At 36.2% G+C, this 51,643-nt stretch carries 41 protein-coding genes, 1 rRNA gene and 1 pseudogene (2 of these 43 running past the window's edge); 17 read left to right on the top strand and 26 right to left on the bottom strand.

Going from position 1 to position 51,643, the window contains the following annotated elements; all coding sequences use genetic code 11:
- The 4 genes from IGK81_RS01595 to IGK81_RS01580 form a co-directional block, all read right to left on the bottom strand.
- Nucleotides 1–776 (bottom strand): 16S ribosomal RNA (locus tag IGK81_RS01595); it reaches 784 nt to the left of the window's first position.
- Nucleotides 777–2,125: 1,349 nt separating this feature from the next.
- Nucleotides 2,126–2,476 (bottom strand): Spx/MgsR family RNA polymerase-binding regulatory protein, encoded by a 351-nt coding sequence (locus IGK81_RS01590; protein ID WP_010720213.1) that lies wholly within the window; start codon nucleotides 2,474–2,476, stop codon nucleotides 2,126–2,128.
- Nucleotides 2,477–2,497: 21 nt separating this feature from the next.
- Nucleotides 2,498–2,902, bottom strand: coding sequence for a Spx/MgsR family RNA polymerase-binding regulatory protein (locus IGK81_RS01585; RefSeq protein WP_010720214.1), 405 nt, complete (start codon nucleotides 2,900–2,902; stop codon nucleotides 2,498–2,500).
- A 228-nt stretch (nucleotides 2,903–3,130) separates the two neighbouring features.
- Complete coding sequence (locus IGK81_RS01580) at nucleotides 3,131–5,335, bottom strand: ATP-dependent helicase (RefSeq protein WP_034699220.1); 2,205 nt, start codon at nucleotides 5,333–5,335, stop codon at nucleotides 3,131–3,133.
- Between the two features lie 177 nt (nucleotides 5,336–5,512).
- Here IGK81_RS01580 and IGK81_RS01575 point away from each other — a divergent pair, with 177 nt between their 5' ends.
- Nucleotides 5,513–6,202, top strand: a complete 690-nt coding sequence (locus IGK81_RS01575) for a YoaK family protein (RefSeq protein WP_034699223.1) — start codon at nucleotides 5,513–5,515, stop codon at nucleotides 6,200–6,202.
- 126 nt (nucleotides 6,203–6,328) lie between these two features.
- On the opposite strand, the gene IGK81_RS01570 is transcribed toward IGK81_RS01575, so the two are convergent.
- Nucleotides 6,329–6,559, bottom strand: coding sequence for a hypothetical protein (locus IGK81_RS01570; protein ID WP_010720217.1), 231 nt, complete (start codon nucleotides 6,557–6,559; stop codon nucleotides 6,329–6,331).
- Nucleotides 6,560–6,819: 260 nt separating this feature from the next.
- On the opposite strand from IGK81_RS01570, the gene IGK81_RS01565 reads away from it, so the two are divergent.
- From IGK81_RS01565 to IGK81_RS01555, 3 genes are all read left to right on the top strand, one after another.
- The gene (locus tag IGK81_RS01565) at nucleotides 6,820–7,422 is read left to right on the top strand and encodes an accessory gene regulator B family protein (protein WP_010736952.1); all 603 of its coding nucleotides are present in this window, start codon (nucleotides 6,820–6,822) and stop codon (nucleotides 7,420–7,422) included.
- Between the two features lie 140 nt (nucleotides 7,423–7,562).
- The gene (locus IGK81_RS01560; RefSeq protein ID WP_010736951.1) at nucleotides 7,563–8,840 is read left to right on the top strand and encodes a sensor histidine kinase; all 1,278 of its coding nucleotides are present in this window, start codon (nucleotides 7,563–7,565) and stop codon (nucleotides 8,838–8,840) included.
- Between the two features lie 12 nt (nucleotides 8,841–8,852).
- Nucleotides 8,853–9,581: a LytR/AlgR family response regulator transcription factor gene (locus tag IGK81_RS01555; protein WP_010720220.1), complete on the top strand. Its 729-nt coding sequence runs from the start codon at nucleotides 8,853–8,855 to the stop codon at nucleotides 9,579–9,581.
- Nucleotides 9,582–9,684: 103 nt separating this feature from the next.
- On the opposite strand, the gene IGK81_RS01550 is transcribed toward IGK81_RS01555, so the two are convergent.
- Complete coding sequence (locus IGK81_RS01550; protein ID WP_034699226.1) at nucleotides 9,685–11,202, bottom strand: zinc ABC transporter substrate-binding protein AdcA; 1,518 nt, start codon at nucleotides 11,200–11,202, stop codon at nucleotides 9,685–9,687.
- 294 nt (nucleotides 11,203–11,496) lie between these two features.
- On the opposite strand from IGK81_RS01550, the gene IGK81_RS01545 reads away from it, so the two are divergent.
- On the top strand, nucleotides 11,497–12,684 hold the full coding sequence (locus tag IGK81_RS01545) for an AI-2E family transporter (protein WP_010720222.1): 1,188 nt from the start codon (nucleotides 11,497–11,499) through the stop codon (nucleotides 12,682–12,684).
- 208 nt (nucleotides 12,685–12,892) lie between these two features.
- Here IGK81_RS01545 and IGK81_RS01540 read toward each other — a convergent pair.
- Nucleotides 12,893–13,108, bottom strand: a pseudogene (locus IGK81_RS01540) (hypothetical protein).
- Nucleotides 13,109–13,282: 174 nt separating this feature from the next.
- Between IGK81_RS01540 and IGK81_RS01535 the strand changes: the two are divergent.
- On the top strand, nucleotides 13,283–13,387 hold the full coding sequence (locus IGK81_RS01535) for a putative holin-like toxin (RefSeq protein ID WP_223603620.1): 105 nt from the start codon (nucleotides 13,283–13,285) through the stop codon (nucleotides 13,385–13,387).
- A gap of 677 nt (nucleotides 13,388–14,064) precedes the next feature.
- Here IGK81_RS01535 and IGK81_RS01530 read toward each other — a convergent pair.
- On the bottom strand, nucleotides 14,065–18,267 hold the full coding sequence (locus IGK81_RS01530; RefSeq protein ID WP_051641767.1) for a BspA family leucine-rich repeat surface protein: 4,203 nt from the start codon (nucleotides 18,265–18,267) through the stop codon (nucleotides 14,065–14,067).
- Between the two features lie 491 nt (nucleotides 18,268–18,758).
- Here IGK81_RS01530 and IGK81_RS01525 point away from each other — a divergent pair, with 491 nt between their 5' ends.
- Nucleotides 18,759–19,325 (top strand): hypothetical protein, encoded by a 567-nt coding sequence (locus tag IGK81_RS01525; protein ID WP_034699229.1) that lies wholly within the window; start codon nucleotides 18,759–18,761, stop codon nucleotides 19,323–19,325.
- Nucleotides 19,326–19,720: 395 nt separating this feature from the next.
- On the opposite strand, the gene treC is transcribed toward IGK81_RS01525, so the two are convergent.
- The 3 genes from treC to IGK81_RS01510 all read right to left on the bottom strand — a co-directional run bounded on the left by treC (nucleotide 19,721) and on the right by IGK81_RS01510 (nucleotide 25,041).
- Nucleotides 19,721–21,349 (bottom strand): alpha,alpha-phosphotrehalase, encoded by a 1,629-nt coding sequence (gene treC / locus IGK81_RS01520; protein WP_034699232.1) that lies wholly within the window; start codon nucleotides 21,347–21,349, stop codon nucleotides 19,721–19,723.
- Nucleotides 21,350–21,618: 269 nt separating this feature from the next.
- Nucleotides 21,619–24,330: an ABC transporter permease gene (locus IGK81_RS01515; protein ID WP_034699235.1), complete on the bottom strand. Its 2,712-nt coding sequence runs from the start codon at nucleotides 24,328–24,330 to the stop codon at nucleotides 21,619–21,621.
- A 9-nt stretch (nucleotides 24,331–24,339) separates the two neighbouring features.
- Nucleotides 24,340–25,041 carry an ABC transporter ATP-binding protein gene (locus tag IGK81_RS01510; RefSeq protein WP_010720230.1) on the bottom strand — a complete coding sequence of 234 codons (702 nt, stop codon included), beginning with the start codon at nucleotides 25,039–25,041 and terminating at the stop codon, nucleotides 24,340–24,342.
- 163 nt (nucleotides 25,042–25,204) lie between these two features.
- On the opposite strand from IGK81_RS01510, the gene IGK81_RS01505 reads away from it, so the two are divergent.
- The 3 genes from IGK81_RS01505 (at nucleotide 25,205) to IGK81_RS01495 (ending at nucleotide 29,346) form a co-directional block, all read left to right on the top strand.
- Entirely contained in the window at nucleotides 25,205–25,810 is a 606-nt protein-coding gene (locus IGK81_RS01505) for a cysteine hydrolase (RefSeq protein WP_034699238.1), read from the top strand.
- Nucleotides 25,811–25,894: 84 nt separating this feature from the next.
- Complete coding sequence (gene rbsR, locus IGK81_RS01500; RefSeq protein ID WP_034699241.1) at nucleotides 25,895–26,920, top strand: ribose utilization transcriptional repressor RbsR; 1,026 nt, start codon at nucleotides 25,895–25,897, stop codon at nucleotides 26,918–26,920.
- Nucleotides 26,921–27,240: 320 nt separating this feature from the next.
- The gene (locus IGK81_RS01495; protein WP_034699243.1) at nucleotides 27,241–29,346 is read left to right on the top strand and encodes a glucosaminidase domain-containing protein; all 2,106 of its coding nucleotides are present in this window, start codon (nucleotides 27,241–27,243) and stop codon (nucleotides 29,344–29,346) included.
- A 370-nt stretch (nucleotides 29,347–29,716) separates the two neighbouring features.
- Here IGK81_RS01495 and IGK81_RS01490 read toward each other — a convergent pair whose 3' ends face one another.
- The 10 genes from IGK81_RS01490 to IGK81_RS01445 form a co-directional block, all read right to left on the bottom strand.
- Nucleotides 29,717–31,525, bottom strand: a complete 1,809-nt coding sequence (locus IGK81_RS01490; RefSeq protein ID WP_034699246.1) for an FtsX-like permease family protein — start codon at nucleotides 31,523–31,525, stop codon at nucleotides 29,717–29,719.
- A 14-nt stretch (nucleotides 31,526–31,539) separates the two neighbouring features.
- The gene (locus tag IGK81_RS01485; RefSeq protein ID WP_034699249.1) at nucleotides 31,540–32,292 is read right to left on the bottom strand and encodes an ABC transporter ATP-binding protein; all 753 of its coding nucleotides are present in this window, start codon (nucleotides 32,290–32,292) and stop codon (nucleotides 31,540–31,542) included.
- A gap of 6 nt (nucleotides 32,293–32,298) precedes the next feature.
- Nucleotides 32,299–32,685, bottom strand: a complete 387-nt coding sequence (locus IGK81_RS01480) for a YxeA family protein (protein ID WP_034699252.1) — start codon at nucleotides 32,683–32,685, stop codon at nucleotides 32,299–32,301.
- A gap of 801 nt (nucleotides 32,686–33,486) precedes the next feature.
- Entirely contained in the window at nucleotides 33,487–34,356 is an 870-nt protein-coding gene (locus tag IGK81_RS01475) for an SPFH domain-containing protein (protein ID WP_034699254.1), read from the bottom strand.
- Nucleotides 34,357–34,382: 26 nt separating this feature from the next.
- A complete protein-coding gene (locus IGK81_RS01470) occupies nucleotides 34,383–34,877 on the bottom strand; it encodes a DUF5348 domain-containing protein (RefSeq protein WP_010720238.1) in 495 nt (164 codons plus the stop codon).
- Between the two features lie 407 nt (nucleotides 34,878–35,284).
- Nucleotides 35,285–36,118 (bottom strand): DUF4097 family beta strand repeat-containing protein, encoded by an 834-nt coding sequence (locus tag IGK81_RS01465; protein ID WP_010736937.1) that lies wholly within the window; start codon nucleotides 36,116–36,118, stop codon nucleotides 35,285–35,287.
- Nucleotides 36,119–36,135: 17 nt separating this feature from the next.
- Nucleotides 36,136–36,750 carry a DUF1700 domain-containing protein gene (locus IGK81_RS01460; protein WP_010720241.1) on the bottom strand — a complete coding sequence of 205 codons (615 nt, stop codon included), beginning with the start codon at nucleotides 36,748–36,750 and terminating at the stop codon, nucleotides 36,136–36,138.
- Nucleotides 36,743–37,060 carry a PadR family transcriptional regulator gene (locus IGK81_RS01455; protein WP_010736935.1) on the bottom strand — a complete coding sequence of 106 codons (318 nt, stop codon included), beginning with the start codon at nucleotides 37,058–37,060 and terminating at the stop codon, nucleotides 36,743–36,745. The genes IGK81_RS01460 and IGK81_RS01455 overlap by 8 nt, the downstream gene beginning before the upstream one ends.
- Before the next feature lie 326 nt (nucleotides 37,061–37,386).
- Nucleotides 37,387–38,412 (bottom strand): HAMP domain-containing sensor histidine kinase, encoded by a 1,026-nt coding sequence (locus IGK81_RS01450; protein ID WP_010736934.1) that lies wholly within the window; start codon nucleotides 38,410–38,412, stop codon nucleotides 37,387–37,389.
- Entirely contained in the window at nucleotides 38,409–39,083 is a 675-nt protein-coding gene (locus IGK81_RS01445) for a response regulator transcription factor (RefSeq protein ID WP_010720244.1), read from the bottom strand. Before IGK81_RS01445 ends, IGK81_RS01450 begins: the two co-directional genes overlap by 4 nt.
- Before the next feature lie 141 nt (nucleotides 39,084–39,224).
- Between IGK81_RS01445 and IGK81_RS01440 the strand changes: the two genes are divergently transcribed.
- From IGK81_RS01440 to IGK81_RS01430, 3 genes are all read left to right on the top strand, one after another.
- Entirely contained in the window at nucleotides 39,225–41,561 is a 2,337-nt protein-coding gene (locus IGK81_RS01440; protein ID WP_010720245.1) for an ABC transporter ATP-binding protein/permease, read from the top strand.
- Nucleotides 41,562–42,092: 531 nt separating this feature from the next.
- On the top strand, nucleotides 42,093–42,608 hold the full coding sequence (locus IGK81_RS01435) for an RNA polymerase sigma factor (RefSeq protein ID WP_034699256.1): 516 nt from the start codon (nucleotides 42,093–42,095) through the stop codon (nucleotides 42,606–42,608).
- 11 nt (nucleotides 42,609–42,619) lie between these two features.
- A complete protein-coding gene (locus tag IGK81_RS01430) occupies nucleotides 42,620–43,681 on the top strand; it encodes a DUF4179 domain-containing protein (protein WP_034699258.1) in 1,062 nt (353 codons plus the stop codon).
- A 66-nt stretch (nucleotides 43,682–43,747) separates the two neighbouring features.
- Here IGK81_RS01430 and IGK81_RS01425 read toward each other — a convergent pair whose 3' ends face one another.
- The 3 genes from IGK81_RS01425 to IGK81_RS01415 all read right to left on the bottom strand — a co-directional run bounded on the left by IGK81_RS01425 (nucleotide 43,748) and on the right by IGK81_RS01415 (nucleotide 46,338).
- Nucleotides 43,748–44,035 (bottom strand): DUF1905 domain-containing protein, encoded by a 288-nt coding sequence (locus IGK81_RS01425; RefSeq protein WP_034699260.1) that lies wholly within the window; start codon nucleotides 44,033–44,035, stop codon nucleotides 43,748–43,750.
- A 120-nt stretch (nucleotides 44,036–44,155) separates the two neighbouring features.
- On the bottom strand, nucleotides 44,156–44,869 hold the full coding sequence (locus IGK81_RS01420; protein WP_034699262.1) for a DUF4811 domain-containing protein: 714 nt from the start codon (nucleotides 44,867–44,869) through the stop codon (nucleotides 44,156–44,158).
- Nucleotides 44,866–46,338, bottom strand: a complete 1,473-nt coding sequence (locus IGK81_RS01415; protein WP_034699264.1) for an MDR family MFS transporter — start codon at nucleotides 46,336–46,338, stop codon at nucleotides 44,866–44,868. Before IGK81_RS01415 ends, IGK81_RS01420 begins: the two co-directional genes overlap by 4 nt.
- A gap of 137 nt (nucleotides 46,339–46,475) precedes the next feature.
- On the opposite strand from IGK81_RS01415, the gene IGK81_RS01410 reads away from it, so the two are divergent.
- Nucleotides 46,476–46,955 carry a MerR family transcriptional regulator gene (locus IGK81_RS01410; RefSeq protein WP_010720251.1) on the top strand — a complete coding sequence of 160 codons (480 nt, stop codon included), beginning with the start codon at nucleotides 46,476–46,478 and terminating at the stop codon, nucleotides 46,953–46,955.
- A gap of 173 nt (nucleotides 46,956–47,128) precedes the next feature.
- On the opposite strand, the gene IGK81_RS01405 is transcribed toward IGK81_RS01410, so the two are convergent.
- Entirely contained in the window at nucleotides 47,129–47,680 is a 552-nt protein-coding gene (locus tag IGK81_RS01405) for a PadR family transcriptional regulator (protein WP_034699266.1), read from the bottom strand.
- A 103-nt stretch (nucleotides 47,681–47,783) separates the two neighbouring features.
- On the opposite strand from IGK81_RS01405, the gene IGK81_RS01400 reads away from it, so the two are divergent.
- From IGK81_RS01400 to IGK81_RS01390, 3 genes are all read left to right on the top strand, one after another.
- Nucleotides 47,784–48,314, top strand: coding sequence for a phenolic acid decarboxylase (locus IGK81_RS01400; protein ID WP_034699269.1), 531 nt, complete (start codon nucleotides 47,784–47,786; stop codon nucleotides 48,312–48,314).
- A 295-nt stretch (nucleotides 48,315–48,609) separates the two neighbouring features.
- Nucleotides 48,610–50,226: a hypothetical protein gene (locus IGK81_RS01395; protein WP_374188438.1), complete on the top strand. Its 1,617-nt coding sequence runs from the start codon at nucleotides 48,610–48,612 to the stop codon at nucleotides 50,224–50,226.
- Nucleotides 50,227–50,445: 219 nt separating this feature from the next.
- Nucleotides 50,446–51,180 (top strand): hypothetical protein, encoded by a 735-nt coding sequence (locus tag IGK81_RS01390; protein WP_034699274.1) that lies wholly within the window; start codon nucleotides 50,446–50,448, stop codon nucleotides 51,178–51,180.
- A gap of 112 nt (nucleotides 51,181–51,292) precedes the next feature.
- On the opposite strand, the gene IGK81_RS01385 is transcribed toward IGK81_RS01390, so the two are convergent.
- Nucleotides 51,293–51,643: the final stretch of an endonuclease/exonuclease/phosphatase family protein gene (locus tag IGK81_RS01385; RefSeq protein WP_034699277.1), read on the bottom strand. 483 nt of this gene lie beyond the right edge of the window; 351 of the gene's 834 nt are visible here — the last part of the coding sequence; the start codon falls outside the window, past its right edge; it ends in the stop codon at nucleotides 51,293–51,295.

Raw genomic sequence — 51,643 nt, 5'->3', positions numbered from 1 at the left:
CAGCGTCAGTTACAGACCAGAGAGCCGCCTTCGCCACTGGTGTTCCTCCATATATCTACGCATTTCACCGCTACACATGGAATTCCACTCTCCTCTTCTGCACTCAAGTCTCCCAGTTTCCAATGACCCTCCCCGGTTGAGCCGGGGGCTTTCACATCAGACTTAAGAAACCGCCTGCGCTCGCTTTACGCCCAATAAATCCGGACAACGCTTGCCACCTACGTATTACCGCGGCTGCTGGCACGTAGTTAGCCGTGGCTTTCTGGTTAGATACCGTCAAGGGATGAACAGTTACTCTCATCCTTGTTCTTCTCTAACAACAGAGTTTTACGATCCGAAAACCTTCTTCACTCACGCGGCGTTGCTCGGTCAGACTTTCGTCCATTGCCGAAGATTCCCTACTGCTGCCTCCCGTAGGAGTTTGGGCCGTGTCTCAGTCCCAATGTGGCCGATCACCCTCTCAGGTCGGCTATGCATCGTCGCCTTGGTGAGCCGTTACCTCACCAACTAGCTAATGCACCGCGGGTCCATCCATCAGCGACACCCGAAAGCGCCTTTCAAATCAAAACCATGCGGTTTCGATTGTTATACGGTATTAGCACCTGTTTCCAAGTGTTATCCCCTTCTGATGGGCAGGTTACCCACGTGTTACTCACCCGTTCGCCACTCCTCTTTTTCCGGTGGAGCAAGCTCCGGTGGAAAAAGAAGCGTTCGACTTGCATGTATTAGGCACGCCGCCAGCGTTCGTCCTGAGCCAGGATCAAACTCTCATAAAAAGTTCGAACAATCTTGCGATTGTTAAGCTCAATTGTTTGCTAGCATATTGCTTGCTTGTTAAAAATGTTTGTTGTCTTGAATCAATCAAGACGCCCTACACATTTGGTTTGTCTTTGCTTTGTTCAGTTTTCAAAGGTCTACTTGATTAATGCTACTTGATTTAAAGTTGAAACTTCTTAACGAGCTAGCGATTAATCATTCGATATTGCCGTAGCAACTTTTATATCATAACAGATCGACGTTTGTTTGTCAACTATTTTTTAAAAGTTTTTTTGACTTCGTTTTTCAGAAGTGTTTCAGCAACTCATTTATCATAACTCATCGTTTGTTATTTGTCAATAACTTTTTTGAAGTTTTTTTCGATGAAATCAAGTTTCATAAGCTGTCGGTTTTTAACGACTCAGTTATCTTATCATGTGATAACTCACACGTCAAGAACTTTTTGAATCTTTTTTATTACTTCATTTTTTTAAAACGAGTAACTAAAAACAACAAAAAAGAATATATCATGTAATTTTACACATGTCAATAAGTATTTAAACCTTTGGTATAGGTTATACTTCAAGTTTCAGCTTTTCTATATTAAATAAGCCATAGTCATTCTACTGATTCTGGCTATCCAGATAATCGAACTGTAAGACTTCTTTCAGCTGTTGTCCATTTATGACATCTTTGGTTACTCCACACGGTTGCCCCATTGATGAACGTTCATCGTTTTCCCGTTGATCAATGAGGTTGTGAAAAGAGTGTCTTGACCTAAGCATTAAGGATGAAAATCTCGAAACAGTTCCTCATGTTTTGAGATTTTTTGACTTATCGCCGAAGGTCAGCTCTTTGAACACCGTGAATCAGAGGTCGTGAAAACATCGGGTAGCTCTGATGACAATAAGAAAGAATTTTTTGAAACAGCTTCTCATGTTTTGAAAAATTCAGGCTTATTTCAAGGAGCTGATGTTTGAACACCGTTTAGCAAGAGGCTGTGAAAGAAGCGTTTAGCTCCGAGCGAATAAGCGAGGATTTTTTAAAATAGCTCCTCATATTTTAGAAAATCCTCGCTTATTGTTGAGGAGTTGCTTCTTGAACGCCGTTTAGCAAGAGGTTGTGAAAAGAGTGTCTTGACCTAAGCGTTAAGGATGAAAATCTCGAAACAGCTCCTCATGTTTTGAGATTTTTTGACTTATCGCCGAAGGTCAGCTCTTTGAACACCGTTTATTCGTTTTTAGAGATAATAAAAGAGACCGAGACAAGTTTCTTTTAGAAAAGATCACTCACAAAAAAAGGAAATGAATAGCCATCCATCTCCTCTAACCGACTATTTCGTTTTTTTGCCACTGAGGTCATCCTGTATTTATTGGCTTGCAATTAATTTCTCCATTAATTCCTCATTAAACCCAACAAATAAAACATTATCAAAAATAATCAGCGGACGTCTGATTAGTTCTCCATGTGTTCTACACAAAACAATCAATTGTTGTTCATTAATAGTAGATAAATCAATTTCCAGATTTTTGAAACCTTGTGACCAAGTGGCGAACAGTCGTTCCGCGTGAACATTCTCAAACCCACACAATTCTTTTGCTTCCTTAACGGTTAGCTCTCTCTGATCTAAATCAATAAACTGATAAGAGAGATGATGTTCTTCTAACCACTGCTTTGCTTTTAGACACGTCACACAATGCGCCGACCCGTATACCTTCACAAGATTCCTCCTTTTTTAAATTTAACTGAAGATACTGTTTTGCATATAAATCATTCTTCTTGCAACTGAACGAATTTCTCTTGGAACAAACGAACGAATTTCATCTTCATTAAAACCGATCAATATTCTTTTTTCATCAATTAAGATCGGACGTCTTAGTAAAGAAGGATATTGTTTAAAAAGGACGATCATTTGCTTTAATGTGAGCTCGTTGAAGTCAATAGCTAATTTTTCGTATATTTTTGAGCGAGTAGAGATAATGTCTTCAACGCCTCCGTTAGTGGCTGCTAAAATTTCACGTATTTCATTTTCTGATATCGGCTCTGCAAAAATATTTTTTTCTTCAAAATCTAAACGATTTTCTTGCAACCATGCTCTTGCCTTTCTACAAGAAGTACAGCTAGGGGAAGTATATACTTTTATCATTCTCTCACTCCTTTTTAATTATAATCCCATTCTAACTGAAAGTTATAAAAGACACCAATTATTAGCTATTAAAATTCAGAAAATTTATTCTTTTTTGCTATTAAACCCTTTTAATCCTGTGTTTATATGAAAAAAATTAATTTATTTTGTATAAAAAAAAGAAGAAAAACACATAAAAAAAACGACATTATTAGTATTTTTTACCTAATAATATCGTTTTTTATGTGATTAAACATGTATTTTTTTAATTTTACAACCTGTTTCTCTAATAAATCTAGAAGTTTTCAATTTTCTCGTCCCCTTCATCAAAGGTATACACAAATAGAGACGATTCCTTGCTCGGGTCATTGCTACATAAAAAAGACGGCGTTCTTCTTCGACTGTTGTCACATGCTCTGCCTTGACCTTATCCAAACTAATGGCTGCTTTATCAGAGGCACCATTGTAAGGAATAGCTCCTTCATTACAACCAACTAAAAAAACATTGCGATAGCTTAAGCCTTTACTTCTATGAATACTTTGAATGCATAAAGCATCAAGTTTCCCTTGTCTGTAAGCGATTAAACGAGTTTTTAGTTGTTTCGCGACTGCTTGGATGTCTTTTTCTAAATGGTTGATTTTTTCTAATGTTGGAAATTGTTTGAGCGTTCCTAACAACCATTCACGCTCACTACCGTCTATTTCTTTAGTTGGTCGACTTAATTTAAGGTAGCTTTGAATTAAACGATCAAAACCTTTTCCGCCATTTTTATCAAAAGTATGAAGGTCCTTTACAAACCGATGAATCTCTTTTTCTTTTGTTTTTAAATGCGGCTTTACAGAAAGGATATATTCCACAATATCTGTTACTTTATTTCGTTGGGAAAAATAGTCCTCACATTCAGCCTTCTTGAAATAGCAATTAATCATTAACTGATAGAGTACTTGTTGATAACCCTGTGTCTTTTTTTGATAAGTAGTTGCATTTTGCCAGTAAAGGATCCTTTGATAGAACTGTTGAAATAGTTTTATCCCAAATATCCCTTCGTATGGGCCATCTGCTTCTAGTACAAAGGGGATATCCGTCTGTAACAAGTCTTGGACTAATTGCTGGGTTTGCGTTAACGACCGATATAAAACGATTGATTCTTTGTATTTTCCTTTATGTTTAATCAATGTTTTGATTTGCTCAATGATCCAGCGACTTTCAGCTTGTATGTCATCAAAAGCTAGCGCCTGCATAATCCCCGCCTCTTTCTTAGCTGGAATCATTGCTTTTTGGATACGATCATTTTTATTAAAAGTAATTAAGCGATTCGCTCCTTGAACAATAGTGGCACGTGAACGATAGTTGGTTAATAAAAAAAGCGTCTTCGTTGCGTACTCTTGATCAAAATTTTTAATATAAGAAGGTTCCGAACCTCGAAACCCATAGATACTTTGATCATCGTCACCAACCACAATAAGTTTCATTGGTGTTTCCTTCGTGATCAGGCGAACAATTTCCCACTGTAAAGGATTCGTGTCTTGAAATTCATCAATAAATAAATAATCATATTTTTGTCCCACGAAGTTTCTGATTTCTTCGTTCTGCAAGGCTTGTTTTAAATTACTTAGAACATCATTGAATTCAAAAAGATGTTGCTCTTTCTTTTGTGCTTGCAGTTCTCGCATGAAGTGGGTCATTCTTTCGGAAATCGGCATAGTTGCATTCGGTTCAATAAAGTCAAAGTTTTCTTTTATCAATACTCGCGTTTCTTCTATTGATAAGTTCATATTCTGCCAATAATCAAGACGTGCCGCCAAATTTTTTTCTCCATATTGATCAAAAGCGTATAAATTATACTTACGAATAAGTTGTTGTATTAGTCCACTGACTTTGTATGAGGTCTCTTTTGAAAATTCTCCCTGTATCCCTTCAGTGACTACTTCTGGGAATTGGCGACAAATATCATTGTACAAACGAAAAAAGATACTATGAAAAGTTCCTATATGAACATTGGTCTTTCGTTGGCTAAAATTATCTACTCGCTTTTTCAATTCATTCGCAGCATTTCTCGTAAAAGTGATCATCAATATCCGTTGCTCATCTACCTGATTTTCAGTCATTAAATAGACAGCTTTTGCACAAATTGTTTGGGTCTTCCCACTTCCCGCTCCTGCAATGATCCTTAGATTTTTTTCCATATTGTAAGTAATCGCTGCTTTTTGCTCGTAATTAAAACGATTGTAGGAGCGCTTTTCCATCATATCGAAAAATGAATGACTATTATTCGTTTCTTTTTCTTCCTCAATCAGCCCAGGTGCTTCACCATAAGCTGCTTCATAGCTTGCAATGATCTCTTCTTGCATCCGGAAAATTTGTTGGAGCTTCTCATATCTTTTTTCCCAATGACTGATTTCTCTTTGTAAGCGAAGTATTTCTTTTTCATTCCCTTGATTGATTGTTTTCACATCTTTCTATATATAAATGGTCAATATTTTTCTTTTATACTAACAGACCTTTCTAAAAATTAAAATGACTTTAGCAAACACTAACCTTTTCTGAAAATTATCTATAAAATATCAAAAACATATAACCAATATGATAGAATAAAAAAGACAAATATATTAATTTGAAGGTGAATATAAATGAGTATTTCATTTCATGAAGGACGGACAATCGGACTTTTATTATCCTTTATCGGTGGCGCAATGGACAGTTATACATATATTCAATATAACGCATTTGCTTCAGCACAAACGGGTAATATTGTCTTAGCAATCATCCAAGCTTTCGATGGTGAATGGATTAGCGTTGGAAAAAAAATTCTTTCTACTGTCTTCTTTTTTTTAGGGATTTTACTGACAAAATTTTTGATTGATTATTTCAAAAAGAAAGAAAAACACTATTGGCGTTTGTATGTTCTTTACTACGAAGCAATTATCTTTTTCTTAGTCAGTCTGACTCCAATCAGTATCCACCCAGCCATCGTAACCATCATGATTGCATTTACAGCAGCTATTCAATGGGTCGCTTTTGATAAAATCGATGGACGAGCTTATACTAATCTTTTTACTACGGGGAATCTAAAAGGAGTTGCTACTAACTTATACGATTCTCTTGTCACAAAAGAAAAAGCAGCGTTCGATCGTTTTTTCCATTTTCTGACAGTTGTTCTGGCTTTCATCAGTGGCGCAGGCGTTCTCGTTTTTTGCCACCATTTATTTGGGCATTTTGCTATTTTATTAGTGGCTGTTTTATTTTTAATCATAGCAATTGTTCAAAGCATTCAAGTATGGAAATTTTACCAACGTCATATAGTCTTATCCAAAAAATAAGGACAAGCGTGTTCACTTTAATGACCAACTAAAAAAATCACTATACTAAAACACAACAAATAGACTGATTTACAGGATACTCGGACAGTACCTCAGCCTATTTGTTGTGTTTATGTTTATTTTTATTCATTCCATTATCGCACTTGATTTTCGAACAACAAGTTGCCAATGCAAACTGTCGGCAGTTTCATTATCTTCTACTGCACATTTGATGACCCGGATCATCACGCTGTTTTCATAAACTTTTTCAATTTCTCCTTTGATAGGTGCTTCAAATAAATCTGAAACAAAAGCACCTGTTTCACCAACTTCAAATAATTGCTCATCCATTTTCTCCATTACTTGTTCATTCCCCATGATAGTTCCTCCAATATTTTTTAAGTCAATCAATTTTTAACACACTTCTAGGCAGAGAACACATAAAAATCATAAAAAGCCCTTTTCATGTCAAAACCGTTCACTTTTTTTATCTGCCATTTATAAAATACTCAAAAAAGAAAGATCTAACTGAATTTTTTGATCTTTTTTTTACGGTTTTGATGTCAAAACAACCTTTTATGAATCGAAACACTATTTTTAACAAATTTAGAATAAAATCGTTATTGGAGGTACGTTGGATGAAAAATAAAGTTGTAAATAGAATATTAGACACATTATTCAGTGGTGAAAAAATAGAAGATGAAATGGTTTATCTCCAAGTAAAATTTGCCCTTGATGTATTAATGAATAACCTTGGCAAATTGGCCGTTGTTTTAGTATTTTCTTTAATAACCGGTTCTTGGGTCGAAACAGGATTGACCTTTCTTTCTTATATTTGTATCCGTCGCTATGCTTACGGACTTCATTCTGATTCTGAATTTGTTTGTTTACTATGGACTTTGCTTTATTTGTGGGGCGTTCCCCTCTTAATGAAACACTTTGATGTGACCATCTCTTCCCCACTGAAGGTCATTTCATTGATCATCTGTTTCTTATTGTTGCTTCGCTATGGATCAAAAGGTACAGCAATCAATCCCATTGAACCTGAAAAACGCCCACCACTGTTAAAAAAAGCAATTTTCATGTTTCTTCTATTTGCAATAACTATTTTATTTTTCGCTAATTCTTACTTTTCTACTTACTTGCTTCTCGGGATTATTTTAGAAATAGCTACGCTGCTTCCAATTACGAATTATATAATGAATCTTGGAGGAATTTTCTATGAAAAAAACAATCATTAAACAACTTACTAATTTGTCTGACTTCTTTGTGTCTGGATGCTGCTTTGGTATGAGTTCAGAGTTTAAAATCCCTGAAAAATTAAAAAAATAATTCAATAAATATGCTATAATTTGGTAAAAATCAATGGGAGCTGTACTTTATGTTTTTGTGGTCCATAGCCTTGCAATATTTAATTTACACAATTTGTGTATTACTCATTGAACACCAAATTAAAAAGAAATACTTATTCGTTACCACTATTTTAATCTCTTGTGTCTTGTTAGGTTTTATGTATCCTTTATTTGGGATATTTACTGCTTTATTTGCTATAGGTATGCTGATGCTAACATTCTTCTTCTTTTCTACTTCCCCGCAAAAACTGGTTTATGCTCTTCCTTGGGGATTGCTTACTTCGCTTTTAGGAGACCATTTGACGAGCATCAGCGATTTTTTTATTTTGAAATCTGCTGTCATTGAACCAGGAGATTCCTTGCAGTATATTCATATCGTCATTTCTGCGACGTTATCGATCTTACTTGCTTTAGCCTTTAAAAAAGCCTTAGAAAATTTCCATGGGTTGGATCGCCGAATGATTGGAACCGTTGGCGCGTTGATGTTATTTACCTATTATATCGTTATCTTTTATACACGTTTTTCTGGCGAGACTCCCCAAATTTTAACTATCAACACTGGCTTTTTCATTCTTTATCTCTGTGGCGGGCTGTTTATCCTCATTTATTATTGGAAAATTTCAAAGAGAAAAATGGCAGACCAATTGTTAGAACAGCGTATGCAAATGCAACAAGATTACATCCGTGATCTAGAAAAAAACTATCAAGACCTTAGAGAATTCAAGCATGATTATCAAAACTTGCTTTTTTCAATGAATAGTTATCTTGCTGAAGGTGACCTAGAGGGATTACGTAAGTACTACAATCAAAATATCTTACCCACTCGTCAAATGATGGATCTTTTCCCAGCAAACCTTAGTCTGTTAGATAACATAAAAATTCCTGAAATAAGAAGCTTATTGTCTTTGAAATTAATGATGGCACAAGAAAAAGGATTATCCGTGCATCTTGTGATTCCAGAAGAGATCACTTTAAAGAAAAAACACACAGTAAACATCGTCCGAATGTTAGGTATTATTTTAGATAATGCGATTGAAGGAGCTTTAATTACTAAAAAGAAGAAAATTGAACTCTTTGTTTTAAAAAAGAAAAACTCAGTGATTATTCGTGTCATCAATACAACGATGAATACACTTCCGTTAAATCAATTAAAACAAAAAGGTTTTTCAACAAAAAAAGATCCTAAAAACGAAGGACTCGGTTTATTCATTTTGGATGAGCTGTCAAAGGCCAATCCTTATATCTTTTTAGAGACATCTATTGAGAATCAACGTTTTTCTCAGACAATCTATATACAAACAAAATAAAGGAGTATTCGTATGATTCCAATTTATATTTGCGAAGATGACACGAAACAGTTGGAAGTAATTTCAGCAGTGATCAAAAATCGAATTATGATTGAGAATTTGGATAGTTATGTCCATATCGCCACTTCTGATCCAATTGAACTTCTTCAAGCAGCTAGAGTACGAACCTCATCTTTTGGTATTTATTTTTTAGACATTGAATTAAAAGATAGCGATCTAGATGGTATTATGATCGGAAAACGCGTAAGAGATCTAGATCCTTTAGGAAAAATTATTTATGTTACTTCTCATACGGATCTTTCAATGTCTATCTTAAAGAGTAATATTGAACCGACTGATTATATTATCAAAGAAGATATTTTTGATTTAAAAGAAAATGTGGAACGTATTTTAAGTAAGATCTTTGAAGATGTCAAAGCGACTCCTTTACAAAAAGATATTTTTAAAATCGAATTTAACGATGAAATAAAATTTCTGCCGATCAAAGATATCCAGTATTTCTCTACTTCCCCAGGAACGCCACATAAATTAGAGGTTCATTTGACTCATGCGCAAATGCAGTTCTATGATAAAATCAAAGAAATAGAGAAAATGAACCGTCATTTTATCCGCTGCCATAAATCATACGTGATCAATACTCAAAATGTCCGTACGATCAACAAAAAAACTCGTGAAATCACGTTAGCAAATGGCGAAGTGATTCCGGCTTCTGTACGCGGTTTAAAAAAATTGATCTCGTAAATCTCAGACTTCTCCCCAAAAACAAACAAAAAAATGAGCAAAACTCGTCTGTTTGTTTTGCTCATTTTTTCTTATTTATCTTTTCTTGTTCCTATTTTGTAGTTTAATGTAACAGCATTTCTTGCGCAATTTCTTGCCCACTCATCTCCACTGGATAAAAAGTTGGCCAATGATCCATTTCTGCCAGTAAACTTTCTTGACTTTCATTCCCTAAATAGATATGAAAATGTTCCGAATCTGTTGGTGCAATCGAATGATCACTGAATTGTACATATCGATAAGCGCCACTTTCTGGCTCTACTGCTTCAAATAAGTAGCGTACGCCTCGATTTCCTGCAGCGTAATTCAAAACTCTTTTACCTGCATATCGGTAAGATGATTGCTTCGTCTCACCATTTTTAAAAGTAAATGCCATTCGATCTCCGTCAATCTTGATCTTTTCGACATCCGTCTGGTATCCGACGGTATAATAATCCTTATACTCTTTTGCTGATTTTTTTGGATCGATTTTTGCCTTATACTCAAATACGGGATCTAAGGTTCCATCAGCTAAATAGTTATCGATCGTTTGCCATTGCCCTTTCCAATCGGACAATTTGCGGTCTTTCACAGCTGAATCTTCAAAGTAACCATTATATACATTTTTTTCTTTTTCTGGTGTCAGTGTGGCTTCCAGTGGATTCACTGTATCTGTCGTTTTTTGTAACGACTTGAGGTTTTCTTTCATTATGGTTACGTAGTTTTCACCATTTGCAAGTTGTTCTTTCGTTAAGCCTTCTAGAGGATTCAAGACAGCCAAAGAAACGCCGGCTTCATTTGCTAGAGTTCTAGCGATACTGTCTTTAGCATTTTCTTCGAAATAAATATATTTGATTCCATGATCTTTTACAAACTGTTTTAATTCAGCAATTCTTGCGGCTGAAGGTTCCTCACTTGAGGATAAGCCAGCTATTGACACTTGATTCAGTCCATACTCTAATGCCAAATAGTTGAATGCGGCATGTTGGGTAACAAAAGATTTTTGTTTTGCTTTACTTAAGGTATCCTGATAACTCTGATGAAGTTCTTGTAATTTTTCTAAATAATTCTCCGCATTTTTAGTAAAGGCTTCTTTTTTATCGGGGTATTTTGTAATCAGTTGATCCCTTATACTTTTTACTTGTTTCATTGCTAAACTTGGAGCTAACCAAACATGCGGGTCCAATTCATGAGAATGCCCTGCTTCGCCATGACTATGGTCATGTCCTTCTTCACTACCTGGTAACAACAACATCCCTTCAGTCGCTTTGACTGCTAACACATTCCCCTCTTTCAATGTGTTTTGGATTGCTGGTACCCAGGTTTCCATATTTTCGTTGTTATAGACAAAGACATCCGCATTTTGAATTTTTGCCATATCTTTTGCTGACGGCTCATAGTCGTGTGAATCTGTCCCAGCAGGAATCAATAACTCAACTTCTCCTTCATCTCCCACTACTTCTTTCGTGAAATCATACATTGGATAAAAAGTCGTCATCACCTGCAATTTTTCTTTTTTGTTCGCGGCTTCTTGTTGATTGCCACAACTGGCAAGTATACAAACAGTAGCTACTATCCCTAATAAATAAACCAAACGCTTCATTTGACGGCACTCCTTCATCTTCTTTCATTTTACGATTAAAGTTACCAAATCGTAATCTTTACGTTTTAGCAACAGAATTTAATTTATCATATCGCTAAATAAATAGTCAAGCGTTTTCTTAAAACTATTTCTTTTTATTTTCTAGCCATTTCTGAACAGTATCATTTTCTTTTTGTCACTAGTTCCGACTATAATAAGATAAATCAGCTTGACGTTCCCGATAGGTAAAAAACAATTTCCTTTTACTTTTACCTTGAACTTAGAGCGATTTAGTACATTGAAAGGAGTAACAAATTGAAGAATAATTCTAAAGATCAGTCTCGTCTGATACGTTTTCTAGGAGGAACGACTTCCTATTATGTATTAGGGTTGTTGATTATGTTAGCTTTAGTGATCTATTTTTTTCAGCAGATCGGTTTTATTTTTAAACCATTTTTTGTGATTTTTGCAACGACACTCGCCCCAGTACTATTTGCGTTAGTTTTATATTATTTACTAGACCCGTTGATCAAACGTTTGAGCCGAAAACTATCTAGAAATTTATCTGTTACTATCGTTTATGTCATTATTTTATTTTTGATCGGCTTAGGGAGTGTTTGGTTAGTTCCTTTCTTGGAGCAACAAGCCAAAACACTAATGACTAGTTTTCCTGATTTGTTCAACGATTTTATACAAACTTTGAAAAACTTCCTAGCGCAAACACCTTTTGCGGACACATTCGATCAATTCTTTTCATCGATTGATGATTGGACATCTAATTTTGCCTCGTTTATTGGCGATTATTGGGAAAGTGGCGCACAAAGTATCGGGAATATCTTTTCAGCAGTAACATCTACCTTTATTACATTGTTTACTGGTCCAATCATTGCGTTCTTCTTATTAAGAGATCCTCAGAAATTTTATCAAGCTGTGTTAGGGATCGTACCACCCAAGTTCCGTACAGATTTTCGCACATTGACTAAAATCGCCAATCAACAATTAGGTGATTTCTTAAAAGGGCAAATCATTGCTTCTTTCATCTTAGGAGCTGTCTATTGGGTCACATTTTTATTGATCGGCTTAGAATTTGCAAGCATACTAGCAATCGCAGCTGGGATTTTATGTATCATTCCTTACATTGGACCATTTATTGCCTTCTTTCCTGGATTGTTTATTGCTTTCCAAGATTCGACATTCATGGCAATTAAGTTTGTTTTGGTCTGGTTCATCGTCCAATTACTTCATGGGGACTTAGTTATCCCTCGAGTTATGGGCAATCGCCTTCAAGTCCATCCAATCACTATTTTGATTGTTTTATTAGTGATGGGTGATTTACTAGGACTCATGGGTGTAATTTTTGGGATCCCCATCTACACATTGATCAAATTATTGGTTGTCTTTACTTTTAAAAAGTTCAAACAACGCTACAACAAGTATTATGGCGATCAGGGTGTCTACCAAAAAGCAGAATTTTCGGAAAAAGACTACTTTGAAAAAGAGTAAAGAAAGTCTGGAACACCTCTCAAAAAAACGAGGGACTAGGACGATCAAGCTTATTTTTCTTACTGAAGAAGACTATTGTCCCAGTCTCTACTAAACAGACCTTTGTTCCTGTTTCTATGTAAAACAACAAGAGCTGCAATCCACATTTAGGAGTGCAGCTCTTCTTTTATATGCTCATCAATCGCATAAAATGATTGGGGTTTTGAATTTACATCGATTCAATGACTAAGTGATTCCGTTTATTGAAGTGACCTGTTACTGAAATAGTATAATTTGCCTTTTTCCAAACTAAGCAATTTATCCGCTATTTCTATATTGACCACTGATTGATTGGTTCAGGGCTCATTGGTAATGTAAATCGCACAAGCAATGGCTGTATCTTGATTTCCTGAATTTTACCGAGTAACACAATAGATTGTTCCATCACGATCTCCTCGCTAAAATTATAGAAAAAACAACTAAAATTGAGAATTTTTAATCGATTTTAGATATGCTAATAATAATCAAGACAGTAAAGTTTGTGACGGTGGCTATCCGATTGAAAGTGAGGTGGTGCGTATGTGCGTACTTCCAAAATCTTACAGAAAGGAGAAGCCTTTTGCCTGTTGAAACGGCGCTAGGATTAATGATTGGTTTCGGTTCTTTAATCGCAACAATCATTTTTGGAATCTTGGCAGTTGTAAACAACAATCAAAAAAAATAACCGTCAGCTTTAGCCGGTCGACGATTATTTTTCAAAAATAATATTAAACTGGTCACCGTCTTAAACGGTGCTGTTAAGGAGTTGTTAGCGCAACTCCTCTTTTCGTATTCATTATATCAACTTTATTGATCTTTTACAATCAGAATGGGAAATCATCATTGCTAATATCATTGTCCATCCAATGGATTTTGTGAAGCGTTAAATCCACTGTTATTAGTCATCGTTGTTTCATGTTGTTCAAAGGTGGTTGTGATTGGACTCGTGGCAGGTTGATTAGTGTAATTACTACACAACACTAAGTAACACATAATTTTACATCATATTTATTTTTAGATATTAATGTCCAGAAAATGGAGATTTGATCGACACAATGACAATAGATATTTTTAAACTAAAAAGTAAGAATAGAAAGGGAAAAAACAGCTAAGTTCACAAGTTTAAAAAAGAAGAAACCCCTGATATAATGTATTTTTTGTGTGTCACTTTTCTTTTGAAATGGCATAAATTTTTAATTTTATTTGACGAAAAATATAAACCTCTGTACACATTCCGGTATTCATCATTTATCTCAACCTGTTTGAATATTGAGCGTATCTTAAATCAAGAAAACTGAGACATTGATCAGATTTTTTCTAATCAATGCCCCAGTTTTTAGACTTACATAAATTTATTTTTTCTTAGTTTACAGAAACTGTTTGGTTTTCAGCCAATAAGTTGCCACTGCCATCATAGAAATTCATTGTCACTTGATCATCAGCTTTGATTAGGTCTGGCTTCACATAATAACTGATTGCCCCATCCTTAAAGCTCCCACCTTTACTGATCAGTTTACCATTGACAAACAAGTGTCCTTGGTGAACCTGGGTATCAGAACCATAGGCTCCTTTGATCGTTTGTGTGCCGAGTTGATAAGTCAGCTCGTTGATTTCAGCTGTTGGTGTTTGAATAGTGACATCAATCTCTGATCCTGGAATTTGTTGTCCTCGATTGTTGGCACCCATCAAGACTACTTGATCATCTTCTGACACTTTGAGGTTTCCTACATAATAACTGAACTTGCCATCTTTGAAGCTACCACCTTGACTAATTTTTTCGCCATTGACCAACAAGATTCCTTGGTAAACATCGCCTGTGTAGTTTCCTTCGATCACTGTACTGATTCCCACACGATGGGCTTCTGTTAATTGACCCAGTTGTTCTCCTATAGTCACTGATTGTGGGTCCCCTAGTGGTGTATCGAATTTATCATAGCCTTGAATCGTTGCTTGATCCCCTGCTTTGATGATTTGAGAGTTCACATAATAGCTAAACTTACCATCTTTATAGGTTCCGCCCCAGCTGATTACTTCCCCATTCACTACTAGTTTTCCTTTATGGATATCCCCCGTGTAAGTTCCAGTAATGGTTGAATCACCTAGCTTATAAGTGTCCACCTGATCAATTGATCCTGAAGATTCGGAAATCACTTCAATCTCTTTTGAATCTATCAATTCCTTCTCTTTGTTGTAGCCATCTAATACGACTTTGTCGCCGACTTTTAATTTGCCAGCACCGACATAATAGCTGAACTGACCATCTTTGAAGCTACCGCCCCAGCTAACAACTTTGCCATTAACGGTTAATCGGCCGAGAGACATATCCCCTGTGTAGGTTCCAGTGATATTGACATCTCCTACATGATATTCTTGTGGTTTCAACTCACTTTTCACTAGTTCTGCCACATAAGTTCCTGCCGTTAAATCCCCAGTGCCGTAATTTGTCATAAAGTCAGCAGGTGAATAGCCTTTGGACTGACCATCTTCACGAATCCAATTTCCTGTCAGCTGATCTCCATCGTTCAATGCTTTCGGTGCTGATAAACCAGTGTCTCCAACCGCTTTAAAGTGATCGCCTAGTGTTAATTTAGCAAGAGGTGTGTCCTTAAACATATCCTGCATAGTTGTTACGTTACTAGTATCAAAACCACTTACATCTAGACTTTTTACGCTACCCATACCGTTAAACATACGATCCATATCTGTTACTTTGCTAGTGTCAAAGTTGCTTAAATCTAGACTTGTTATGCTACCCATACCTTTAAACATGGCTGTCATATCTGTTACGTTGCTGGTATCAAAACCACTTACATCTAAATTTGTTACGCTACTCAGACCGTTAAACATAGAAAGCATACTTGTTACGTTGCTGGTATCCAGTTGACTTAACCCTTCGATTTCAGTTACATTCGTAAGGTCACCTTGATTGCTAGTTCCAGTAAATAATAAACTAGCATTTTCTGGAGCAACTACTTTTCCAGCCAAGACAATTTTCTTGATGGCTTTAATATCTACTTTGTCGGTGTTCCAAGGTGATTCTTCAGAGCCACTTAACTCACCTGCTCCGATTGTTAACGTTCCTGTATCTTCATCAAACATATACGGACTAGTACCCCACGTGTCTGTTTCAACGGAAACATACGTGCCAGCAGTCAAATCACCAGTGCCATAGTTTTTTATGAAATCTGCTGCTGAATAAAACGTCCCTTTGCCATCTTCTCTCATCCACACAGAAGTAAGACCTGATCCATTTATAAATTTAAAGGTATCTCCTAGAATTAATTTCTTAAGTGGAGTATTATAAAACATATTATTCATAGATGTTACTTTGCTAGTGTCAAAGTTGCTTAAATCTAGACTTGTTACACTGCTCATACCATAAAACATATAACCCATATCTGTTACGTTACTGGTATCCATTTGACTTAGCCCTTCGATTTCAGTTACATTCGTAAGATCCTTACCACCGGCACTTGTACTAAATAAGAATTTAGAATTTTCTGGAGCCACTACTTTTCCAGACAAAACAATTTTCTTGATTGCTTCAAGATCCACTGTTCCGCTGTTCCATGGTGATTCTTCATAGCCACTTAATTCGCCTGCTTCGATCGTCAATGTCCCTGTGTTTTTATCAAAATTATACGGACTGGTACCCCACCATCCTGTAGCAGAAACGTACGTGCCAGCAGTCAAATCACCAGTGCCATAGTTTTTCATGAAATCTTCTGCTGTATAAGCCTTACCTTTGCCATCTTCTCTCTTCCAAGCAGAAGTAAGAGCTCCTTGTCCATTTACAAATTTGAATGTATCTCCTAGAATTAATTTCTTAAGTGGAGTATCAGCAAACATATCCTTCATAGTTGTTACGTTACTGGTATCAAAACCACTTAAATCTAGACTTGTTACGCTGCTCATGCCTTTAAACATAAAATCCATATCTTTTACGTTACTGGTATTAAAGTTACTTACATCTAAACTTGTTAAGTTACTCATACCGGAAAACATATAATACATCTTCGTTACATTACTAGTATCAAAACCACTTACATCTAAACTTGTTACGCTACTCATACCGGAAAACATAGAATGCATATCTGTTACATTACTGGTATCAAAACCACTTACATCTAAACTTGTTACGCTACTCATACCGCTAAACATGAAGTCCATAGCTGTTACGTTGCTGGTATCCAGTTGACTTAACCCTTCGATTTCAGTCACATTCTTAAGGTCACCGTTACCAGAAAATAATAACCTAGCATTTTCTGGAGCAACTATTTTTCCAGACAAGACAATTTTCTTGATGGCTTTAGCATCTACTTTTTCGTTTGCGTACCATGGTGATTCTTTATAGCCACTTAACTCACCTGTTCCGATCGTCAATACTCCTGTGTTTTCATCAAAAGTATACGGACTGGTACCCCATGTGCCTGTTTCAACGGAAACATACGTGCCAGCAGTCAAATCACCAGTGCCATAGTTTTTCATGAAATCTTCTGCTGTATAAACCTTTCCTTTGCCATCTTCTCGCTTCAAAGCAGAAGTAAGCCCTGCGTAGCTTCCATTTTTTTCTACAAATTTAAACGTATCTCCTAGAATTAATTTCTTAAGTGGAGTATCAGCAAACATATTACCCATATCTGTTACTTTGCTAGTGTCAAAGTTGCTTAAATCTAGACTTTTTACGCTACCCATACCTCTAAACATATAACCCATATTTGTTACTTTACTGGTATCAAAGCTACTTACATCTAAACTTGTTACACTGCTAATACTGCGAAACATATAACCCATATTTGTTGCTTTACTAGTATCAAAGCTACTTACATCTAAACTTGTTACACTGTTCATACCATAAAACATATAACTCATATTTTTTACTTTACTGGTATCCAGTTGACTTAATCCTTCGATTTCAGTTACATTCGTAAGATCCTTACCAGTGGTACTTGTACTAAATAAGTAGCTAGAATTTTCTGGAGCAACTACTTTTCCAGACAAGACAATTTTCTTGATGGCTTCATAATCCACTTTTCCACTGTTCCATGGTGATTCTTTATAGCCACTTAACTCACCTGCTCCGATTGTCAATACTCCTGTGTTTTCATCAAACGTATACGAGCTGGTACCCCATGTGCCAGTTATCTTAGAAGCTGCTGCCACGTTCGATTTTTGCGCTACTTTTGGCGCTTCAGCTGTTGGATTAGTTGCATCCCCTTCACTTTCGGCAGTCGCTGCTGTTGCTTGCTCTTGTTCTTTTGCTTGTTCCTGGGTGTCATCCGTTGTTTCATCAGCTGCTTCATCGGTTAGTGCTAGCGAATCATTAGTTGTAGTGGTTGAATCCGTTGGGTTTACTAACGGATCTGTGACGTTTTGTATCGTTTGATCGATGGCTTCTTTTGCTTCGTTCGCCTGTGTTTGTTCAGTAGAAGTTTCAGCTGTTGGTGTCAAAGTATCCGCTAATGCCATCGTTGGTGCAATCCCGGTATTTCCCATCACACCAGCCACCGCAAACATCGTTAATAGCTGTTTTTTACGTTTTGCTGTTAATTTTTTCTTACTCATATTTACTCCTTTTTTGCTCTTATTTTTGATCATTACTTTCTCGTCAATACCCCTTCATCAGCTTTAGGTGTTTCCCCTGTTTTCAATTGATGTCTCTTTCCAATGTCCATTTTGTTACCGAAGCTGACAAAATCGTATGGATCATCTCCCCTGTAGCGTTTATTTTACTTGTTCTAAGCAAGCATAAACGCTCAATATTCCCAATTAATATTCTTGAATTTTGAGCGTTTACCGTAACGTTTTTTTGTATATATTTCTTTCATTGATCGAGGAAATCAATCAAGCTTCTTCTACTACTTATCATCTGAAGAAATATTTCACCTGCATGTTACGCTTTATGTAAAGGTTAATAGGTAAAAGAAAAAGAGAGTGGGACAATAGTCAGAAAAAAATCTGATTATTGCTCTACTCTCTTTTTTATTACATTTTTAAAGCTACTTTCAAATGTTGTTTGCTATAATTAAAAAAAGGTCTTTAAGGAGAACTAAATAATGCTTTTAATTAAATTTATGTTTACTTTAATATATTATGGTAGTTTTATTTATACAGTCTACAAAGTCAGGCAGATCCAACAGGAGTATTCAGATATCATGGCTCTATATAAACAAGAAAGAGAGCGTACTTTTCCAAACCTAACTGAACAAGAACAAAAGAAACGAAAAAAAGCAATCTCACAATATTATGAAAAAAAGGATCCTTCTTTTGCTCTAAAAAGAAAATTTTCATTTATCATTTATGTTATTGTCTTTTTTATTTTGGAACGTGTTATTCACTACTTTTTCCCTATTGAAGACGTTCCTAAAAATTTGAATTATATAATTCCCTATTTGGGAATAGCCCTTACCATCAGTGCTGTTACAGGTTTTTACTTAATTAAATCCAAAAAAAAGGAACGCGAAATATTTAAACAGTATTTAATAGACCATCCCAAAAACGAATTACAATTTGTTTGGGTTTCAGAAAAACTTCAGGCAAGTTTTATGCAAAATACAAATAAAAGATTTATAGTCCATCTTACACTAGGTCTATTAATGATATTGTATCCTCTTTTTTCTTAGATGAGAGCATACATTAAATTGTTATTGCTTCCATCATATTCTTTGATTTGCGATACTCAATTTTATCATTACTCAATCGATTTTTTCATGATTCTTTCTTCTTATCTCACATTTGTTTTTAGACAAAATAAAAACGACCTTAATCCAATAACTCATGGATTAAGCGTCGAATGTTTTCCCACCAGCTGATGGTTCATTAAAAATACAATCTTCTTTCGAAATATCTCGTGTAAAATTTTATCTGCAACCGATTCATCGTTTTTTTCAAAACAGTTGCTCATAAAGACATCAGTAATTTGTCAATCTCATGAAAGTTTTTTTTACTTTAGAAACAAAGATCATGCTCAGTTACTATCGGCTCATCGTTTACCAATTTTTTTCTCTTGATCTTTTATTTACTGGATCAACAGGGCGATCGCTTGATAAGGCCTTAGGGTCAATTCCTCTTGGATAAGAGTATTGGCATAATTGCTGATAAGCGGTTGGGCACTAACAAATTCTTCTGGGATCGTTATGGTCGTTTCATTTTCGTAAAAATTAGTTAAAACCAATAATTTTTGTCCGTCTAATTGTCTTAAATAACCGTATACTTGGGGATGATCGGGTTCATAAGCTTGATAGTCCCCTGATGCAATTACAGGATATTGTTTTCGCAATTGAATCAATTTTTTGTAGTATGCGAAAATCGATTGCTCAGATGTACGTTCTTGTTCTACATTGATGACCTCATGATTTGCCGCTAACCCTAACCAAGGTGTTCCTGTGGTAAAGCCTGCTGTTTCATCACTTGTCCATTGCATCGGTGTCCGAGCGTTATCTCTGGATTTCGCCTTGATTCGCCGAAAAGCTTCTTCTTCCGAGAAGGATTGGTTCAGCATTTCTTGGTAAGCATTTAAACTTTCTACATCGACGTAATCATCGATATGCTGAAAGTCTGGATCGATCATCCCAATTTCTTCCCCCATATAAATATAAGGCGTCCCACGATTCAAATGGATCATCGTCGCTAACATTTTAGCCCCTTCTGTGCGGTATTTATCAATTGCTACAAAGCGGTTGAGGGCTCTTGGCTGGTCGTGGTTATTTAAGAACAACGCATTCCAGCCATTTCCTTTACTCATCGCTTCGCCCCATGTATGGAACAGACTTTTTAAAGCTTCAAAATCAAAAGGTGGCGTACTCCATTTGTTTCCATTTTCGTAATCAACCTTCAAATGATGAAAATTGAACACCATCGAAAGCTCATTCCGACTTGGTTCCGTATACAAAATACAATTTTCAATCGTCGTTGAACTCATTTCTCCAACTGTGATGATTTCTGGATCTTGACCAAAAGTTTCCCGATTTAATCGTTGAAGATACGTATGAGTAATCGGCTTGTCAGTATATTCTGCTTTTCCTTGGTTCTCTGCATTATTTTTGAGTTCTTCATCTTTCCCGATCACGTTGATTACATCAAAGCGAAAGCCTTTGACCCCTTTAGACATCCAAAAACGAACAACTTTGAACAACTCTGTTTGCACTGCTTCATTTCGCCAATTTAAATCTGCTTGTGTTTGATCATAGAGATGTAAATAATACTTACCCGTATCTCCAAAAGGCGCCCATGCATTACCACCAAATTTAGATACCCAATCGGTTGGCTCATCTCTTAGAATAAAAAAATCTTGGTAAAAACGATCGCCAGCTAAAGCTTTTTGAAACCATTCGTGTTCTATTGAGACATGGTTTAAAACCATATCAAGCATAATCTCTATATTATAGCTCTTTGCTTGTGTGACTAGTTCTTCAAATTCTTCCATCGTTCCAAATAGTGGATCAATCGCTACATAATCAGAAATATCATAGCCATTATCTTTTTGTGGACTCGGATAAATGGGGTTCAACCAAATCATATCGACCCCTAGTTCATGCAGATAAGGTAATTTTTCTTTGATCCCTTTTAAATCGCCAATCCCGTCACCATTACTATCACGATAAGATTTAGGATAAATTTGATAAACTACTTTCTCATTAAACGACATCCTCATTCGCCTCCAATCAGCTATTATTCCAACTTATATATACAAGTTTACAAATCCTATTATAAAGGAAAAGGAAGCGTTTATCAAGGACAGAGCTAAGTCCTCTAATAGGAAGACCTCACCCATTATAAACTGTCGCACATCCAACAAATTGGCATAACAAAACCTGCGTATTATTTTCCCTATACCAAATTTTCTTTTCATCAACCAGTTACTTAATAAAAAAACTTCTTGCAAAAGTCTACTCAACTTTTAGCAAGAAGCTTTTTTTATTCGTTTGATTTCAAAGCATCAATCATATTGATATTTTTCAGCTTGAAGTGGGTCGCTATCATAACGATAACTGTAAATTCAATAGTCAAAACAGCAGAAAGAGCATATGCTTTCCAAGTGATCACTAAGGGGAAGATCACCGTCTCCATTGAAGCCTGTTGTAAAATAAAGTCAGTTAGGACGTAGCCGATGCCAAATCCACCTACAATACCAACTAAAGTAAAAATAATATTCTCCCTCACAATATACATCGTTACTTCTTTATCAAAAAAGCCTAGTACTTTGATCGTTGATAATTCCCGCACTCGTTCAGAAATATTGATATTGGTTAAATTATACAACACGATAAACGCTAACAGCCCTGATAAAACGACAAAAATCACAACGATTGAATCGAGGTTCGCAAGTGATTCTTCTTGGGTTTCCATTTGTTTCGAAACAAATGATGTATTTGTTACTGCATTGGTTCCCAATAGCTTTTCTGACAAAGCATTCTCTTGTTTTTTAGACATTGGGTCAGCTTGAACTAAATAAGCATTTGTAGAAGCTTCGTTTCCTGATACTTTTTGATAATAGGCAGGGCTCATATAAACAAAGTTTCCTAAATAGTTTTGAGCAATGGCTTTCACCGTAACCGATAACTCTTTTTGGTCATCCGTGTACAATGAAAGGCGGTCTCCTTCAGATACATCAAACAGTTCGGCAGCTTTTTGTGTGAGGACGATTCCTGAATCATTCAACTCCATGTTACGTCCTTTTAATGAGATCAAGTGAATAAACGGTGATAGACCTTTTGACGTTTCCGGTATGATCATCGTAACGCTTTGAGTCGCTTGTCCTTGTTGCCGAAGCTCGATCGTTTGCATGTTTACTGCTAGCAAATCAGTAATTTTCGGATCGGATTCTAACTGTTCCTTTGCTTTTGTTTCACTGTTTTCTGTTTCTCCATCTAAAGTGACAATTGCTTGGTAATTCGTAATTGGGCCAAATTGTTTATCAGAAACAGAGCTTAAAGAGTCTTTCAATCCTACGCCTGCTACCATTAAACCAGCACAACCAGCAATCCCAACGATTGCCATAAACATTCTGGATTTATAACGGAACAGATTTCGATAACTGATTTTCTGATTAAAGCTTAATCTTGACCACAGTGGTGTGATATATTCCAATAATATTCTTTTGCCTGGTTTTGGCGCTTTGGGTTGTAATAAAGCTGCCGGTCTTTCTCTTAAATCTTTGAATAAGACAATCATCGCTGCACCAAATGCAGCGATAAAAAACGCCACTGCCGCTTGTAAAATCGGAGACCAATCATAAAAAATGACTGCTGATCCGATATCATAGCGTTCATTCGATAGTTCAAAAATAATTCTTGGTAATAGATTGGTTCCTAAGACGGTTCCTAAAATAATTCCTAGACCAGAAGCTAAACTTGCATAAATAGCATATTTTTTTGCAATTTCAAGTTTAGTATAGCCTAATGCTTTCAAAGTACCGATTTCTCGTCGGTTTTCTTCGACCATCCGTGTCATCGTCGTAAAAGTGATCAATGCTGCAATAAAGAAGAAGAAAACAGGAAAAACATTAGCAATGGCTGCGATCCGTTCAGCTAAATCACCAAATTCTTGAAAGCCCACATTATCGGAACGCTCTTGGAAACGATAGGTTGGTTTTTCCAAACGATTGATCTTTTCTTCATTTTCGGTAATTTGGGCCTGTGCATCATTCAGTTTTTCTTGTTGTTCAGCGACTTGCTTTTCTTGCTCAGCTAGCTGTGCTTCTTGCGTAGCTAGTTCATTAGTTGCTACTGTTCGTTGTACTTCAGGCAATTGTTCGAGCATTGAACGTTGTTGCTCTAGTTGGGCTCTGGCAGCTGCCAATTGACTTTGTGCCAGACTAATTTGTTCTTGACCAGCACTCACCTTTTCTTTTTCTGGTTGTAAAGACTCCTTAGCTTGTTCCCTTAGTTCAGTTAAACGTGCAGCTGGTCGATCTTGGAAAAGTTTCTCCACGCTTTTTTGGTTTTGTGCCATTTTGTCCCGATATTCTTTACTATAAGTATCAAAGGATGAAACATTTTTAAACGTTAAGTAAATAACCGATTGAATGTCTGTGTTAAATTCTGTTTCAGGTAAATAAACAAAATAATCGATTGTGCCGTTCCCGACATTGGCAAAACCACGTTCTAAATTATTGATGAAAAGTGGCGATCGTACAAATCCAACAATTTGATAGTCTTTCTTTTTCACGTTGTCAGAATCGATCGTATACGTTTCGCCTATTTTATAGCCTAGACTTTTTGCTTTTTCATCTAGTACGAGTTCGTCTTTATTCTTTGGTAAATGCCCATCTACTACTTCTAAAAGGTTTTGTTTATTTGATTTTTTATAAGAAAAGACTTGCACAACTTCGTTTTTACTTGAGCTGGAATAATAAAATTGTTTTCCCGTTTCCAGTTGTGCATCAGGGATTTTTTCGGCTCTAGTTACGTCTTGTTCCGTTAAACCACCAGTTGAAATGATTTGTAAATCCGATAGATTGCCTTTTTCAACATAGTGATCCATCGTTTTTTGCATAACCGGCCCCGCCGTTTTAACGCCTACGAATAACAAGGTCCCTAGCAAAATGATCAATACAATGGCAATAAATCTGCCTTTCGATTGTTTGATTTCTCTAGCACTTGCTTTAAGATATGTTTTTGTTTTCATAGCCCCTCCTTACCACACAATCTCATCAATGGTTGAAGGATGATCGTTTGTTTCAATCGAACGGACTTTCGCATCGTTGATATGGATGACACGATCAGCAATCGGTGCTAAGGCAGAATTATGAGTAATGATCAACACCGTATTTCCATGTTCTCTACTCGCATTTTGTAATAACTTCAACACCTGTTTCCCTGTTTCAAAATCCAACGCACCTGTTGGTTCATCACATAGAAGTAATTTCGGGTTTTTTGCTAATGCTCGAGCAATGGAAACACGCTGCTGTTCTCCTCCTGAAAGCTGTGAAGGAAAATTGTCCAGCCGATGTGCCAGACCTACTTGTGTCAATACCTCCACTGGATCTAACGCATCTGGTGAAACTTCTGTTGCCAACTCGACATTTTCTTTTGCTGTTAAATTCGGTACCAAATTATAAAATTGAAATACAAATCCGACATCTGTTCGACGATAGGCGGTCAATTGTTTATCGTTGAACTGAGCGATGTCTGTCTGATCAATGATGATTTGCCCTTCATCTGGCTTATCCATCCCGCCTAATATATTAAGAACAGTTGACTTCCCTGCACCACTTGGACCAAGTATAATGACTAGTTCTCCTTTTTTGATCGCAAATGAAATATTATCATTTGCGGTAATCGTTGTTTCTCCCATTTTGTACCGTTTACATTCGTTGATTACTTCTACATAGCTCATCCTTCTTCTCTCATCTCCATCTCTTTACGAATAAAGTCGCTACTTTTTATTTTACCATTGAAATGAATCAGACTAAAGATTTGATAGACGATTCATTGACAAATACAGAAATTATGTTTTACTTACATGGAAAACGATCTATTTATTGAAAGAAGGAAAACCCATGACTACTACAAAATCACCTATTCCACTCGAATTAGCAAAAACAGCTTTTTTACCGATCGATCTCCAAAAAGGAATTGTGAATTCTGGGCAATTATTCCCTTATGATGCAACCACCATCCTCTCAAACAATCAACTGATTGCTGAGCAGTTAAAGCATACACCTGCTTGGAATATACTAGTCAATGTCGATATTACCAGCTTTCAGTATTTGAGTGCTAAAAATGACCGAGCACAAGCAGGTGCTTTTTATACCCCCCCTAAAGAATTTACTGATTTATTACTTGAACCTACCACCAAAGGAACACAAAACACACTCACGATCACTAAACATAATCCAAGTGCTTTTTTTGGAACGTCTTTAGATGCCCAACTTCGTCGAAGAAAGATCGATACGCTCATTCTTTCAGGTGTAGCAACTTCAAACGGTGTCTATGCCACCGCTTTAGATGCTTTTCAACATGGTTACCATGTTATTGTTATCGAAGATGGTTGTAGTGATCGAGATCTAGATCTTCATACGCTCTTTTTTGAAAAAATGTTTCCAAAAACAGCACGAGTGCGTACAACCAAAGAAATCCTTCAAGCAATCGAAGAAGCCAGATAAAGGAACCAAACACGCCTTGTTTTTCATTTACATTGCTGGTTTTCCATGGGAAAATAAAAGTAACCGTTAGATAGGAGTATCAGAATGAAGAAAAAGAAAATAACGATTAAAGACGTGGCAAAACATTCTGGTGTTTCCATTGCCACTGTTTCATTGATTTTAAATGGTAATGAAGAAAAATTCAGCGCTAAAACAGTTGAAAAAGTGCTTGCTTCAAAAGACATTCTCGGCTATCAACCTGACTATGTCGCTCGCCAAATGATTACGAAAGAAACAAAAACGATTGGTGTCCTCGTGCCGGATATCACCAACCCTTTTTTTAATACGCTAATGCGTGGAATTGAAGATGTGTTATACAAACAAAACTTCGTGACGATTTTATGTAACGCTGATTCTGACCATCAAAAAGAAATTGAGTATTTAGCTGAATTAGCACGACGAGGCGTCGATGGGTTTATCATAGCTACTTCCGCTGTTTCGACTACAGCAATCAATGAAAATCTCAAGAAACAAAATCGACCTTTTATTGTGTTGGATCAAAAAAAGGCTGAAGGATTTAGTGATGCGATCAGCACAGATGATTTTCGTGGAGGATACTTGGCTGGTACACACTTACTTCATTTAGGTCACCAATCCATTGCGCTCGTTTATCCACAAAATCCCCCTGAAAACGTCTATCGTAGGATCGAGGGTTTTAAACATGCACTAGATTTTTATCAGCTCTCGCACGACAATTTATTGTTACTACCTACTCATTTTTCTAAAAATGGTGGGTACCAGGTCGTTCCAACGATTCTTAATTCCTCTGCGACCGCAATCTTTGCCTTAAACGACGAGCTCGCTTTTGGTATTTATCGTGGGTTGGAAGAACATGGAAAGAAAATCCCCGAAGATTATAGTGTGATTGGATACGATAATGTGGATATGTGTGAATATGTCAAACCAAAATTAACGACGATCGCTCAACCAATTTTTGAATTAGGACAATCTGCTGCTCAATTATTATTAGCCCGTATCCAGTCACCTGAAAAAGAATGGAGCGAAAAATTATTACCAGTAGAATTGAAAAAAAGAGCTTCAACTAAGCGTGTAAGTAGCGTTTGTGAATAAATTATGAAGAAAAAAATAAAACATGATGAAGTATTTTTGTGTTTTATTTTTTTTGTTTTTTACGGTCGTTATTTTTACAAATATTTTGTAGAAATCTATCTCCTTTGGTACAATTTAAGTAGTATGACCATTTCCCCCAAATTTGTTCTCCCCCAACAAATTAATGGCATGCAGAATAATTAAAATGTTAAAGCGAAGCGACTTATTAGAAAAAAGAATCGTAGCTTATTAATCAAAAAAATCAGATCTTTGTTATGTATTAACAACAGTTGCATGAGCATAGAGACTCGTCACAAGCAAAAAGAAAAGGAGTACCGCATATGAACAAAAATAAAGCAATACGCCTACTTGCTGCATCTTGGCTGATTGCTCCAACGATTTTATCGACTCAAGCTGTTTTTGCAACAGAAAACCAACCAACAACTACAAGTAGCTCACTTGTTTCGGGAAGTGATTCTGTAACTTCAACAGCCTCAAGTACAGACACAACTGAATCGTCCACCACAGATTCATCAGCCACAACTGGCTCAACGGGCGAATCATCAACCACTGATTCATCAACGACTGAAACAGGTGAATCAACTGAGAAACCTGCGGAAGAAGTTGCGACACATACACTGACAGTTAATCCCGAATTACTGGGGAAAATTAAGCTGTCTGTTATCAGTAACGCCCCTCGAGAAGAAAAAGAGTTGACCATCCAACCTAATGGCACGGTCAGTGGATTGAAAGAAGGAACGAAAGTGTTCTATGAAATCACCCCTCCTAAAGGTGAAAAATTACTTTCTTTCCAAGTAAATGGTGCCCAAGAAGTGAATTATCAAAAAAGATTCTTTGTCGTTGGTGTAATGGATCTATCATTGACTGCTTCATTCAACACACCAACTGTTCCATCTGAAGACTCTTCTACTCAGGATACGACTAATTCAGCTGGAAATACGCAAGATTCTTCTCAAACGACAAAACCTAATGATACAACGAAACCTAGCACAGATAAAAATAAACCAACTGATAGTTCAAAAGAACAATCGAAACCGTCAACGTCAACCAGTAACGATTCAGTTGTTTCAGCGAATACCAATAATTCTTCCAATCACCAAACAAATGACAAAAATAAAGGTCAACAGGCAGGAATTGAAAATCCTGTAGACGGGTCCTCCGATTTTGTCAGCAAAACACCGATTGAAACAACTTTACCAACAAACACGACAGCAGTTCAAAAAGAAATCGTGAAAGAAGCCTATAAATATTTAGGCAGACCCTACGTTTGGGGAGCAAAAGGACCAAGTACATTTGACTGTTCGGGTTTAGCTTATTATGTTTACATGAAAGCCACTGGTCATTATATCGGTGGATGGACAGGTGAACAACAATACGCTGGAACACAGATTCCAGTAGATCAAGCACAACCAGGTGACTTAGTATTCTGGGGACCTTCCTCAGGTGTCACTCATCACGTTGGGATTTATATTGGTAATGGACAATTTATTCATGCCCCTCAACCAGGCGACAAAGTTCGGATTACTTCAATTGCTGATTTCAGACCAGATTTTGCAGTACGTGTCAATATCGCAGGTCTACCAAGCGTGACTGACCAACTGAAAAACCAGTCTATTTTAGATGGTTTAAATGATTCATTCAACTTTACAAAAAATCAAACAACAGATCAGTTTTTGAAAAAAATTGCTACAAGCGCGCAAGAAATTGGTCAAAAAGAAGGCATTTACGCTTCTGTTATGATGGCTCAAGCGATTTTAGAAAGTGGTTCTGGCAATAGTTTGTTGGCAAGTGAACCAAACTATAATCTGTTTGGCATAAAAGGAACTTATGAAGGAAAAAGTGTTTTGTTCAATACTTTGGAACAAGACAGCAACGGTGCAAATTACCAAATCCATGCAACCTTCCGTAAATACCCTTCTTATAAAGAAAGCTTAGAAGACTATGCGAAATTGATCAAAGGCGGGTTGTCCAATAATAAAGATTTCTACAAACCAACTTGGAAATCTGAAGCCAAAAGTTATAAAGAGGCAACGAAGTATCTGGAAGGCCGCTATGCTACAGATAAACAATACGCCAAAAAATTGAATGCGATCATTGAATCGTATGATTTAACTAAATACGATGAACCGAAAAAAGAAGATAATAAAGAAACCAAAGTTAAAAATGTTTCAAAACCTTTGGTAGTACCTGTGTCTTGGGATAAAAATGAGATGTCGCTAGTTGACGTAGACACTTGGTCTTTAAAAACAATTACGAAAAAACCAGAATATCTTTCTACAATGAAAACACCAAATTACTGGGAATTGTACTTGCAACTATCTGCCAGAGAAATTCCAAAAACGACTGTCATTAAAGTCAAAGCCGACACCATTCCTTTATTGAAAAACTTAGCGATCATCCATCCATCATGGAGTAGATTAACTTAAAAAAAGCTATGACAGAAGTGTCTAGCTCTGAAAACAAGCCGGAGATGAGGTTGAGACAAGTTTTGTCTCAGTCTCTTCTCCGGCTTATTCATGTTTAGAGTGAACGTGTGATGTCTCAGATGTTTCTTGTTTTAGCGTACACAAAAAGCACACAACCTTGTAAGATTCAAGTAACGAACAAAAATCAAAGGAGTGTGCCTTTTGTTAAACTATTGGATCGTCCATCAAACCACTTCAGTAATCCATATGGAAATTTATTCCAGAAGCTGATATTACCTAGTCAATACCTCAGATGAACCAATGCTTCTTTTTCGTCTCTTTAACAAGTGCTATCGATGAAACCAACCAATTTCACCTATTTAGAGTATTTTTATTTCTCTCTTTTCAAAACAATACTTGTATATAACCAAACAGTCAATACATAGTAAATAAAGTACATGACAAAGAAAATTCCGAATGGTATCAACACATCACGATATGGATCATTCATTAAAAATTCAAATAGTCTTAAACCAAATAAGACATGGATCGCTCCTAAAATACCAGGCGCTAAGAATAAAACACCAATTTCTCGTCGAATCGATTGTCTTAATAAACCACGAGTCGCACCGATTTTTTCTAACATCGTATATCGACCAATATCGCTCTTACTACCTGAAAGAATCTTAAACATCAAGCAACTTGCTAACATCGCTAAGAACGCAATTCCTAGGAAGAAGCCCATAAATTCCATCCCTGAGAAAATACCATTCACTTGTTGATACATTTCATATTTTTGTCCACTCATAGCTTGGTAATCTTTCAACTCTGGATTGACTTGATTATTTTCTTTTACTAATGTTTCGATACCTGGTAAACTTGCTTCAAAATCTTTGACTGTAATTAATTGTAACGTTGTTTCTGGCAACGCTAATTGATCGAATTCACTCGCACGAACTAATTTTATTCCCTTCGCTTGTTGCGTAGGTAATTCGTTTTGTCTTAATGTCTCTTGCAACTCACTTGATTTTGCGATTTCTTCACCAGTTGCTGTCTTTACTTTGTTATCCGCAAAAGTGTTCCCACTATATGCAATATATCTAAGCGGCTCTTTTTCCCATTCATCATAATTGTAATAAACGTATTGTTCATCTTCTTTTTGAGCATAGATGTTATTTGACGTTGGATTTAGTTCTCTGACTTTTCCTTGGTCAATCTTTTGTGCATTGTTTAGAACTAAATCATAAGCGTTTGATGAATTGGTCAATGCGGAGATTTGATTTCTGAATCCTAAACCAACTGTTAACGCTCCTAAAGCTAAAGCAAATAAGATCGCTACCATTGAAAGCATTTGCGTATAGTCACGAATCCTAAAGCTTAATTGTGATAAGGTAAAGTTGTTCAACTTTTTCAATGAGATACCTTCTAATTTTTTCAGTAAAGACAAGAAGAAAATAATCACTGAATGGAAAATGAAATAGGTTCCCAGACAAATCGTTACGAGAGAAATCCCTAAACCAGACAATCCAATACGTGCAATTTCTGATAGAACGTAATAACCAACGCCTAATAAAACAACCCCTAATACAACTTCAAGTAAAAATAAAAATTTATTTTGTTTCATTCGTGTTGGTGTAGCTTCCGCACGAATCAATGTAAGAATTGGCTTTTTCACAATTGAAAAAGCATTGGTGATTGCTGCTAATAAAAACAAAACAGCAAAAAAGAAAAGAGTGATCAGAATACCCTTTACACTAAATGGTGTAAAATGCGTAATTGAAATGTTTAATTGTTCAACGAGTACTCGTTCCACAATACTTGTTAGCCCTACACCAATCGCAGAGCCAACGACGGTCGCCGTTGCACCCACAACAAATGTTTCGGTAAAAATCATTTGTGCAATTTTTCTGCCCTTAGCCCCTAACATCATAAACATTGCATAATCTTTCTGACGCATCGCCATTAAAAATGAATTAGCATAAAGGATGTACACAAAAGTAATGATTGCTAATAATACCGAGCCAAAATGAAAAATTAAAACAGTTGATCCAACGGTAGAATTACTTTCTAAAAACGCTTCATTGCTTGCGATTGACTCGAACATATAAAAAATAGCTGAAGTCATAACCAAACCTGAAAATAAAACAATATAATCTCTTAAACGCCCTTTAATCCCAGTAAGCGATAATTTCCAAAGCATGTTTTTTCCTCCCCTTACTGTTCTAGATTTCCTAAGATCGTTAGAATATAACGATAAAACTCATCACGGCTTTGTTCGCCACGTTTGACTTCTTCGTGGATACCGCCATCTTTGATAAATAAGATTCGTTCACAGTAGCTAGCAGAAAACGGATCATGTGTTACTAATAGAATTGAAACATCATCTTTTTGATTCAATTCTTTCATCGTATCTAGCAAATCACGCGCACTCTTAGAATCTAAAGCTCCAGTCGGTTCATCACCTAATAAGATCGTTGGTTGTGTAACCAAGGCACGAGCTGCTGCTACCCGTTGTTTTTGACCACCTGAAATTTCAGAAGGATAACTTCCCATGATATGAGAAATCGATAAACGTTCTGCTACTGCTTTGACCCGTCGCTTGATTTCTTTAGGTTTAACACCTTGTAAGGAAAGTGGTACTGCAATGTTTTCTTGTGCAGTTAAGTTTTCTAGTAAATTAAAATCTTGGAAAATAAAGCCAATCTCTTTCGCACGAAAGTCTGCTAATTGGTTTCCTTTTAACTTTGTTACATCGTTTTGATTGATTCGGATATTTCCGTCTGTGGGTTTGTCTAATGTAGATAAAATATTTAACAACGTTGATTTACCAGATCCAGAAGCCCCCATGATTCCGATAAATTCTCCTTTTTCTACTGTAAAGCTGATCCCACTTAAGGCTTGTGTCTTCTTCTCATTATTCTTACCGTAGATTTTTGTTACATTTTGAACCTCAACAATTTTTTCCATTTTCATCTATCCTTTACTTAGTTTTTCTTGTGCTAACTTAGGTATATCGTTTTGTTTGACTTCTTCATAAGAAGTGACACCTTTGCTTTTATTCCATGTAATCTCTAAATAGGCTCCTTTTCTTAAAGGACGCGGTTTTTGTCCATTAAATGTTAATATTTTTTCACTTCCCTTTTCATCATATCCGGGAAGAGTATATTTATATTGGATGGTTATTTCATTACGATTATCTTTTATTTCCTCTTTTTCTCCATCTGTCGTAATTTTGACATAGTAGCTATCGCCACCCATGATCATTCGATCCGCAATTTTTAGGCCCCCAAAGATAAAAACTACCGAACCTAATACCAACGCTGCAATGGAAATGCCAATCCCGACCAGTAGTTTCTTCATTTCCTCTCCTTCTTTCACATATGATAGGGCAATTATAAAAAAAAAGACCGTATTTTACCTTTGATTTAGCTGTCAAATATCTTTCAATATTGTCATTTATCTATCACAAAGCAAAAGAGTGATCCGCAAGCTTGAATCGAATCGTTTTTTATTTAGATAATAGTTTGATGAATTTTATAAAAAGAAGTTGAGATAAAAGTGTTTAGCATCAAGAAATAAGAAGGAATTTCCGAAAACTGCTTCTCATATTTTTTGAAGATGCTGCTTTGATCTTACTGTAAACAAGAGGTCAGCTCTTTGAACGCCGTGAATCAGAGGTCGTGAAAACATCGGGTAGCTCTGATGACAATAAGAAAGAATTTTTTGAAACAGCTTCTCATGTTTTGAAAAATTCAGGCTTATTTCAAGGAGCTGATGTTTGAACACCGTTTAAAGCAAGAGGCTGTGAAAGAAGCGTTCAACTCCGAGCGAATAAGAGAGGATTTTTTAAAATAGCTCCTCATATTTTAGAAAATCATCGCTTATTGTTGAGGAGTTGCTTCTTGAACGCCGTTTAGCAAGAGGTCGTGAAAAGAGTGACTTGACCTGAGCGTTAAGGATGAAAATCTTGAAACAGCTCCCCATGTTTTGAGATTTTTGACTTATCGCCGAAGGTCAGCTCTTTGAACACCGTTTATTCGTTTTTAGAAATACTAAAAAAGACTGAGTTTTGGCTCAGTCTCTGACTACTCTACTGTTTTATTATAGAAAAAATACAGTTGAAAAATTCGTTACAATCATACGATATTTACTCAATAATGGCTATTTTTCTTTCACTGTCCCTGTATTAATGACTGGTTGTGTTCCTTTATCTGTAATAATCGAAACAAGTAGGTTATTGATCAATTGGACTTTCCGATCATCTGTGAAATTGATTTCTTGTCCTGTTTCAATTTGTTCCAATGCCATTTGTGTCATCGTAACTGCTCCTTCAACGATCGTTTGCCGAGCCGATAAAATAGCTTTTGCTTGTTGTCTTTGTAACATTGCACTAGCAATTTCAGTCGCATACGCTAGATGATTCAATCTCGTTTCAATCACCTCGACCCCAGCAACAGATAACCGCTCTTGTAGCTCGTTGGCTAATTCATCAGAGATGGCAGTCGTATTGCCTCGCAAAGTCAAATCTTCTTCATTGAAAGTATCATAAGGGTATTGGCTGGCAATATGACGAATCGCTGTCTCACTTTGAATCTCAACAAAATCTTGGTAATACGCCACATCGAACAACGCCTTAGCCGTGTCAACAACTTTAAAGACTACGACGGCAGATATTTCGATGGGATTGCCGTCTAGATCGTTCACCTTTAAAACCGAACTGTTAAAATTTCGTACTTTTAAAGATAAGTTGATTTTTTGTGCAAACGGAACCGTTAAGAAAAACCCACTTTCTCGTATCGTCCCAATGTACTGTCCAAAAAACAAAATAACTTTTGCTTGGTTGGGACTAACAACCGTTGCGGAGCTTAGTAGTGCAATAGCAATCAACCAACAAACGAAACCCATGACCGTCTGGAAGATCGCTCCACTTGTCATGCCAAAATAGAATAAGAAGCCGCCGATACCAACTAATAACACCAAACCGATCAATCCAATATACCCATTTACATAAACCGCTTTCTTTTCACTCATCACTTAGTTCCTTTCTTAGACCATTCCTACATGATTGGTTTCTTTCTAATCCGTGCCATCACTCCCTCTAATTCTAATTCCTTATCTTCTGTGATATACCAACCACTCACTTGTGGTCCTCCGGAAGTTTGGGGTAGATATTCTAACCTTGTGCGTACCCAATGTTTTTCTTCAGTAAAATAATCTTCCACTAAAATCTCTAAATCAATTCCTGCAGAAAGAATCAAATTCTCTCGAACTGATTTGAACACAAAACGCTCTTTTTCTTCGTCGTACTTTAAGATCCCTGTATCTAAAATCGGCAAAGAGTAATAGTCTAATTCCCTCTTTACTTTCAATAAATGATGGAATACTTCATTGTAAACTTGTTCTAATTGCCGACCTTCTGAGTTATTCGGGTAATCGATCATCACACGTTCTTTTTTTGTATCATAATATTTATGATTAAGTTCCGTGAGATAATTATGTAATTTTGTTATTTCTAACTGTAGCTCTTCTCGTTTCGCTTCATCTATTCTCATCTATTTTTCCACCTTATTATCTCAGCTGTGTTTTCTCTATTTTCTCTTATTTTACTACAGATTTGTAAGTTAAGCGATGAAAAAAATCGTTCTTCCCCATGATACTGACCGATGTCTTAGCATCCTAACAGTCATGTCTGTTATATTAGCTAACCTATCTGAGAAAGTATCTATCAAACACCTATCTGAGATAAAAGATGTAAAATCGTTATCTAAATGTGAATAAACCGTTATTCGAAAAAAATTTTACGTGGATCATCATCCATAATCAACGACCGTCATTCAAAATCTTTTGAAAAAAATCGCTTAATCAAAAAATCGAAAAGTTCCAAAAATAGTTGCACCTATCTTTGAACCTCTTCGATTTATTTCTCTTTACTTCCTCTTAATGACAGACTTTATCCTTTTTAAACATCATACTGATGGTTTTCGTCAGCTATCACCACACTGCTATCATAACCAGTGATTTTTATATTGTTTTCTCCTTTGATCACTGTTTTGATTGGTAATTCTTCATTATTTTTTGTGACAGTTGACATCCCTAATAGATCAATATCTAATCCAATCTCTCCATTATCAAGAAAGTCTACATAGCAATTTTCTAACATAACTGTTCCTTGGGTATTTTTGAATCCATTTAAGAATAGATTCCCATACTTGGCATTCAATTCGATGTTTGAAATATCTGAATTATCAATATTTACATAACTTTGCACAGAATTTACTTTGACTTTTTTTCCATCAACTTTATTAAATGTAATGTATCCACCATTATTTGTAACGGAAACATTCTCACTCACTACGTCATTTAATAACAGTTGTCCTTGCTCTCCTTCTAACACAAGTTGATCTAAAGGAAGTTCGCTAGGAACTGTCAGAGTGATTTTGGATGTGTTATTCATTACATGAAACAAGACGTTTTGTTCACGACCATTTCCGTTAATCGTCAAAGTATCTCCTTTAGTAGTGACTTGAGGTTTACTTGCTTTTTCATACGTAGAGTTAACTTCAAAATTTTTGCCACGTTTGATCTCAACTTGTTGGTATTGTGCATTGACCACTATTTTGTTGATTTTTTCTTTTGTCGATATCACTTGTGAGTCATGGTTCATTTCGACCAATTGAGGGCCATTTTCCCAAGCAAGGCTTCGGTGCGTCCCAAACGCATAGGTTGTCCCAGCAAGTAAGCCACCACTAACCATCAACCCTAGACCAGCCATTAAAAAATATTTTAATTTCATCTTCACACCTCTTTTTCTTATAACTTCGACGAATGAATCGCACGTCTCGTTACAAAACGACGTCCAACCCACTTCACAAAATTCATCATCATTTTAAATATCCATTTTGTCATTTTCAGAAGGAGCGGCGCACAGAAGACGACGGTTCCAGTAGCGAATAGCCCTAATCCAACGTAAAATAATCCACTTTCTATCGACTGCCCCAACACACCAATACCCGAAACAACTGAAAATAATCCAAGTCCTAAAACAGTAATACAACCGACATAACCACCTACCAGCAAAGCGACTAATAGACATAATAACCCCACGATCACTGCAACAAAACCAATCGCCAAAGGAATCAACAGAGGGGAGGCACATAAGCCAATCACGATCATCCAAATCAACCGAATTTGTCGTTTAGAACTTCTTGGGTTGACTTCATCTGTTGCTGAATCATCTTGTTCAGAGAAATAATTGATTTTCAATTTAAGCGCAAACTGTTTAGGCGTACCATATTCTTCAATGATTTGATCAATTGTTTTGCCAGAATCTAAAAAATATTCTTCATAATATTGAATCAAATCGAATCGGTCATCTTCAGGAATCTCTTGGATTTCCTCTATTACCTCATCTAAATATTCATTCATGTTTATTATCCTCCAATAATCGATTTAAGGAATCTCGAAAGACGATCCACTCATCAATAATATCTTCTAACCGATTATACCCCGCTGGTGTTAATTGATAATATCGACGATTTCTTCCTTCAAAGGGTTCATCATAAGTATCTAAAAATCCTTCTTTTTTTAACCTTCTTAAGACGGGATACATCGTTGACTCACTTACCGACAGGCTTTCCTGTACGATTTTAGTCAACGCATAGCCATACATATCTTCTTTACTCAATGCAGCTAATACCGTGCCATCAAGCAATATCGTTGGAACTTGGATGTGCATTCCTTCACCTTCTTTTATACAATATCTTCTTTCACAACATATTATACTACATATAATATTGTTTTAAAATATAAATGTTGATTATTTTTAAATAAAACAGCATAATAGTCAGATCTAAAATCTATGAATAACGCTCCGAAATCAATTGCTGCTTCAGATTATTAGAGTTGAGCCATTTGAGAAAGACAAAAACATACTAAGATTAGTCGACGGAATACCTTACCCACTCATCTTAGTATGTTTCTTTTATAACGTAATTGATCTGGTTTTAGTTCATAATAAAACAATTGAATAGAACAACTACTTCATCATTAAAGTTTAGCTTTTTATTTTTTCAAGCTGATCACAGCTGTGGTTCCTACCTCAGGAATGCTGTTATAGCGTATCGTACCCTCATGCAATTCAAGGATTTTTTTTACCAAAGACAATCCCAAGCCATTGCCAGCCATCTGACGGCTTGTGTCTCCTTGATAAAATTTTTCAAAAATGCGATTTTGAGTTTCTTCGTTCATCCCTACACCTGAATCCGTTACTTCCAATAAAATATCTGTAGCATTTTGAGTCAAACGAATTTCGATCTTGCCATCAGGTTGATTATACTTGATCGCATTATCCATGATATTCAACCACACTTGGTATAAAAACTCTTCGTTTCCCTCATAAAAGACCGTATCCAAATCGATATGCAACTTCAACCCTTCCCATTTAGGTTGCAAAAACACGATGACTTCTCGTATTTGTTCATCTAAACGAAATTTATGCTTTTCGATTTTGACACTTTGGTTTTCTAACTTATTTAGTTTCAAGATATTTTCAGTCAACTGTGAGAGCTGAGTAATATTTTCAATCAATCGTTGCAAAAACACTTGCTTCTCTTCTTCTGGAATATCTGGTGCTTGTAACAATTGGACATAGCCTTGGATCGTCGCTAGTGGTGTTTTAAACTCATGTGAAACACTCGAAACAAAATCATTTCTTAGCGTTTCGATGCTATTGAGTTCTTGGACCATCACGTTGAAATCTTTATATAACTGTTGGACTTCTGCGACTTTGGGAGGTTCCTCCATTCGAATAGAAAAATCACCTGTAGCTACTTTACTCATATTTTTACGTAGTTCACTGATTGGCTTCAAGATCCTATGACCGACAAAGCCAGAGATTACCGTGCCGACGATCATGCTAAAAAAAGCAAAAACGAATAACGGATAGAGTGTTGGTCGTTCAGATGGCGTAACGTTTTGATGAGAAAGCAAAAAAATAAAGCCTAAGAAGCACAGTAGAGTCACTAATATTGAAACAAACACAATGCTAGCAAAGTAGATCCACAGTTGAGAGTATAATTTCTTTTTCATCTTTTGACCTCCGCTTTATACCCGAGTCCTCTAACGGTGATGAGCTGGAAATCTTCACTTGCTTCAAAACGTGTCCTTAATCGTTTGATATGTACATCGATCGTTCGTTCTTCTGTATTTGTATCCAGCCCCCAAATATCGTCCATCAATTGTTGTCTCGTAAAAATCTTATTCGGGTAAGCTAACAGTTTGTAAAGCAAAAGAAATTCTTTCTGAGGCAGCACACTGACCTTTTCATTTTGTCTCACTTCATACGTTTCCTGATCTAAGGTAGTATTTCCAATATTCAATTGATTACTATGATTGATTTTTGCTCGCCTTAATAACGCTTCTACACGTAAAACCATTTCATTGACATCTACGGGTTTCGTCATGTAATCATCCGTTCCTAACTGGAAACCGCGTTTTTTATCTTCAAAATCGGCTTTAGCTGTGATCATCAGCACAGGAAGCTCTATTTTTCCATCTCGTAAACTTTCCAACAATTCATAACCATCCATCTCAGGCATCATGATATCGGTAATAATCAATTCTACATGAAAATTTTCCAATCGTGCTAGTGCTTCTGTTCCACTACTAGCTGTGACTACCGAAAACCCAGCATGTTCTAATACTGAACGATAAAGCAATTGTAAATTTTCATCATCTTCTACTACTAATATACGGTTCATTTTATTCCCTCGATTTTTTGAAAAATTTCTTGTTTCTTTCTGATTGTTCATATTGAGTTAACATTCATTGATTATACTGCGTTTATTGTTCTGATATACTTTTAAGTATACCGAATATTCTAATAAGAAAGAAGGACGAATATGCTACAACTTAAAGATATAAAGAAATATTATAAAGTTGGCGAAACAACGACTAAAGCATTAGATGGCGTATCTGTTGCCTTTAGAAAAAAAGAATTTGTTGCCATTCTTGGTCCAAGTGGTTCAGGAAAAACAACGATGTTGAATGTCATCGGTGGCTTAGACAACTATGATTCCGGAGATATGGTGATCAACGGAAAGTCCACAAAAGACTTTAAAGATAGCGATTGGGATGCTTACCGAAACAATTCGATTGGTTTTATTTTTCAAAGTTATAACTTGATTGGACATTTAGGAATCATCGAAAATGTTGAATTAGGGATGACACTTAGCGGTGTGGCCAAAGAAGAAAAACGCCAAAAGGCTGAGGAAGCCTTACGCCGTGTCGGTTTAACGGATCATATGCACAAAAAACCAAACCAATTATCTGGCGGACAAATGCAACGGGTCGCAATTGCCCGTGCTTTAGCCAACGATCCAGATATCCTCTTATGCGATGAACCAACTGGAGCACTAGATACCGAAACAAGTATCCAAATCATGGAATTGATCCAAGAACTATCTAATGAGAAGCTAGTAATCATGGTTACCCATAACCCTGATCTTGCTCATCAATATGCAGATCGAATCATTGAATTTTCAGATGGTAAAATCTTGGCAGATTCACATCCTCATATCGAACGACCAAAAGATGATCAATTCAATTTACGTCGGACAAAAATGAGTTTCTGGACAGCCTTGAAACTTTCATTTAATAATATCCGCACGAAAAAGGGGCGAACATTTTTGACGTCCTTTGCTTCAAGTATTGGGATCATCGGGATTGCGATCGTCTTGGCATTATCTTCAGGCTTCCAAAAACAAATTGATAAAACACAGTCTGAAACGATGGCAAAATTCCCGATCACTATCTCAAAAGTGACAACTAATCGTTCAACAGATTCTGCTTCATTGGGTACGAGTAAAGCGGATTATCCAAATACAAAGCAGGTAACTGCTAAAATCAGTGATGAAGATAAAGCACAGCACACCAATAAAATCGACCAATCTTATGTAGATTATGTCAAAGATATCGATCCTAATTTAAGTAATAATATTGGCTTTACTCGTGCTACTGGTATCAATATGCTTCGCCAAGTTGATGGTAAAGTGCAACCAGTAAGTTTCTCTAACCAAAACCCTGAAAACGAATCATTATCATTATCAAGCACGATGTCTGCTATGACGGGTGTCGGTGTTTCCAGTTTTCCAACACAGTTAGACAATCAAAAAGAAAACTTTTTAAAAGCGAACTATTCACTGCTTTCAGGCAGTTATCCTGCTTCTGCGAATGACGTGGTCTTGATCGTAGATGGTAACAACAATACAAATATCAATGCCTTGAAAAACCTGGGCTTTGATGTAAAAGACGGTCAAAAACTAGACTTTGATCGCATTGTTGGGACAACTTTCAAAGTGATCAACAACAATGATTACTACACGAAATTACCTACTGGCAACTTTATTCCAAATACTGATTACGATACGATGTATGCTAATTCAACGAACGAAGTAAAAATTGCAGGGATTTTACGAGTGAAATCTTCTTCAACGATGAATCTTCTTTCACCTGGAATCGCATATAGTGATCAATTAACGACACAAATCGTTAACGAAAATAAAGATTCTGAGATTGTAAAAGCGCAAAAAGATAGTGATACGAACGTGATGTCCAACGAAAAAGTGGATGAAACAGCTAAACAATCACTGATCAGCTATTTAGGTGGTGACAGCATTCCAACTAGCATCATGATCTATCCAAATAACTTTGGTGACAAAGAAAAAATCCTTGATTACTTAGATGCTTACAACAAAGGAAAAGCAGAAGAAGATAAAATCATTTACTCTGACTTAGCAGGAACAATGACTGAATTGACTGGTGGTTTGATGGATGCCATCACTTATGTATTGGTTGCTTTTGCTGGTATCTCACTAGTGACAAGTATGATCATGATCAGTATTATCACGTATACTTCAGTCATCGAACGTACCAAAGAAATCGGGGTGTTAAAAGCATTAGGGGCTCGTAAAAAAGATATCACTCGTGTTTTTGACGCAGAAACTTGTATCTTAGGAATTTCTTCGGGCTTATTAGGTGTTTTGATTGCTTGGTTAGCAACGTTCCCAATCAATCATTTACTCTATCAAATGACTGATCTAAAAAATGTGGCTCAATTGAACCCACTCCATGCACTGATCCTCGTGATCGTCTCTACGATCTTAACGATGTTAGGTGGGCACATCCCAGCAAGAATGGCTGCTAAAAAAGATGCGGCGATTGCTCTGCGTGCAGAATAAACGATTGATATTGATTGAAAGAGATTGAGAAGTCCTTAGCAGCAAGAAATAAGAAGGAATTTCCGGCAATTGACAAGAAACACAAATACTTGTTTTCCCTGTTGATTGTCGTCTACTTGGTTCTTCTCAAATTTTTGGACAATTTCGGCTTATTGCCGAAGGTCAGACTTTGAACACTATTTATTCTTTTTTAGAGATACTAGAAGAAACTGAGACAAGTTTTAGCTCAGTTTCTTCTTTATTTTTTAGTCAGTAATATTATGTGTTAGAAACAACATAGCATGCACTGTTGACTGGATTGTAAGAATAGTAGATGTACCACTCTTGCGTGTAGACCCCCCAGCACATATTGCTTCTCCAATTGCAACTTTAGAGCTGTAGGTATTCCCTATTTCTGTACCTATGTTTTTTACAGTTAAATGATAGAATATGCATCTTTTAGAAAACGCTTAAATAGCCAAAATTATTTTTATGTATTTGAAACTTTTTCCTATTTATTTGACTCTAATAGATGTAAGAGAAAAAATCTTTATGAAGTGGGAGGAAAATCGTGTGCCCAGTGATTTATTTTTAGTAAAAAAAGCAAAGGAGGGAGATAAAGAGGCATTTGTCCAATTGTTTAAAAGTTATGAAGCTGTTCTCTATAATACAGCGCGTAAGTTTTTGAACAATTCAGAAGATATTGCAGATTGTTTACAAGAAACAGCATTGACGGCCTACAAAAATATCCAAAGCGTGCAAAAACCAGAATATTTTAACACCTGGTTATGCAAAATTCTCATTAATAATTGCAAAAAAATTCTCAAAAAATCAAAGAAAGAAACTTTTTATGTAGAATACGAGGAAGAAAAAAATACAACGATACATTCAATGGAATTAAAACACATGCTACAAAAATTAGATTTGAAATATCGAATTCCGTTGGTGCTCTATCACTATAATGGGTTTTCCATCAAAGAAATCAGCACGATATTATCTGAACCAGTCAATACAGTGAAGACACACCTTGCTCGAGGGAAAAAACTACTAAAAATAGAGGAGAGCTAGGAGGAGAAAAAATGACTATTTCTGAAAAGAAATTTATGGAAGAACTCAAAAAAGAGGAACGCTTACCCTCAGAAGTACGAACCAAATTAGAAGCCACCTATGACTCTATACGAAAGGAGAAACAGGTTCCACTTAAAAACTACATAAAAAAACGGGTTTATTTGATAGCTGTTGCCGTATTTCTCATAAGTATCTGTTTGTATGCTTACTCACCCTTAGGCACTGCAACTGCTAATTTTTTACGGTTTGGGAAATTTACTTCTGAAACATTGAATCAAGAAGGGTTTATTTCCAACCAACAACTTACAGCCTATGATAAAAAAGCAGATATACAGTTAACAGAACTCTATGTAGATAAAAATGAACTAGGGTTACATTTTACTGTTCATCTTCCAAAAAACTCGGAGCTTTTAAACAAAAAATGGGAGAAATATGGATTAAATTTTGGGATCAAAAATGGGCAAGATCAGTATTTGATTGATTTTCGTTCAGGACTAGCAGAAGAAAAAGAAGACTTGTCGCTATTCCGTTCGATCAATGAGGAACAGAGCATTGATCGAGAAACAAACACATTGGAATTTATTTACAATCTACATCCTACACAAACGGGCTCGGTTCCCTCTCTTGAAGAGACAACCATACAAATCAATGGCATCACAGCCTATAAAGCAAGTGACCCAAAAGCATATTCTATTTTTAAAGGCGAATGGGAACTACCTATTGATACAAGTAAGATCAACTATTTTGACGAAATAAATTTTACTCCAAAAAATAATCACCTTTTACCGATTGAGCGAGCAATGGCATATCCTACTAATTTTGTCATTCGTTTTAAAGATGAACAAGATTTTTTGAAAAAGTTGCCAAAACCAAAAAGTAATGCTGACAACAATATTCAATTAAAAATAGTAACTGAAAAGACGACAACCTATTACCCATATTCTAAATTTACTTCTGTTACTGAAGGGTCAAATAACTATTGGGATATGACTTTTGACTATTCTGGATATGATCAACAAGCCTCGATTTATCTCGAATTGAAAGGAATCGGAGAAATTGAGTTAGAAAAATAGATCGGATTGTGGCAAATCCATCATGGTAGTTAATAAAAAATGAGCAGAAGACAACTATCTTCTGCTTTAATTTTTTGGAATCACTTCTACAGAAACGATATCACCGATGTCTTTCTCAATTTTTTTACGAATATCTTTACGTATCCCTAAGATGTAGCAAATTGTTCCATCTTCGTTTTTCACCCCCATATTCACAATACTTCCCTCATATGCTACTCCATCAAATGTCGCTTGAACTTTGACTCGGCCTACACCAAACTCTTCTCTGAGATCATAAGGAAAAATGATATATGCGCCACCCTTACCTATTTCAGAAGCATAAATTTTTGACTGGAAAGAATATTTTTTTTGCATTTCCCCACCCCTTTTTTGTTCAGTATAACAAAAAAAAGGACTCTCCACAGCTGATCGTTCAACTGTAGGGAGGAGCCCTTTTTGAAATTAACTGATTCTTGCACTTACTTGATTAGCTGACTATTTATTTGCTTTGACTTCTTCAACTAATTTCGTTAATGCTTGTTGTTGGAATTGCGTTGCTAATTCTTTTGACAAGGTTGCTTGTTCTTCTGGCGTCATGGCTGGATTTTCAGTCACAGCTTTCATCAGACCTTCTTGTACAAAAGCCTTTGCGTCGCTTTCCATCGTACTTTGTTGTTCTTTTACTCGTTGCGCTAATGTTTTTGCTTGATCCGTACTTAATTCGATCCAATCAGCTGGAATTTTAAAGGTATTCACACGACTGGCATATTCGTGGTTATTGTCCGCTAGATTGAACCAGAATTTATACATATCATTTTTATAGACCCAATAAGTTGTTTTTGCTACTTTTTGCGCTTGACCAGTCGTACGTTCTACTTTATTGGTTTCATTATCAGTACCGGTAGCTTTTGGTTTCTTTTGGTCTTCACTCGTACGGTAAAGGTAGACTTTTTCAGTCCCGTCACCTAACGCTTGATATAAAAGCATATTTGCACTATCTGAATCAGCACTTGATACGATGTTAGTGGTTTTCGTTTCAGTTACTTTTTCCATGCCAAAATGGTTGGATAAATTAGCCACGATCAACCCTAAGGATGCCACAAAGACTAACCCAAAAAGTAATGATACAATTGTTTGCCAAGCTTTTTTTGCAAAGATATTCATTAGGGCAAAAGCCACTAAACTAATGATCAATACGAAAATAATCATGCTTTATCCCCCGCTTTCGCTAGAACAGGTTCTTTTCTCTTCAATAAGAAGGCAATCACAAAACCAATCACACCAAAGACGATCGCCACAAAGAATGCTGCGTGGTAACCAGATAATGTCGCATTGATCGCTTGGTCTTTATAAGTTAAAGGCGTGCTTTCTAAGACTGATTTTGCAGGTAGATTATCTTTTGTTACATTGGTCAATACACTGATCAAAATAGCTGTCCCAATCGAACTAGCAATTTGTCGGAAGGTATTGTTTACTGCAGTCCCATGACTGATCAGTTTGTTTGGTAAAGCATTCATACCAGATGTTGTTACTGGCATCATAACCATAGAGATCCCAAACATCCGAATCGCATAGAGAACAACAATATATAAAATAGGCGTTGTTTTTGTTAAGAAAGCAAATGGTGCTGTTGCAGCGGTTAGCACGAACATCCCGACAATCGCTAAACGTTTTGCACCGTGTTTATCAAAGATCGCACCTGTGATCGGCATCATCGCCCCCATAATCAAGGCACCGGGTAGTAACATCAAGCCAGAATGAAAAGCTGATTCACCACGGATATTTTGGATATATAGAGGAACAACCATTTCAGCACCGACCATCGCCATATTCGTTACACCAGCTAAAACTGCTGCAATTGTAAAGGTTGATGATTTAAATACACGCAGTTCCAAGAATGGATTTTCCAAACGAAGTTGGCGCCATGCAAATAAGGCAATAAATATTACCCCTACGATCAAGAAGCCGATCACTTTCGCACTGCCCCATCCAGCATCACCGACACTTGAAAAGCCATAAAGCAAACTACCAAATCCAATTGTTGAAAGGATAGCAGATAGAATATCGATACTTGGATTTGATAACGGAATAACGCTTCGCATCAAGAAAAAGGCTAAGACCAAAACTAAGACGACAATTGGTAAGACCATACCAAATAGATCACGCCAATGATAGTTATCAATAATATAACCTGATAATGTTGGTCCTAAAGCTGGAGCCAATCCAATAACGATCCCTGACATCCCCATGGCAGATCCTCTTTTTTCTGGTGGGAAAATCGATAACATAATATTTTGTAATAAAGGCATTGAAACACCCACACCACAGGCTTGGATCAAACGTCCAATCAATAAAGTACTAAAGTTAGGGGCAACAAAACAGGTAATTGTTCCGATTAAAAAGACTGACATTGCTGATAAATATAAACTTCTTGAACTAAATTTATTGATCAGCCAAGCAGTAATCGGAATCATGATTCCGTTAACCAATAAGAACCCTGTTGTTAGCCATTGAACACTTGATGCAGAGATATCAAAATCTTTCATCAGCGTAGGAAAAGCTGTAGTTAATAAGGTTTGATTTAATACCGTACAAAAGGTACCAATCAATAAAACGACAACTAATAGTGTCCGATTATATGGTTTGCCGTAAATATCTACGGGTTGATTTTTATTCATATTTCTCCTTCTTTCTGAATTCTTTCTGAAACCACTTGAATACTTTAGTCCTATTTCGTTCATTTGTCAACCTACTTGACACATAAGTTATCCCAAGTATAATTAAGGAAAGTTAGACAACAAAAGGAGGGACAAAAATGGTAGGAGCATCCCTGAAACGTTTATTAGAAAATGATCATTTACTGGTAGGAATCAGTGAACTAAGTGAAATTGTCGGTGTGTCTCCACGTCAGTTACGATATTGGGAACAAAAAGAATTCATTCGTTCCGTTTCTACTGGTGTGAATTGTCCTCGAAAATATCAATTACCTACTGTTATCAAGGTTGAGATTATCAAAAAATATTTAGATGAAGGCTATACGTTGAACAAATCAGCTGAAAAAGCCGAAGAACGTCTAAAAAAAATGAAGCATGTCCGCAAAGTTTTTTCCAAAGCAATCAAAGAAATCGAATTGATTGATGAAAGATATACTGTTTTATTAATCGGTGATTTCAAAGAGACAACTGAAGACTCAAAACTTTATATCATCCACGATGAAGCAACAGATGAACTCACGTATAAAATTGTCCCCGTAAGCGAAAAAATTGATTTCGAACAATTATTGAAAAATCTTTAAGCAATGGAAAATAAAATGTAGTCAAATATCCCAATTTCTCATGTGTTTTACCAAAACAGTTTAAGAAATTGACGATAATCGACTACATTTTTTGCTTCTTTTCTATCTTTTTCAGTTTGCTACTATCAATAAAATAAAAAATAAAATTTATTTTCTATTCTCTATTCCATTTATTATCTCTGTCTTTTTTGCTCTTCTAATACGCTCGTCAACCAATTCGCATATTCTGTTTCTCGATTGATCGCATGGGATAAAATCAAATAGTGCCCATAATTTTCTTCTTGTTCTTTTCTTGTTGGAAATATCCTCTCTTGGCGTGCCAATAGATGTGCTCGCTTTTCTTCATGGAGATCCCGTTGCTGCTCAATGATCTCTCTCAACATCGGATCATTCACATCTTTCACAAAATATAATTTCAACACAAACTCGTCTCGATTGACTGGTAATTCATTCGTTGGCGTCCGAATCCATTCGTTTAACAATGCCTTTCCTTCATCCGTTAATTGATAGACTTTCTTCTCTAATTTCATCCCTGTAATTTCAACTTCATGTTTGATGATCCCTCGTTCTTCCATTCTTGCTAATTCAGGATAAATTTGACTATGCTTCGCTTGCCAAAACTCACCGATTTCATTTTTGAACGATTGGTTTAATTCATAGCCTGTCATCTTTTTTTTACTCAACAATCCTAACAAAATATAGCGTAGCGTATTTTTTCTCGCCATGCTCTCTCCTCCTTGACAAATCCTTTTATTCATTCTATCATAATCACGTAATCAAAAACATGTACTTTATTACATGTTTTAATTTAAAAGGAGCTGTTGTTTCATGAAAGAATTTAAAGAACTAGAAGATTTTATTGGTACACACTTTATTTATACGTACGATAATGGTTGGGAATATGAATGGTATGCTAAAAATGACCATACTGTCGACTATCGAATTCACGGCGGAATGGTCAAAGGCCGTTGGGTCAAAGATCAAGAAGCAGATATCGTTAAGTTAACAGATGGCGTCTTCAAAATTACTTGGACTGAACCAACTGGTACTGACGTGGCCTTGGATTTCATGCCCAATGAAAAAAAATTACATGGAACGATTTTCTTTCCTAAATGGGTTGAAGAACATCCTGAGATCACAGTTACTTTCCAAAATGAACATATAGCTGAGATGGAAGCAGCACGTGAAAAATATGAAACTTATCCAAAATTGTTAGTACCAGAGTTCGCTAACATTACTTATATGGGCGATGCTGGTCTCAATAATGAAGATGTCATTAGTGAAGCTCCTTATGAAGGAATGCCTAGTGATATCCGAGAAGGTCGTTATTTTGATAAAAACTATAAACGGATAAAATAAGAATCATTCGTAGATTTGACTATTAGTCTTATACGAATAGGGAAAAACAACCATAGCATCTCATACTATGGCTGTTTTTTTTATTAACTATTGATCTAAATAAAGCGAGCAACAAAGGATGTATTTTGAAAATTTCCTGTAATAATGATAATTTTTTTCATATTTTTTCGAATTTCTTGCCACTCTTTTAGGTAAGCTTTATGATTAAATAAGTTACACTATCAAAAAAGGAGTATGACAATTGAAAAAATATGTTCCGTATTTGACAATTTTACTATTTGCATTCTTATTTGTTATGCCAAATATCCTAACACATGACCTTATCATTGGAGCAGATGCACCATTTCATTATAACCGTTTTTACGATGCCGCTGAACAATTCGCTAATTGGGATTTCCATTATTTCCCTTCCATGTATGGATTTCAGCAAAGCGGGCGTATCGTCAATGCGATCTATGGTCCGTTGTTTGCTTATTTTCAAGGCTTGATCGTTTTAGTTTCAGGCAGTTGGTTCCACTATCAAATCTTATCAAACTTTATTCTCTTTGTGATTTCTGGTTGGTCGATGTTGACACTATTGAATTATGTACAGGTGAAAAAATGGGTCAGCATACCAATCTCGGTATTATTTATGACGACTTATTCCATTCAATATTGGGCAATCAATCAGGGCTTTACCAGTTGGGGCACCTGTTTTTATCCCTTATGCATGATTCCATTAGTGGACTTTGTTGTTCATAAAAAATTTCCTGTCTTGAAAGTTACCTTTTCAATTGCACTGATGACTCAGATCCACTTACTGTCCACCGTTATGTTGGTACTGATGTATATCCCTTTTTATCTTTATTATTTCTTTACTCAGACAGAAAAAGGCAAAGCAATCGGGCAACTGATCAAATCTGTCCTCTTTTATTTTGTACTAACAGTAAATATTTGGGCAGGATTAGCTATCGTCTATGGTGGAAATAAGATTTTGCCACCTTTTGTCAACCGAGAAATGAGCCAAAAAGCAATCAATCTGGATGGCAGCTATTGGCTAGCATATCCCAAGATTTTCCCAATTTTTTTATTGATCGGACTAATACTGTATCTTCTTTTCCGCCGTCACTACGACATTTTTACAAAGTTACTTTTACGCACAAGTCTTGGATTCTTCCTACTTTCAACCAGTTTGATCCCTTGGACAACACTAGTGGAAAAAGAGGTACCTTTCGTAAGCTTGATCCAGTTTCCTTTTCGTTTCTTTGTCCCATTTACCTTGCTCTTTCTACTCTTTTTAGCGCTTGCGCTAAATCAATGGGAAAAGAAAAATTGGTATCGTGCGTTGAGTGTCCTATTTCTCTTTGTCGCTTCTGCACAAACGATCCAAAACCTCTATCAGCATCTGGATAAATGGCAAGACGAAACATTTGTCAGCCGTCACACGTATCTCTTTGATACACCAGCAGAGGCAAGAAAAACATTTTATGACCATGATATGTCGACTAGTTTATTCGTTTTTCAAAAGACAACACCCGATTATCTACCAATCTATCATGAAACTAAAGCAAATAAATATGATCGCTATAATGAAGAAATCTTGGAAGGAGAAACCACGTTCATTAAATCTCATCCTGGAGGACGTTTAACGATCAAATGGAAAAACACTGGGGAAGAAACTGTCCATTTACCAGTCATTGTCTATGACCGCACAGTGTTACTGCAACACGGCAAAAAATTGACAGATTATCAATTAACAGATATCGGTACTCCTATCGTCAAACAGCACAATGGAATCAATGAGATCACTCTCTATTATGATTTACCAATTTTCTTTTACTTTGTGATGGCATTCTTCCTGATTGGTTGGTTCGTTTTGATCGGACTCTTTGTCAAAAATCGTTACCAGGTTGGGAGGATAACTAAAAAATAAGGGACTTGCTTCTGTGGATCAAAAAGAGAATATCTCAACACGGAAGCTGTCTCTTTTTTATACCTTTTTATAAAATAGCAAACAAATCGTCAAATATAGTAGTCCTAATAAACGAATCGTGTTAGTAGCTACTTTTTTTTCTAAACATAAGAAAAAATATTTATTTACTCTCTTCTTTTATAAACTATACTAGAATACAGAAAAGAAGGAGTGATACATATGCCTCAAACAACGAATCGACAATTGACTTTGAAAAAAAAAATTGGACATGCTTTTGTTCATCAATCTACGAATACTACCCTTAATACTGAGTCTCACCTTGAAATGATACTTAAAGATCCACCTGAGGATTCGCTATCAATTAAAGAATCAACTGATGAACAGCTGTATGAGCTGCCAAATAGTAAGACTGAGTCGCTATATGTAACTGTAATTGGTGATCGATCACCTACGCCCATTTCAAATGTTCGATCAACGAGTGAATCAACTTGTATTAATGACCAAGATTATTCTAAAAGAAATACCATTTTAGACATTTTAAAAAAAACTGCAAACTCTCCTGAAGAGGTAAAAGAGCTGACAAGCATCATAGAGCAGTTAATTAATGAACTGCCACATCGTGAGCCTAGCGGTGAAGATCTGCAACCTCATGAGCCTAAAATCAAAGATTCCCTCGTTGTACTTTTGAATCTTTTAGATAACTTGCCAATTCTAACCGATTCCGATAAAGATCGATTTATAGACCATTTTGATATTTTACATGAGGAAGTACTACATAGTACCAATTTACAAAAAAATACACCGGTAACTAAAGAGTCCAACTCCTTGAAAAAAGTTCGAGACCTCATTTCTGCCCCGCGGAAAAAAAGTCCAGCCGAGTTAAAAAAACAATGCAGAGGCCAAAGAAACAGAGAATTTTATTGCCTTCCTCCTTGGTGCTTCCCATCGCACTAACAGTCATTTCATTATCTAATCAAATTTCTGCACGTAGCTGAAGCTGTTGCAAACAAAAAGTCCCATAGAAAGGATGTATCCATTTTTCTTTCTATGGGACTTTTTGATTATTTTATTGAATGGGGCTGACCGTTATCTCTACTCCATAATGGTCACTTACAATGATTTCTTGTTTTCCATCAAAAATACTACGATAAGAAGGAACTGAGAATTCCTGTGGTACATAGATATAATCGATTCTTAACTGCTCTGTATTCGTTTCCCATCCATCGATTTTCTCTTCAATGGTTGCCTGACCATGAACTTCTTGGGCAACAGTATAGGAATCGACAATCGCAAGAGGGCTTTTTTCAACCAAGCGATAGCCTGCCTCTCCTGCTGGGTTGTTAAAATCCCCCATTAAAAACAGCGGATTTGAGAGATTAGCTAAGTGTTCCATCAAGCAATGCCATTCAAAAGCAAA

This window comes from Enterococcus sp. DIV0703 (genome assembly GCF_051711065.1).
Lineage (GTDB): Bacteria > Bacillota > Bacilli > Lactobacillales > Enterococcaceae > Enterococcus_B > Enterococcus_B hirae.
Note: the sequence above shows the minus strand (reverse complement) of the source record. Positions and strands in the feature narration are given on the sequence as shown.

Coding starts and splice junctions, on each gene's coding strand:
- IGK81_RS01550 (WP_034699226.1), bottom strand. CDS start 11,202: ATGAAGCGTTTGGTTTATTTATTAGGGATAGTAGCTACTGTTTGTATA.
- IGK81_RS01515 (WP_034699235.1), bottom strand. CDS start 24,330: ATGAAAACAAAAACATATCTTAAAGCAAGTGCTAGAGAAATCAAACAA.
- IGK81_RS01505 (WP_034699238.1), top strand. CDS start 25,205: ATGACTACTACAAAATCACCTATTCCACTCGAATTAGCAAAAACAGCT.
- IGK81_RS01575 (WP_034699223.1), top strand. CDS start 5,513: ATGAGTATTTCATTTCATGAAGGACGGACAATCGGACTTTTATTATCC.
- IGK81_RS01465 (WP_010736937.1), bottom strand. CDS start 36,118: ATGAAATTAAAATATTTTTTAATGGCTGGTCTAGGGTTGATGGTTAGT.
- IGK81_RS01525 (WP_034699229.1), top strand. CDS start 18,759: ATGCTTTTAATTAAATTTATGTTTACTTTAATATATTATGGTAGTTTT.
- rbsR (WP_034699241.1), top strand. CDS start 25,895: ATGAAGAAAAAGAAAATAACGATTAAAGACGTGGCAAAACATTCTGGT.
- IGK81_RS01455 (WP_010736935.1), bottom strand. CDS start 37,060: ATGCACATCCAAGTTCCAACGATATTGCTTGATGGCACGGTATTAGCT.
- IGK81_RS01420 (WP_034699262.1), bottom strand. CDS start 44,869: ATGATTATTTTCGTATTGATCATTAGTTTAGTGGCTTTTGCCCTAATG.
- IGK81_RS01405 (WP_034699266.1), bottom strand. CDS start 47,680: ATGGCGAGAAAAAATACGCTACGCTATATTTTGTTAGGATTGTTGAGT.
- IGK81_RS01440 (WP_010720245.1), top strand. CDS start 39,225: ATGCTACAACTTAAAGATATAAAGAAATATTATAAAGTTGGCGAAACA.
- IGK81_RS01445 (WP_010720244.1), bottom strand. CDS start 39,083: ATGAACCGTATATTAGTAGTAGAAGATGATGAAAATTTACAATTGCTT.
- IGK81_RS01410 (WP_010720251.1), top strand. CDS start 46,476: ATGGTAGGAGCATCCCTGAAACGTTTATTAGAAAATGATCATTTACTG.
- IGK81_RS01490 (WP_034699246.1), bottom strand. CDS start 31,525: ATGCTTTGGAAATTATCGCTTACTGGGATTAAAGGGCGTTTAAGAGAT.
- IGK81_RS01570 (WP_010720217.1), bottom strand. CDS start 6,559: ATGGGGAATGAACAAGTAATGGAGAAAATGGATGAGCAATTATTTGAA.
- IGK81_RS01495 (WP_034699243.1), top strand. CDS start 27,241: ATGAACAAAAATAAAGCAATACGCCTACTTGCTGCATCTTGGCTGATT.
- IGK81_RS01560 (WP_010736951.1), top strand. CDS start 7,563: ATGTTTTTGTGGTCCATAGCCTTGCAATATTTAATTTACACAATTTGT.
- IGK81_RS01470 (WP_010720238.1), bottom strand. CDS start 34,877: ATGAGAATAGATGAAGCGAAACGAGAAGAGCTACAGTTAGAAATAACA.
- IGK81_RS01395 (WP_374188438.1), top strand. CDS start 48,610: ATGCCAAATATCCTAACACATGACCTTATCATTGGAGCAGATGCACCA.
- treC (WP_034699232.1), bottom strand. CDS start 21,349: ATGTCGTTTAATGAGAAAGTAGTTTATCAAATTTATCCTAAATCTTAT.
- IGK81_RS01555 (WP_010720220.1), top strand. CDS start 8,853: ATGATTCCAATTTATATTTGCGAAGATGACACGAAACAGTTGGAAGTA.
- IGK81_RS01460 (WP_010720241.1), bottom strand. CDS start 36,750: ATGAATGAATATTTAGATGAGGTAATAGAGGAAATCCAAGAGATTCCT.
- IGK81_RS01565 (WP_010736952.1), top strand. CDS start 6,820: ATGAAAAATAAAGTTGTAAATAGAATATTAGACACATTATTCAGTGGT.
- IGK81_RS01480 (WP_034699252.1), bottom strand. CDS start 32,685: ATGAAGAAACTACTGGTCGGGATTGGCATTTCCATTGCAGCGTTGGTA.
- IGK81_RS01430 (WP_034699258.1), top strand. CDS start 42,620: ATGACTATTTCTGAAAAGAAATTTATGGAAGAACTCAAAAAAGAGGAA.
- IGK81_RS01450 (WP_010736934.1), bottom strand. CDS start 38,412: ATGAAAAAGAAATTATACTCTCAACTGTGGATCTACTTTGCTAGCATT.
- IGK81_RS01390 (WP_034699274.1), top strand. CDS start 50,446: ATGCCTCAAACAACGAATCGACAATTGACTTTGAAAAAAAAAATTGGA.
- IGK81_RS01400 (WP_034699269.1), top strand. CDS start 47,784: ATGAAAGAATTTAAAGAACTAGAAGATTTTATTGGTACACACTTTATT.
- IGK81_RS01415 (WP_034699264.1), bottom strand. CDS start 46,338: ATGAATAAAAATCAACCCGTAGATATTTACGGCAAACCATATAATCGG.
- IGK81_RS01485 (WP_034699249.1), bottom strand. CDS start 32,292: ATGGAAAAAATTGTTGAGGTTCAAAATGTAACAAAAATCTACGGTAAG.
- IGK81_RS01530 (WP_051641767.1), bottom strand. CDS start 18,267: ATGAGTAAGAAAAAATTAACAGCAAAACGTAAAAAACAGCTATTAACG.
- IGK81_RS01585 (WP_010720214.1), bottom strand. CDS start 2,902: ATGATAAAAGTATATACTTCCCCTAGCTGTACTTCTTGTAGAAAGGCA.
- IGK81_RS01510 (WP_010720230.1), bottom strand. CDS start 25,041: ATGAGCTATGTAGAAGTAATCAACGAATGTAAACGGTACAAAATGGGA.
- IGK81_RS01435 (WP_034699256.1), top strand. CDS start 42,093: ATGAAGTGGGAGGAAAATCGTGTGCCCAGTGATTTATTTTTAGTAAAA.
- IGK81_RS01425 (WP_034699260.1), bottom strand. CDS start 44,035: ATGCAAAAAAAATATTCTTTCCAGTCAAAAATTTATGCTTCTGAAATA.
- IGK81_RS01475 (WP_034699254.1), bottom strand. CDS start 34,356: ATGAGTGAAAAGAAAGCGGTTTATGTAAATGGGTATATTGGATTGATC.